The sequence below is a fragment of the Magnetovibrio blakemorei genome (assembly GCF_001746755.1).
GTDB lineage: Bacteria > Pseudomonadota > Alphaproteobacteria > Rhodospirillales > Magnetovibrionaceae > Magnetovibrio > Magnetovibrio blakemorei.
Window position 1 is genome coordinate 1 of the sequence record NZ_MCGG01000046.1, and the last position, 45851, is coordinate 45851.

42 protein-coding genes and 2 tRNA genes are annotated in these 45851 nt (G+C 55.6%); 19 read left to right on the forward strand and 25 right to left on the reverse strand.

Translation table 11 applies throughout. The annotated features are described in order from the left end of the window. A partial coding sequence (locus BEN30_RS12205) for a transposase (protein ID WP_170827049.1) occupies positions 1-411 on the forward strand: 411 nt, incomplete at its 5' end. Between the two features lie 254 nt (positions 412-665). Here the strand turns inward: BEN30_RS12205 and BEN30_RS18680 are convergent. After that, positions 666-5507: a tandem-95 repeat protein gene (locus BEN30_RS18680; RefSeq protein ID WP_170827050.1), complete on the reverse strand. Its 4842-nt coding sequence runs from the start codon at positions 5505-5507 to the stop codon at positions 666-668. A gap of 214 nt (positions 5508-5721) precedes the next feature. On the opposite strand from BEN30_RS18680, the gene BEN30_RS12215 reads away from it, so the two are divergent. The 6 genes from BEN30_RS12215 to BEN30_RS12240 all read left to right on the forward strand — a co-directional run bounded on the left by BEN30_RS12215 (position 5722) and on the right by BEN30_RS12240 (position 11332). Further along, entirely contained in the window at positions 5722-6429 is a 708-nt protein-coding gene (locus BEN30_RS12215) for an ABC transporter permease (RefSeq protein WP_069958615.1), read from the forward strand. Beyond that, positions 6426-7205: an ABC transporter ATP-binding protein gene (locus tag BEN30_RS12220; protein WP_069958616.1), complete on the forward strand. Its 780-nt coding sequence runs from the start codon at positions 6426-6428 to the stop codon at positions 7203-7205. Before BEN30_RS12215 ends, BEN30_RS12220 begins: the two co-directional genes overlap by 4 nt. A gap of 307 nt (positions 7206-7512) precedes the next feature. Then, entirely contained in the window at positions 7513-8181 is a 669-nt protein-coding gene (locus BEN30_RS12225; RefSeq protein ID WP_170827051.1) for an OmpA family protein, read from the forward strand. Positions 8182-8501: 320 nt separating this feature from the next. Beyond that, the gene (locus BEN30_RS12230) at positions 8502-9323 is read left to right on the forward strand and encodes a substrate-binding domain-containing protein (protein WP_069958617.1); all 822 of its coding nucleotides are present in this window, start codon (positions 8502-8504) and stop codon (positions 9321-9323) included. Between the two features lie 166 nt (positions 9324-9489). Further along, the gene (gene moaA, locus BEN30_RS12235) at positions 9490-10479 is read left to right on the forward strand and encodes a GTP 3',8-cyclase MoaA (RefSeq protein WP_069958618.1); all 990 of its coding nucleotides are present in this window, start codon (positions 9490-9492) and stop codon (positions 10477-10479) included. 85 nt (positions 10480-10564) lie between these two features. Continuing rightward, positions 10565-11332, forward strand: a complete 768-nt coding sequence (locus BEN30_RS12240; RefSeq protein ID WP_069958619.1) for an NAD kinase — start codon at positions 10565-10567, stop codon at positions 11330-11332. Positions 11333-11344: 12 nt separating this feature from the next. Here BEN30_RS12240 and BEN30_RS12245 read toward each other — a convergent pair whose 3' ends face one another. From BEN30_RS12245 to BEN30_RS12270, 6 genes are all read right to left on the reverse strand, one after another. Further along, positions 11345-12412, reverse strand: coding sequence for a quinone-dependent dihydroorotate dehydrogenase (locus BEN30_RS12245; protein WP_069958620.1), 1068 nt, complete (start codon positions 12410-12412; stop codon positions 11345-11347). A 346-nt stretch (positions 12413-12758) separates the two neighbouring features. After that, entirely contained in the window at positions 12759-13928 is a 1170-nt protein-coding gene (locus tag BEN30_RS12250) for a M20 aminoacylase family protein (protein ID WP_069958621.1), read from the reverse strand. A 62-nt stretch (positions 13929-13990) separates the two neighbouring features. Next, positions 13991-14452: a hypothetical protein gene (locus tag BEN30_RS12255; RefSeq protein WP_069958622.1), complete on the reverse strand. Its 462-nt coding sequence runs from the start codon at positions 14450-14452 to the stop codon at positions 13991-13993. Positions 14453-14606: 154 nt separating this feature from the next. After that, a complete protein-coding gene (locus tag BEN30_RS12260) occupies positions 14607-15227 on the reverse strand; it encodes a helix-hairpin-helix domain-containing protein (protein ID WP_084005498.1) in 621 nt (206 codons plus the stop codon). A gap of 665 nt (positions 15228-15892) precedes the next feature. Further along, complete coding sequence (locus tag BEN30_RS12265; RefSeq protein WP_069958647.1) at positions 15893-16270, reverse strand: hypothetical protein; 378 nt, start codon at positions 16268-16270, stop codon at positions 15893-15895. Positions 16271-16278: 8 nt separating this feature from the next. After that, complete coding sequence (locus BEN30_RS12270; RefSeq protein WP_084005488.1) at positions 16279-16887, reverse strand: hypothetical protein; 609 nt, start codon at positions 16885-16887, stop codon at positions 16279-16281. Between the two features lie 136 nt (positions 16888-17023). Here BEN30_RS12270 and BEN30_RS12275 point away from each other — a divergent pair, with 136 nt between their 5' ends. Beyond that, positions 17024-17473, forward strand: coding sequence for a YaiI/YqxD family protein (locus BEN30_RS12275; protein WP_211563399.1), 450 nt, complete (start codon positions 17024-17026; stop codon positions 17471-17473). A 6-nt stretch (positions 17474-17479) separates the two neighbouring features. Here the strand turns inward: BEN30_RS12275 and BEN30_RS12280 are convergent, their stop codons facing one another. Further along, positions 17480-18022, reverse strand: a complete 543-nt coding sequence (locus BEN30_RS12280) for a hypothetical protein (RefSeq protein ID WP_139135011.1) — start codon at positions 18020-18022, stop codon at positions 17480-17482. Positions 18023-18068: 46 nt separating this feature from the next. Next, the gene (locus BEN30_RS12285; RefSeq protein WP_069958625.1) at positions 18069-18251 is read right to left on the reverse strand and encodes a hypothetical protein; all 183 of its coding nucleotides are present in this window, start codon (positions 18249-18251) and stop codon (positions 18069-18071) included. A 204-nt stretch (positions 18252-18455) separates the two neighbouring features. On the opposite strand from BEN30_RS12285, the gene BEN30_RS12290 reads away from it, so the two are divergent. The 5 genes from BEN30_RS12290 to BEN30_RS12310 all read left to right on the forward strand — a co-directional run bounded on the left by BEN30_RS12290 (position 18456) and on the right by BEN30_RS12310 (position 23021). Beyond that, positions 18456-19133, forward strand: a complete 678-nt coding sequence (locus tag BEN30_RS12290) for a c-type cytochrome (protein WP_069958626.1) — start codon at positions 18456-18458, stop codon at positions 19131-19133. A gap of 168 nt (positions 19134-19301) precedes the next feature. Then, positions 19302-19514 carry a hypothetical protein gene (locus BEN30_RS12295; RefSeq protein ID WP_069958627.1) on the forward strand — a complete coding sequence of 71 codons (213 nt, stop codon included), beginning with the start codon at positions 19302-19304 and terminating at the stop codon, positions 19512-19514. 168 nt (positions 19515-19682) lie between these two features. Then, positions 19683-20102, forward strand: a complete 420-nt coding sequence (locus tag BEN30_RS12300) for a hypothetical protein (RefSeq protein WP_069958628.1) — start codon at positions 19683-19685, stop codon at positions 20100-20102. Between the two features lie 246 nt (positions 20103-20348). Next, on the forward strand, positions 20349-21233 hold the full coding sequence (phnD, locus tag BEN30_RS12305; RefSeq protein ID WP_069958629.1) for a phosphate/phosphite/phosphonate ABC transporter substrate-binding protein: 885 nt from the start codon (positions 20349-20351) through the stop codon (positions 21231-21233). A gap of 9 nt (positions 21234-21242) precedes the next feature. After that, positions 21243-23021 carry a receiver/sensor box histidine kinase gene (locus BEN30_RS12310; protein WP_069958630.1) on the forward strand — a complete coding sequence of 593 codons (1779 nt, stop codon included), beginning with the start codon at positions 21243-21245 and terminating at the stop codon, positions 23019-23021. A 107-nt stretch (positions 23022-23128) separates the two neighbouring features. Here BEN30_RS12310 and BEN30_RS12315 read toward each other — a convergent pair. Next, positions 23129-23205 (reverse strand) — tRNA-Met (locus tag BEN30_RS12315). A 234-nt stretch (positions 23206-23439) separates the two neighbouring features. Between BEN30_RS12315 and BEN30_RS12320 the strand changes: the two genes are divergently transcribed. Both BEN30_RS12320 and BEN30_RS12325 read left to right on the forward strand, forming a co-directional pair. Then, complete coding sequence (locus tag BEN30_RS12320; protein WP_069958649.1) at positions 23440-25290, forward strand: PhoX family protein; 1851 nt, start codon at positions 23440-23442, stop codon at positions 25288-25290. 132 nt (positions 25291-25422) lie between these two features. Further along, positions 25423-25914 carry a diheme cytochrome c gene (locus BEN30_RS12325; protein ID WP_084005494.1) on the forward strand — a complete coding sequence of 164 codons (492 nt, stop codon included), beginning with the start codon at positions 25423-25425 and terminating at the stop codon, positions 25912-25914. 17 nt (positions 25915-25931) lie between these two features. Here BEN30_RS12325 and BEN30_RS12330 read toward each other — a convergent pair whose 3' ends face one another. From BEN30_RS12330 to BEN30_RS12355, 6 genes are read right to left on the reverse strand one after another with little or no spacing between them, the layout of a single operon-like run. Then, the gene (locus BEN30_RS12330) at positions 25932-26939 is read right to left on the reverse strand and encodes an MDR family oxidoreductase (RefSeq protein ID WP_069958631.1); all 1008 of its coding nucleotides are present in this window, start codon (positions 26937-26939) and stop codon (positions 25932-25934) included. A 28-nt stretch (positions 26940-26967) separates the two neighbouring features. Then, positions 26968-28023 carry a dihydroorotase gene (pyrC, locus tag BEN30_RS12335; protein ID WP_211563397.1) on the reverse strand — a complete coding sequence of 352 codons (1056 nt, stop codon included), beginning with the start codon at positions 28021-28023 and terminating at the stop codon, positions 26968-26970. A gap of 35 nt (positions 28024-28058) precedes the next feature. Then, complete coding sequence (asnB, locus tag BEN30_RS12340) at positions 28059-29834, reverse strand: asparagine synthase (glutamine-hydrolyzing) (RefSeq protein ID WP_069958632.1); 1776 nt, start codon at positions 29832-29834, stop codon at positions 28059-28061. Further along, positions 29834-30871 carry a glycosyltransferase gene (locus BEN30_RS12345; RefSeq protein WP_069958633.1) on the reverse strand — a complete coding sequence of 346 codons (1038 nt, stop codon included), beginning with the start codon at positions 30869-30871 and terminating at the stop codon, positions 29834-29836. Before BEN30_RS12345 ends, asnB begins: the two co-directional genes overlap by 1 nt. Beyond that, positions 30868-31644 carry a glycosyltransferase family 2 protein gene (locus BEN30_RS12350; RefSeq protein WP_245649050.1) on the reverse strand — a complete coding sequence of 259 codons (777 nt, stop codon included), beginning with the start codon at positions 31642-31644 and terminating at the stop codon, positions 30868-30870. Before BEN30_RS12350 ends, BEN30_RS12345 begins: the two co-directional genes overlap by 4 nt. Beyond that, positions 31641-32609, reverse strand: a complete 969-nt coding sequence (locus BEN30_RS12355) for a glycosyltransferase family 9 protein (protein WP_069958634.1) — start codon at positions 32607-32609, stop codon at positions 31641-31643. Before BEN30_RS12355 ends, BEN30_RS12350 begins: the two co-directional genes overlap by 4 nt. A gap of 147 nt (positions 32610-32756) precedes the next feature. Between BEN30_RS12355 and ygfZ the strand changes: the two genes are divergently transcribed. After that, on the forward strand, positions 32757-33662 hold the full coding sequence (ygfZ, locus tag BEN30_RS12360; protein WP_084005500.1) for a CAF17-like 4Fe-4S cluster assembly/insertion protein YgfZ: 906 nt from the start codon (positions 32757-32759) through the stop codon (positions 33660-33662). A gap of 3 nt (positions 33663-33665) precedes the next feature. Continuing rightward, complete coding sequence (locus BEN30_RS12365) at positions 33666-34313, forward strand: class I SAM-dependent methyltransferase (RefSeq protein ID WP_069958635.1); 648 nt, start codon at positions 33666-33668, stop codon at positions 34311-34313. Here the strand turns inward: BEN30_RS12365 and BEN30_RS12370 are convergent. The 7 genes from BEN30_RS12370 to BEN30_RS12400 form a co-directional block, all read right to left on the reverse strand. Then, entirely contained in the window at positions 34310-34801 is a 492-nt protein-coding gene (locus tag BEN30_RS12370) for an arsenate reductase ArsC (protein WP_069958636.1), read from the reverse strand. The genes BEN30_RS12365 and BEN30_RS12370 overlap by 4 nt on opposite strands. A 38-nt stretch (positions 34802-34839) precedes the next feature. Next, complete coding sequence (gene ppdK, locus BEN30_RS12375) at positions 34840-37527, reverse strand: pyruvate, phosphate dikinase (RefSeq protein ID WP_069958637.1); 2688 nt, start codon at positions 37525-37527, stop codon at positions 34840-34842. Positions 37528-37540: 13 nt separating this feature from the next. After that, positions 37541-39688: a glycine--tRNA ligase subunit beta gene (gene glyS, locus BEN30_RS12380; RefSeq protein WP_069958638.1), complete on the reverse strand. Its 2148-nt coding sequence runs from the start codon at positions 39686-39688 to the stop codon at positions 37541-37543. Continuing rightward, positions 39688-40578 (reverse strand): glycine--tRNA ligase subunit alpha, encoded by an 891-nt coding sequence (locus BEN30_RS12385; protein WP_069958639.1) that lies wholly within the window; start codon positions 40576-40578, stop codon positions 39688-39690. Before BEN30_RS12385 ends, glyS begins: the two co-directional genes overlap by 1 nt. A gap of 161 nt (positions 40579-40739) precedes the next feature. Continuing rightward, positions 40740-41024, reverse strand: a complete 285-nt coding sequence (locus BEN30_RS12390) for a hypothetical protein (RefSeq protein ID WP_069958640.1) — start codon at positions 41022-41024, stop codon at positions 40740-40742. 31 nt (positions 41025-41055) lie between these two features. Next, a complete protein-coding gene (locus tag BEN30_RS12395) occupies positions 41056-41820 on the reverse strand; it encodes a tRNA1(Val) (adenine(37)-N6)-methyltransferase (protein ID WP_069958641.1) in 765 nt (254 codons plus the stop codon). Further along, positions 41817-42041, reverse strand: coding sequence for a putative signal transducing protein (locus BEN30_RS12400; RefSeq protein WP_069958642.1), 225 nt, complete (start codon positions 42039-42041; stop codon positions 41817-41819). The genes BEN30_RS12395 and BEN30_RS12400 overlap by 4 nt, the downstream gene beginning before the upstream one ends. A 141-nt stretch (positions 42042-42182) precedes the next feature. Here BEN30_RS12400 and BEN30_RS12405 point away from each other — a divergent pair, with 141 nt between their 5' ends. Together BEN30_RS12405 and BEN30_RS12410 are read left to right on the forward strand one after the other, a co-directional pair. Beyond that, positions 42183-43199: a polyprenyl synthetase family protein gene (locus tag BEN30_RS12405; RefSeq protein WP_069958643.1), complete on the forward strand. Its 1017-nt coding sequence runs from the start codon at positions 42183-42185 to the stop codon at positions 43197-43199. Positions 43200-43282: 83 nt separating this feature from the next. Next, positions 43283-43359: transfer RNA gene (locus BEN30_RS12410), tRNA-Pro, on the forward strand. 48 nt (positions 43360-43407) lie between these two features. On the opposite strand, the gene BEN30_RS17980 is transcribed toward BEN30_RS12410, so the two are convergent. After that, positions 43408-45288, reverse strand: a complete 1881-nt coding sequence (locus BEN30_RS17980) for a cyclic nucleotide-binding domain-containing protein (RefSeq protein WP_170827052.1) — start codon at positions 45286-45288, stop codon at positions 43408-43410. A gap of 128 nt (positions 45289-45416) precedes the next feature. After that, complete coding sequence (locus tag BEN30_RS12420) at positions 45417-45737, reverse strand: hypothetical protein (protein ID WP_069958644.1); 321 nt, start codon at positions 45735-45737, stop codon at positions 45417-45419. Positions 45738-45851 lie beyond the last annotated feature (114 nt).

Below are 45851 nucleotides of genomic sequence, written 5' to 3' on the forward strand. Positions count from 1 at the left end.
TCCGACACCGTCGCCCAGGCCGCGCAAATGACTGGTGTCGATCCCGAGCGGATTTATGCCGATAGGGGCTATCGCGGCCATAATTACGAGGGCGAGGCCTCGGTCATGCTGTCCGGACACAAGCGCGGATTGAGCCCCCAAATGAAGCGTGAGTTGAAACGAAGATCGGCCATCGAGGCGACCATCGGGCATATGAAAACCGATGGCAGGCTTGATCGAAACTTCCTAAAAGGCCAAACTGGCGACGCCATCAACGCTCTGCTGGTTGCCGCAGGCCACAACATGCGCCTGATCCTCAACGCCCTGGCATTTTGGCTTGCCTGGATCATGAGCGTGACAGAAAAGACAGTCAAAATAGTAAAAACGGATACTTCCCGACTTATGATCCGATACCAAACATCAATGGCTTAGGCATTGTTCAGGGCGAACTACTTCTGCGATCCCCACTCACCATGGCAACGCGGAACCATTGAAAACACCAACGGCATTCTTCGACGCGACATGCCGAGAAAAACTGACATCACAAATTATACCGCCAGAGACATCGATGAAATCACATGGGCCGTGAACTCAATACCACGTAAATGCCTCGGCTTCAAAACACCCGCCGAGGCATTCCTCGAAAACTTGGAGTGTTGCACTTGACGTGAGAATCCAGCGACCACCTAGTTGATGCTGTCTTTATCAAAGGTCACGACCACCGCGTCACCGTCTTGGCTGACGGTGTAGCCACTTGAATTATCAACGGCCACATCGTTCAGCGTCACCGACACACCGGCGTCCGCACCAAAGGTGATGGTGGTGGCGGATCCTTCGGGATCCGACTGCAAGGTGAAGTCGTCCATGTTGAACTCTTGGCCTTCGAAGCGCAGCACGTCTTGGTGGCCCAAGTCGAGCACGATGTCGTTGCCGTCGCCGGCCCGGAAGACAAACGCATCGGCGCCTTGCCCGCCTTCCAACACGTCGTCGCCTCGACCACCGACCAACACATCATCCCCCTGACCGCCGGACAGCATATCGTTGCCTTGGCCGCCCATAAGGGTGTCGGCCCCTTGACCACCGTCCAAGGTGTCGTTGCCCGTATCGCCATAAATCTGATCGTTCCCTTGACCGCCGATGAGGGTGTCGGCCCCACCGCCGCCGTGAATTTCATCATCTCCGGCACCGCCGTCGATATAATCGTTGCCCCCTTCGTCACCGCCAAAAGTGACGTTGATGGTGCCCGACGTACTGGCCGTGTCACCGCTGGACAATTCGCTGGACGTCGCCGTCACGCCAATGCTGAGCGGATCAAATTCTATGTCGGCAGGGAGGCTGAGGGTCAAATCCTCTAAACGGTCAAGGTCATCGGCCAACAACGTCCAGGTTCCGTCACCGTTGTCCGCGCCCATGCTCAACGATGCGCCTTCGGGAACATTTGAAATTTCAATGCTGAGCGATTCAGACCCGTCAACGTCTCTGAGCGCCGCACTGACATCCAACGGTACGACCAGCGCATCCAGCTCAAACAAGTCATCTTCGTCGTCGTCATCATCGTCATCGTCGCGGCCGTACCCGTGCTCATCGTCCTTATCATCATCGTGGCCAAAGGCCCAACCTTTCCCCTGATGATCATGATCGGATTTGTCGCCGTCCTTCTGATCATCTTTTTCGTCGTCTTTTTCGTCGTCCTTCCGGCCGTCGCCTTTTTCATCATCATCATCTGGCGAGACCTGATAATCACTGTCGCCATAAATGATGTCTTGACCGGAACCGCCGTCAATAACATCCCCGCCCATGGTGCCGTAAAGTTCGTCCGCGCCCGCACCGCCATCGATTTGCTGGCCTGGTGGGGCTTCGATGGTCACCACCACATCTGAAATTTGCAAAACCGGAGCATCCGCCACGGCGGTGACAGCGGCATTGAATGTTGTCGAACACGTCCCCCCGTCAGACGACACGGCGCTGACCATAAGCGGTATCGATCCGCTGTAATCGGGCGGCGGCATCAAGATCAAGCCGCTCAATTGATCAGGGTTCAAGGTCCACGACCCGTCCCCGTTATCCGTACCAGCCGACAAGGTGGCCCCACTGGGCACGCCCGATACGGTGATGGAGTCCAGAGTCTCCGACGTGTTGGTCGGCATGTTGGCGGCAATGGTTAAAGCAATGCCGGTATCTTCCGCGCCAAGGGCGTCGCTGACCGCGATCACGGGAATATCCGCCACCGAACCGACATGAACCGCCAAGGTCGCGCTGCTGACGCTGGCGTCGCTCGACACCACACTCACCGCCAAGGTGAATGCGCCGTTGTAATCCGGCGGCGGTGTTAAACTCAAGCCCGTCAAATCCCCGCTGTCCAGGGTCCAGGTGCCGTCGCCGTTATCAGATCCGGCGCTGAGCGTCGCGCCCTTGGGCACGCCTGCGATGACTACGCTTTCCACCGTTTCCGACGTTCCGCCCGGCATACTGGCGGCAATGGCCAAGGCAATGGCGCTGTCTTCCGCGCCATTGGCGTCTGACACGGCAATGACCGGCGTATCGGCCATGGGCGTCACCGTAACGCCAATGGTGCCCGTCGCCGTGCCGCCATCGGTGGACACGGCAATCACCTGCAAATCAAACGCACCGTTGAAATCTTGAGGCGGCGTCAAGGTCAGGCCGTCCATCAAATCCGGCGTCAACGTCCAACTGCCGTCGCCGTTATCCACACCGCCATTCAGCACGGCGCCTTCGGGCACGCCTTCGATGGTGATGGTGTACAGCGCCTCGGTCGTGTCGGCGGGCATGTTGGCCGCCAAAGTCAAAGCGATGGTGCCGTCTTCCGCCCCAACCGCATCGGCCAGCGCCAATTGCGGCACGTCGGCCAAAGGTTCAACCGTCACATCAAAACTGCCAGTAGCGGTGCCGCCGTCGGTCGATGTCGCGACGATTCCCAGTGTAAACACGCCACTGAAATCGGTGGGTGGGGTCAGGGTCAAGTAAGACAACTGTTCGCGCGTGAGCGTCCAGGTACCATCGCCGTTATCCGTGCCCTTTGACAACACCGCCCCATCGGGAACGCCGGTCACGGTCAAGGTCTCTACCGTATGCGACGTGCCTGTCGGCATGCTGGCCGTCAGCGTCAGGGCGATGGCCGCGTCTTCCGTTCCGGTCACGTCTGCGGCCGCGACGACGGGGGTGTCGGCGACCGGGCTGACGTTGACGTAAAAACTGCCGCGGGCCACGCCGCCATCGCTGGACGTCACGCTGACAGCGACGCTAAATGCGCCAAAATAGTCTTGGGGCGGCGTGATGGAAAGACCGCTCAACTGCTCCGAAGAAAGGCTCCAGGTGCCGTCGCCATTGTCGGTTCCGACTGACAACTTCGCCCCGTCGGGAATGCCGGACAACACAACCGCATCAATCGTTTCCGTACTGCCGCCCGCCAGGGCGGTGGCGATGCTCAGCGCAATACTGCCGTCTTCGACCCCGCTGGCATCGGCCACAGCCAAAGCCGGAACGTCGGCGACGGGGCTGACATGAAGGGCGAAGCTCGACGTCGCCACACCGCCATCCGTTGACGTCGCGCTGACGTGCAAATCAACCGTGCCGCTAAAATCTTTGGGCGGCGTTAAGGTCAGACCGAACAGGTCATGGGGTGACAACGTCCACGACCCATCGCCATTGTCCACACCTGCAGACATTTGCGCCCCGTCGGGAACGCCGTCCAGGGTGACATAGGCAACGGTTTCCGATGTGCCCGTGGGCATGGATGTGGCCAGCGTCAAAACGATGGCGCTGTCTTCATATCCGCTGACATCGGCAACGGCCACATGCGGCACATCAACGACGGGCGTAATCGCAACCGTGACCGTAGCCATCGCCATGGCCCCGGCATCATCGGTGACAAAATAGGTAAAACTGTCGTCACCACCAAAGTCCATGTTGGGCACATAGCTGAATGTTCCGTCCGGATGAACCGTCACCGAGCCGTTTTCAGGCCCACCATCTTCGGCCAGAGCAAACGTCAAAATGCCGCCTTCCAAATCCGATGCCGACAACTTGCCGGTAAAGACATTGTCTTCCGCCGTCATCACCGCACCGGGTTCAGCCACCGGAGCCGTGTTTATGGGTTCCGGTTCCGGTTCCGGTTCTGACGCAACCGGATTGCTCTCGGCAATATCGGCTTGATTGGTGTCCGACGAGGTCGGATCAGACGAGGTCGCCTGTGAGGGTCGCATCTCTTCAGAGCTGGGGGGCAACACCGATTCATTGGTTTGGATGGGCTCAATGGTTTCGCCAAACACGGAATTGGCTTCGGCCGCCAATTGTTCTGCCGTCAAAACATCGCCCGCAGCAGAAATATGCTCATTTAACTGCGTGTCTGTTGGCCCATCCTCAGAACGCACTTCACCTTCATCGATTGGCGCATTTTCAAATCCGGCCAACCCTTGTGCGATCCCATCTTGCGGCGCATCATCGAAGATCTCTTCTTCAGGCACAGCTTCTTCGGATGTCGCCAAGCTTTGTGTGTCGACATCTGGTTTGCCTGCGGCGGTTTCGAATGAGGTCAAATCATCCAGCACCGTCATAAACTGCTCGTAATTATTCGCGTTCGTATCTTCGACAGGCAATACAGACAGAAGTTTGCCAAAGGTGCTGACAACGCTTTCAATGGAGTGCATTTCCCCCGCCACCGGCGCGACATCATAGGCGCTCACCAGGGCGGAAAAATAAGCTTGATTGAGCGTGATCACACCGCCGTCATTCAAGATCGTCACTTCACCGACAAAGCCGTCGGCCTCTTCCATCATCACCACATTGAGCAGATTGCCGTGGTGCAATTCCAAACCAATTTGCGTGCCGCGAATGCCGATGGTGGCCACCGGTGTGTGCAAGGTCATGGCATCGGGGTCGACCTTGGAAATTTCACCTGATACAAAGGTGAACATCCCCTTCAGTACCGAAATGGAGAGACTGCCTTCTTGAAGTGCGGGATCATAAACCATTTCGTCCAGCACTAACGTCGCGCCGTCGCCCATGGAAAACGCCGTGCCGTCGGCCAACAAAATCGCAATGCTGGCGTCGTCACCCGTTTGCAAAATGTCACCGAGGAAAATCTCATCGCCCAGTTGCAGCGTAACATGGGTGCCATCAGCGCGGATCACCGTCACTTCCCCGTTGGCGGCTGTCACCCGGCCAATGACTTCACCGGATTGGGGCATTTCCCCCGCCACGTGTTGCGGAGCATCGCCAACAGATAACCTCACCGCCAAGTCGCCCGCGACGCGGGCCCCTTGCGTGCCCACCAAATCCGGTGGCGTTTGCATCATAAAAAAATCGGCCACCACGACCTGAGCGCCGTCTTCTGACGTCAGCACCAAATCTGGACCAATATGTGCAAAGTTGGCGTCAGCGGGGCTAAAGCCTTCTGGCAGCAGCACCTGACCCTCCGTAGCAGCAACAAACTGCTCTCCCCCTCCGCCAACAGAATCACCGTCCATTGTCGAGGGTGCACGCAATATAGTCGGTACCGGTGCAAACATGATCAACACTCCTTGCTCAACGCCCACTTATTCAACGCATGCCGTTCCGAACGACACGCCGTTGTTACTCTAAAAGTATATCACCTTAAAATATCCTCAAATCATCATTCTCATAGTAACAAGATAAGCTCAACGGTGTGCTTTAGAGATGCCTACACAATCTTTGCATGTTATAAGGCCACACAGTGCGCACAAGACTTTAGGCAAGGCAGACATGAGCGAAATCACCACCGCCTTTGGGACAGCGATCTCGTTGATCTTTTCGATCAATAGCGAATTGGCGCAAATTGTCGGCTTGTCGTTGTATGTCAGTATATGCGCCGTCTTGATCGCAACGATTCTCGGCGTCCCGTTGGGGGCTTCGGTTGCGTTGCTCCGCTTTCCGGGCAGAGGCCCTGTGCAAGTCATCTTAAACGCCCTGATGGGCCTGCCGCCAGTTGTGGTGGGGTTGATTGTTTACCTGATCTTGTCGCGGTCTGGTCCCTTAGGCGTCTTTGGGCTTTTGTACACGCCCACAGCCATGATCATTGCCCAAGTCATTTTGGTGACCCCGATCATCGCCGCGCTCAGCCGTCAAGTCATCGAAGATTTATGGGCGGAATACGCCGAACAGCTCACCAGTTTGGGCGCATCGCCTCTCAGGGCCATGCCGACCCTGATCATGGATGGGCGGTTTCGCCTGTTCACCGCCGTGTTGGCTGGATTTGGCCGCGCCACCGCAGAAGTCGGTGCGGTGATGATGGTGGGCGGCAACATCGACCATGTCACCCGCGTGATGACCACCACCATCGCCCTGGAGGTCTCCAAAGGCGACTTGGCCTTGGCGTTGGCCTTGGGCATCGTGTTGCTGAGCATTTCCATCACCATCGGCGCCCTGGCACAACTGATCAAAGACCGTCGCCAGATGAAAGGCCGAGCATGACAAAATCACCAACTGCACCAGCCTCAATCTTGCCGCTGTACCTTGACAACGTGTGGTTTCGCGGGCGCGGCAACATCCCCCTGATCAAGGATTTCAACTTAAGCCTCAGTGCCGGCACGCGCACCATGGTGATTGGCCCCAACGGTGCGGGCAAAAGCATCTTGCTGCGCTTGTGTCACGGCTTGCTCTCCCCCAGTGAAGGACAGATTCTATGGTCGGGTTCCAAAGGACGCCCCAAGGCCCAGGCGATGGTGTTTCAGCGCCCCGTCATGTTGCGTCGCAGCGCACGGGCCAACATTGATTATGCCTTGTCACTTCACGCCGTCGACAAGTCCAAGCGCGGCGATATCATCGAAGACGTTCTCACCAAAACGGGCCTCACCCGTCAGGCCGACGCCCCTGCCCACGTGCTTTCGTTTGGCGAACAACAGCGGCTCGCCATCGCCAGGGCTTGGGCGCTCAATCCGCAAATTGTCTTTTTGGATGAACCTACTGCCAGCTTGGACCCCAGCGCCACCTACCAAATCGAAGAACTGATCCAGCGCTTGAGCGATCAGGGCACCAAAATCGTCATGACCACACACGATTTGGGACAAGCCAAGCGCTTGGGCGATGAGGTTCTGTTTCTGCATCGCGGACGTTTGTTGGAACAAGCCCCCGTTCAACAGTTTTTTGAACAACCGGAAAATGACTTGGCCCAGGCTTTCGTCAAAGGGGAACTTTTGTGGTGGAAACGCGGCGAAGGCTCACGCCGCGACCCCAAACATGTCCGCTGAGCACTTCTCCCTCTTGTGAAATTCAGACGCCAAATGGTGTGCATTCTTCATTCGTCACATCGGCCTCTCAAAAACTCCGTCATAAAACCATTCTGAGCGTTCCGATGATCGGTGCTTCCCCACCTATTTGTCGGAAATTCTCGAATCGCAACGTCTCTATGCATATGTGCACTATTGAACGGTAACGCTAAGGACAAGCGCCTATCATACAAATCAACGGGCATTTGACGCCAAAATTGTAATGAGGCCCGACCGCGCTGACCCAACAGCAGAAATTGCTTATCTCATTCAAGTATGAAGGCACATTATGGCAAACAAAATAATAGGCTCGCTCGCGGTCATGCTGGTTGCAGGCCTCTTCACGGCTTGCACGGTCAATCCCTACACACGTGAAGAGCAGCCGGCAAAAGCAGCCATCGGCGCGGGTATCGGAATACTCGCCGGAGCTGGTGTCGGTCTGCTGACGGGCGACAATGCGAAAGAGCGGCGGCGCAACGCCTTGATTGGGGCTGGCGTCGGTGGCGTCGCAGGCGGCGGCATCGGCTATTATATGGATGTCCAAGAAGCCAAACTGCGCCAAGGTTTGGAAGCCTCCGGGGTCTCGGTGACCCGCGAGGGCAATGATATTTTGCTCAATATGGAACAAGCCATCAACTTTGACTCTGGACGGCATGAATTACGTGGCGAAGCGTATCCCGTGCTGAATTCCGTGGGACAGGTTTTGAGCGAATACGCCAAAACCACCATCGATGTTATAGGACATACCGACAGTGAAGGTGATGCCGCTTATAACCAAGCGTTATCAGAGCGTCGTGCCATGTCCGTGGCCAACTACCTCAGTTCAAAAGGCATTAGCGGACAGCGTTTGCTCGCAGCAGGTTACGGGGAATCCGCGCCGATCTCATCGAACAATACCGAGGCTGGTAAACAGAAAAATCGCCGCGTTGAAATTAGAATTTCACCACTCACGCCATAAAAATCCAGCCGCAATACGATACGTTATCCCAAAAATCGGCCAGGATGACTTGGCGGCAAGGGTCGGCACACCTCGGGCCCGGATATTGAACATGTTCCACACGCTCGACCTGATCAAAAACGACCGCACCTCCCCAAAAAGCGGACGCCAATCTGGTGCACTCTTGGCCGCACTATTCCTCTTCTGAATCCGCCCCCCCAAATTGGGTATATATTTTTTTCGCGACAACGCTTGTCGTAATCGCTATATGTTGACCTTAGCGTTATGTCCATTTTGGCATAACGCTAAGGTCAAGGTAACTTTTCAGGGAGAGTGTCGTCATGCGTCTTTTGTCATCGATTTTTTTAGCGGCAGCCGTTTTGCTGGGCGGCTTGGTCAGTCCTGATGCCCGCGCCAATGAGTTCATCACCGTGGCCTCAACCACATCGACCCAAAACTCTGGCCTATTTGGCTATATCTTGCCCAAATTCACCGCAAAAACCGGCATTGACGTGCATGTGATCGCCGTCGGCACCGGCCAGGCCATTCGCCAAGCCGAACACGGCGATGCGGACGTTTTGTTTGTGCATCACAGAAAGTCCGAAGATAAATTCGTCAGCGATGGCTGGGGCGTCAAACGTTACGACGTGATGATGAACGATTTTGTGCTGGTCGGACCCGTAACGGACCCCGCCCATGTCAAATCCGCCAATACGGCTGAAGAAGTCATGACCGCCATCGCCAAAACGGAGGCCCCGTTCGTATCGCGTGGCGATGACAGCGGCACCCACAAACGCGAAAAAGGCTTATGGGCGGCAGCAGGCATCGACCCCAAAGCCAGCTCCGGAAAATGGTACAGCGAAGCGGGTGCCGGTATGGGCGCGACCCTCAACATCGCCCAAGGCATGGGCGGCTACGCCATCACCGATCGCGGCACCTGGATTGCCTTCAAAAACAAAGACGGACTTGAAATCGTGCACCAAGGCAGCCCCAACCTGGCCAATCCTTACGGCGTCATTTTGGTCAGTGCCGAACGTCATCCCCACGTCAAAACCGAAGCGGGGCAGAAGTTCATTGACTGGCTCATTTCTCCGGAAGGGCAAAGCGAAATTGCTGCCTTCAAATTGAACGGCGAACAGTTGTTTTTCCCCACCGCCAAATAAGATCCTATGTTTTCTGTGGGGGAATATGCCCCCACAGAAAATAGGGACGACACAAACCTGCTAACGCGTTTAGAATGTGTTCAGCGTTGTATCCGTCAAAATACAACGCTAGATTTGACAGTCCTCTTTGAGATGCCGACATTTGGGGGCATTTGGGGATCAAACTATGCAAGACACATTCGGTCGTTCCATCACTTACCTGCGCGTTTCGGTGACAGACCGCTGCGATTTTCGCTGTTTTTATTGCATGTCCGAAGACATGACGTTTTTGGATCGCAAAGATTTGCTGTCGATTGAAGAGTTGGACACGGTGTGTTCCACCTTTATTCGCCGCGGCGTACGCAAAATCCGCTTAACCGGTGGCGAACCCTTGGTGCGGCGCGGCATCATGGAGCTGATCGCCCGCCTGTCGCGCCATAAAGACAGCGGTCATTTGGACGAAATCACGCTCACCACCAACGGCAGCCAACTGGCCAAACACGCCCATGAAATCAAACGGCTGGGCGTGGAGCGCATCAACGTTTCCGTCGACAGCCTGAACGCCGAAAAATTTGCTGAAATCACCCGCCGTGGTGACCTCAAACAGGTTCTGGGCGGCCTCAAAGCTGCGCAAGACGCCGGGCTTAAAGTCAAGATCAACACCGTCGCCTTAAAAGCTTACAACAAAGATGAATTGAGCGATATGGTCGGCTGGTGCGGGGATCAAGGCTTTGATCTGACCTTCATCGAAACCATGCCGTTGGGTGATATTGGCGGGGACCGAACGGAACAGTACTTGGCGCTATCAGATGTTCGGGCAAACTTGGAAAAAGATTGGACGATGACGCCGTCGACCGCGTCCACCGGCGGCCCATCCAAATATGTAGAGGTCGCCGAGACTGGACAAAAAGTGGGTTTCATCACCCCGCTCAGCGAACATTTCTGCGACACCTGCAATCGCATGCGCCTGACCTGCACGGGCACCCTTTATATGTGCCTGGGCCAAGACAGCGCTGTTGATTTGCGAGAAGCACTGCGCCAGGACGCCACTTTGGGCATGCTCAACGCCGCTATTGATCAGTCCCTGCACTTGAAACCCAAGGGCCATGAATTTATCATCGAACCCGGCCACGGCGGCCCCGCATTAAAGCGCCATATGAACGTCACGGGTGGATAACGCCCCTCAATTTTGACGGGTAAACATTCTTTCAAGTTTGCTTTATACTCCAGCAAACAGACATTCAGGGCAGGAACGCCGCTCCATGAAATTCAATTCCGTCGCCTTCGTCGCGGCGCGTCAAAAACAAGCCCAGGACGCGCTTAAAGCATTGAAGCAACTCTACCCGAGCGTCCCGCCATCCAAGGCCGACGTGATCGTGGTGTTGGGCGGCGATGGCTTTATGTTGCGCACGCTGCACAAATACCTGCACCGCAACGTGCCGATTTACGGCATGAACCGGGGTTCGGTCGGCTTTATGATGAACACCTATCGGGAAGGCGGGCTGATGCGACGGTTGCAACGCGCCCAGCCCATTGCGTTGCATCCGCTGCGCATGATCGCGACCGACGAATTTGGCAAAAAGCATCAAGCCTTGGCGTTTAACGAGGTTTCATTGCTGCGCTATCGCCGCCTTGCGGCCAAATTGCGCATCAAAGTGGACGGCAAGGTCCGCCTGGAAGAAATGATCTGCGACGGTGCGCTGGTTTCGACACCGGCGGGCAGCACGGCTTACAATCTTTCCGCTCACGGCCCGATCATTCCGTTGGGCGCTGAGATTTTGGCCCTCACCCCCATCAGCGCCTTTCGCCCTCGGCAATGGCGCGGCGCGCTATTGCCCGCCCAGGCCCATGTGAGTTTTGATGTGCTCGACGCCAAGTTGCGCCCGGTGAACGCGGTGGCCGACGATGTTGCAGTGCGCAATGTGCGTCAAGTGGACGTAGTCGAAGACCGTTCCGTCGCGTCCGTCTTGCTGTTTGACCCCGAACACAATTTAGAAGAACGGATATTGCGCGAACAGTTTTTGGTGTAAGACCAGTTTTCTTTAGGCGCCGTGTTGTCCCACAGCGTGCAGGACCGACGCAAAACCATCGGCTTTCAAAATTTCCGCCAGTTCCCGGTTGACCCGCGCCGCCAGGGCGGGGCCTTGGTAAACCATGGCGGAATAGAGCTCGACCAAAGAGGCTCCGGCGAGAATTTTTTTGTACGCGCCCAAACCGTCTTCGATGCCACCAACACCGATCAAAACCATTTTACCCTTGGTCTCGGCGTACATTTCCCCCAAAACGCGGGTGGACGCCTCAAACAACGGACGGCCGCTTAAGCCGCCGCTTTCGCCCTTGTGCACACTGCTCAGAGTATCGGGGCGGGCCAGGGTGGTGTTGGTGACGATCAAGCCATCCACACCGACATCCAGGCTCACGTGCGCGATATCGGCTTTGTCCTCATCGGTTAAGTCGGGGGCAATTTTCAACACCAAGGGCGGTGTGCGCCCGCCTTGGGTGGCTTGGCTCAAGGCCGCCTTGGTGCGCACCAGCAAGTCGCGCAACGGTTCCGGTCCTTGAAGCGCGCGCAGCCCCGGCGTGTTGGGGCTGGACACGTTGACCACCAAAAAGTCCGCCAAGGGGCCAAAGGTGCGGGCACCAATTTCATAATCGGCTGCGGCATCTTCGGTGTCTTTGTTTTTACCCAAATTGACGCCCACGATGCCCCGTTTGCGGTTCCTGTTTTTGAAGCGCCGGGCAGAGGCGTCATGACCTTCGGAATTGAACCCCATGCGATTGATCACGCCGCCATCGCTTTCCAGACGGAACAAGCGCGGTTTGGCATTCCCCGGTTGCGGACGCGGCGTGATCGATCCCACTTCCACAAAGCCAAAACCTTGGGACAGCATCTGATCATAAACGCGGGCATCTTTATCAAAACCGGCGGCCAAGCCCAGCGGGTTGGGAAATTCCATATCCCACAAGCGCACCCGTAAAACATCGTCATCCACCTTTGGCGGCACCGGCACCAGTCCCATTTCCAGGGCGCACACAGCGAGGCCATGAGCCCGTTCCGGGCTCAAATGGCGAATGAATGGCCAAGCAAGTTGGTATGCATCGAAGGACATGATGTATCTCTCATGACGTTTCTTGAGCGTATTGCGTTCTGGTTTTAAGCGGATTCCAACGGAGACACAAACGCTAACGGTGGCTTTAACCCAATTGGAGGATGGGGAAAGAAAAAAATTGAATGCATCTCATTTTCCATTGCAATCGAATTTTGTCAGCCCAATCTATTAGTGAGAGAAAACTTAGGTTGGTCAGGCGCAGTCTCTCGCGTCCCCCCCCTCTGCCCTGGTCAACCTGGAAAGCCCCACCGCCGCAAAGCGTGGGGCTTTCCCAATTTTAAGGCACAATTTCAAGGCCCAATTTCACGGATGAGCTCTCTTTTGAGCAACCGAGCAGCATAATTCTCTACAGGGACAGTTGACCTTCAACCAGCTTCACCCAATAGCTGGCCCCGACGCCCAATGCGGCATCGTTGAAGTCATATTGAGGATTGTGCAACAGGCAGCCGCCGGCACCTGGGCCATTTCCCATCCACACGTAACATCCTGGGCGCACGCTCAGCATATAGGCGAAGTCCTCCGCCCCCATGCTGGGCGCCGGGTGATGGTTGACGTTGACGTTGCCCACCACCTGCGCCGCCGCCATGGCGGCCAGGCCGGATTCCGTATCGGAATTGATGGTGGCTGGATAACTGTCATAGCGGTTGATCACGAAGCGGGCACCAAACCCTTGGCATATCCCCGTCCCCAATTCTTCCATACGCGCCCAAACACGGGCCCTGACGCCTTCGTCAAACGTCCGCACTGCACCCTTCAAATAGACCGTATCTGGAATAACGTTAAAGGCATGGCCGGCGTTGACTTGCGTGACGGAAATGACGGCAGCGTCTTGGGGATCAATGGTGCGGCTGACAATGCTTTGCCAAGCGGTGATGACTTGGGCTGCCACGACCACGGGATCGACGCCCAGATGGGGCATGCCGCCGTGGGCGCCAAGACCGATAATTTCAGCTTCAAAGGAATCAAAGGCCGCCATGATCGGCCCAGCCTTAACGGCGAAAGTCCCTACCTCCATGCCCGGCCAATTGTGCAGACCGTATACGGCATCGACGGGGAATTTTTCAAACAAGCCTTCATCGACCATAACCCGCGCGCCGCCTTCGCCTTCTTCGGCGGGCTGAAAAATAAACACGACGGTGCCCGTAAAGGGCTTGTTTTGCGCCAGGTATTTCGCCGCGCCCAACAACATGGCGGTGTGCCCATCATGTCCGCAAGCATGCATTTTGCCCGCATGGGTGGACGCATATGCAAGTCCCGTTTGCTCGTTGATAAACAACGCATCCATATCGGCGCGCAAACCAATAGACGGACCTTCGCCATTTCTGAGCACGCCCACCACGCCCGTCTTGGCCAATCCGGTGTGCACTTCCAAGCCGAAACTGGTGAGCAGATCGGCAACGATGGCGGCGGTTCGGGTTTCTTCGAAAGCCGTTTCCGGATGCGCATGGAGATCGCGCCGCCAAGCGGTCATGTCGTTAACCAAATCGTCAATTCCGGGGACGAGATCCAGAGGCATTCGCCGCTCCTACGTGCTAAAGAGAGATGTTCGTGAGGATGATAACCCAGCGCAGCAAAACATCAATGCGCGTAAGCGATTTCTTTACACGCTTTCATAAACGACCGCTTGGTGATGTGTTCGCACAACTGAGGATCGGGGCACTGCTCATGGATATAGGCGTATAAATCCGCCGATTGCTCGACCAATTCTTCCATATGCCAAGGAAAATGCGCAAAGGCATCCCGCGCGGTCCGGATGGTGTCATAGAGCCCTTGCTCAACCTCATCCATCGCCCGACCTTCGGTCACCAATTGCCCCACCAGTTCGCCAATCGCCAAAAGGGCCGATTTGGTCCAGCAATCGCGCGAAACCTGGGCATTGCACTGTTCCAACGCAGCCTCATCCTCATCACTCAAGGAAAAGAGAATATCGAATTTATCGCGCGTGCCGCTCGCATATAGCCCGTATACGCGCACCAAGATGGGGTAAAGGTGCACGCTTGAACATTTCACGGAACCGGGACACTCGTCACACGAACGCATGTCAGGACACTCCTCAATCACATTTTGTTTTCACAACATGGGGATTGACGGCCCGGCGTTCAAGCTTTGCCTTCCCCCACACCCGGGTGCCCCACAGACACAAAAAGGCCGCTCAAGCGCAAGACTTGAGCGGCCTTTGAGAAACGAAATGCACTTAAGCTGTAGCAGGTGCTTTTTTAGCAGGAGCCCTTTTCGCAGGCGCTCTTTTCGCCGGTGCTTTCTTGGCCGGAGCCTTTTTAGCAGGCGCTTTTGCTGCTGGTGCTTTGGCGGCAGGTGCTTTGGCAGCCGGAGCTTTCTTCACTGCGGGCTTTTTAGCTGCAGGTTTTTTAGCCGCTGGCTTCTTAGCTGTGGTTTTTTTAGCTGCAGGCTTCTTAGCAACTGGCTTTTTGGCGACGGCCGCTTTCGCGGGGGCCTTTTTTACCGGAGCTTTCTTAGCAGGAGCTTTTTTAGCGGGAGCAGCTTTGGCAGCGGGCTTCTTAGCCGGTGCTTTTTTGGCCGGGGCTTTTTTGGCAGGTGCCTTTTTAGCCGCAGGTTTTTTCGCAACAGGTTTTTTAGCCGGTGCTTTTTTGACAGCGGGGGCTGCGTCTGCAGCGGCGATCACAGCCTTTGCAGCTTCAATAACCGCAGCCGCCGTGGCTGCGCCGACCCCCGGATAAGTCGCAAGCTTCGCAGGCGTCATTTTTGCGATAGCGCGGACGGTGACACGTTTTTCTTTTAATGCAGCTGCCGTCGCGGGTCCGATGCCCTTAACGTCAGTAAGTACTGGGTTAGCCATGTTGAGTTTACTCCCCTGGTTCCGTTCGATCCCCACGAAGCGTCACAACATGCGTCGCTTCTGTACAATGATACAACTTTCTCACACATAACAATGCAGTGATGTGCAACACAGCAAACTATATCCCAAATGTTTATGATTGGTGAAGAGTAAAACGTGAGCACAACACACGTTGATATCACCAACGCAATGACGATGCAGATCATTGCCCAAATCTCACCCCATCAAAATGACATCGTGATGCCTGAACACCCATTGAAACGTTTGTATCTTTGCTTGTGCAAAATGCATTGGACATGGACGGCGTTTACAGCTGCGCCAATGTTTCAGGGAACGTGCTTTGTCGGTGTGGCAGAGGGAACGATGCACGCATCGTTCTCAAAGCCAACATCGCATCGTGAGACATCAATACTTTGCGCTCGAGACACATGAGCATTGGGAAAAACAAAATCCTCAGAAACATTAAAATAAGCAAATGAAAACAACATGCTAAAGCAGTCATTCAGAACCAACCTGAACCGTCATTCGTCCCAAAACAACAACCTGAAGAACCGATGCAAACCTATTCACACGACATCCACGCAGCGACGAATTGAAGATAATTTCTGAGTTAAAAACAACTTCATCAAACTTGTTTTTAAAGACTGTTTCAAAAACAAAAATGATTAGACCGACAGGTCCGGCGGCGCATCTAAAGTCAATTTTAAAGGTTCTTTGTCGTGCGTCATTTCCGCATGCGTCATCATCTTCGCCATCAAGGACATGGACGTATCGATGGTCCAGCGAATTTGTTTTTCACCATTCATATTTTTTTGCGAGATCACCTCTGGAAGGATGTGTTGTTGCAAAAAACCAGCGACGCCTGCCAACGCACGCGCACCAAGACGGATTCGATTCGCCTCAAGTTGAAACGTCTCCCCCTCATCAATTTGATCGGCGATGGAATGCAGAACGTTCATCATCTGATCGATGTCGTCATTTTCGCGGTGCGTTTTTGCGGCGACAAAACGCAATTGCGCGGTGAAGAAAGAATAGGCGTTCATGGTCTCGATCACATCGTTGGAGGGGTGTTCAGCTCGGTGCGTTTTGCTTTCACTTGGTCTTTAAGTTTTTCGCGCAAACCATCCGCTTCTTTGTCGAGCTCTTTTTCCATGCGTTTGATGCGCCGCGTTAGATCTTCGATCCGACGCATGGACTTTTCGCGTTTGCGCGCTTGGTGTCGGCGAAAGAACTTCATGAACTTCCATTCGCCGACAATCGCCAAGGTGATGATGCCGGTGACGGTGAAGATAAAGGCGACAATCAGATACGGAGCTTTGTCAAAAGCGAACACCGTGCCCCAAAACCCAATGGTTACAAGGGCTGCTGCAACCGTAAACAGGACCCGGCGGGTGACTTGATCGTCATCGCGAGAGGTGTTTTCTGCGGCAGCGACGGCATTGGCGATCTCAAAGCGGGCCATATCTTGCCATTGGCGCAGCGACATGCCCTCGGAAATGGTGCGTCCGTCGCGGATGAACTGCTCTAACCGTTTGACGACAAAATCGGCACGCTGCTCCGGCGTTGGGTGCCCGCTTTCATCCAGCGGGGGATTGTTCTTTTCGTGTTTGGGCAGCACGATCGTCGTCGGAGCTGCACCGTCGTTTTCATTGTTAACCATATTCACGCCAAATTGCCTTTAGATCTTTGCCTGTTGTCTTTATACATATCATGACTTTGATGGCCTCGCGAAGTGTTCAATACCCAGCACCTAAGATGGCCAACCCATCACCCATCAGACCCATAGGCTTTCCATGGTGACCATTTACATTGATGCAGACGCCTGCCCGGTCAAAGACGAAACCGTGCGTGTCGCCACCCGTCACAATTTAAAAACCTATATGGTCTGCGATGGCGGCATTCGCCCCTCTCAAAACCCTTTGGTGGAGCTGGTGATTGTCACCCAAGGAGCCGACGCCGCCGACGACTGGATTGCAGAGCATATTCAAAAAGCCGACATCTGCATCACCAACGACATCCCCCTGGCCGCGCGCTGTCTGGAACAAGGCGCGCTGGCGATCAAACCCAATGGGGAAAAGTTCACGCAAAATTCCATCGGCATGGCGCTGGCCAATCGCGAATTGATGGCCACCTTACGCGAACAGGGTGAAATCACCGGCGGCCCCAGACCGTACAGCAAATCGGATCGCTCAGATTTTCTCAACAGCTTGGAAACCGCCGTGCAAGCCGCTAAACGCTTGGGCTAAAGCCCCTTAGGCCAAGTATTGCTGGAAAACAAAATCCAGCCGCGCGGTTGCGTTCTTCGGCAACTGTTTGAGACCATACAGCTCTGCAATTTTGGCGTAGAGTTTGGTTTTATCCGAAGCGTCATGCATTTCATCGGCCAAGGTAAACAAAACCTCGCCCAGTTCCGAAGCGGGAATGTCTTCGAAGCCGCGGTTGCCATATTCCCGCACGCTAACGCGCTCTTGAGTGGGCAGCCATAACAGATAGGCGACCCCTTCTTCACAGGGATCGATTTCGAATAAGATCTTGCCGTCTTTTTTGGCTTTGACGAGCGCCTTGGTGAACCGTTGCACGGCCGTCCTGGTCATCTTCACAATACCGCCTTTACGGCCGTACTGGGTAAACGCTCGGGTGGACAGGGTCGGCCCTTCAATGGCGAGAATTTCCACCAACCCTTTGATGATCTGATCGGTCATCTCATCGGACGGATTCATGATCTGACTGGAAATCGCCTGACGGCTTTGTGGAGTGGGCTTGCTCATGTAAGGGCTAAACGGGGCGAGTTTCATGAGCGCTTCCCTAAGGCTGGAACAAAGTTAAATCGGGTTTAAGCGATCATGCGGCATGACCCGAAAACACAGACTTGGAATACGTGGCAAGGCGCGTGAAATAGGCAGCGACTTCTTCGTCTGAAAATCCAATGCGGCTCTTGATCGTCAGCAAAACAAACACAAACATATTCACGCTGTACAAAAGCGCGATAACGATTAAGAACCAAACCTGAAGAAACTCAATCATATTCATACCTTTCGAGGGATATTATTTATTTTAGCAACCTCTAATGTAAGAAAGTGTCACCTTTGTGGCAATTGAATTAAATACCGATCAAATGCCACAAACGGCTGAAGATAAACGCTCATGAATACAAGTCAGATGCGTTGCTTGGCCGTTCTGCTATACTCATTCGAGCGTCGGTTCGGCCTTTAGGGGGAGTAAAATTTCATGACACCATTTGACCGCAAATCCTTAATCGTTTTGCTTGCTGTGCTGGGTGCCATTTTGGGAAATGTCGCGGCCGCATTGGCGGAACCCCCGCCCGCCTTTGAAGGCAGACGATTGTTCGTTTCCTACTGTCAATTGTGCCATGGCAAAATGGGCAAGGGGGATGGACCGTTGGCAAAACAGATGGGCATCACCCCATCGGACTTGACCACCACCGTGCGGTCCAGAAGCGACACCATTTTGAAGAAAATCATCACCGGAGACGGGCCGCAAACCATCACCGGGCGCGCCCGTCACAACATCCTGAGCGAAGCTATGCCCGAATGGGTGAATGTCTTTAAGGCCGAACAAGTCGACGCCTTGATCGCCTACCTGCGTTTCCTCAGCACCTCCAAACATCCCATGATGGGCGATCCGGAGGTTGGCTATAAACTCTACACAAAATATTGCACCGTTTGTCACGGCGAGGAAGGCGAAGGTGACGGGGTCATGACCAAGATGATCAAAATCAATCCCGCCGATCATTCCAACGCCAACGAGATGGACCCGCTCAGCAATCAGGACTTGGTGTACAGCATCGTTAACGGCAAAAGCCAATTCATGCCCGCGTGGGAAGACACCCTCAACCCGTCAGAGGTCGAAGCCCTGGTCAGTTACATCCGCCTGCTGTCCAATTAACGTTACAGTCCTTTTTATGGTTAATGAAACCCCAAGGATTTTGCGCTATACTGATCGAATACATGAAACATCGCGTCCTTAAGCGCGTTGGTTGGATAACCGTCAAAACAGGTGCTCAGAATCAGCACCTCCCGCTTAAGGTCTTTGGTCCAGAAAGGAGCAAGTGCTATGGAATGGGTATTGGTTTTGATCGCGTTGGAAAGTGCCACTCCCGTCGCTTCGCATGGCGGGGAGTATGACACAATGATGGACTGTTTTGCTGCACGTGAGTATGTGATGGAACACGACAGAGCCCCACACCCGCTGCAGGCTGTGTGCGTGCACGAGGCAACCGAACAGCAATTGGCCGCATCGAAAGCGCTGACTTACGGACTTCACTGAGGCTCAGCCCCCCTGAGGTGCCGGGTAATAATTTCCGAGTGAGCTGTTTTTGCCGCCCAAAGTGCCTTTGGCGAAACGATAAACCCGGAGAATCAACGCTCTTTAAGGCGGCACGAGTGTTGCAAGTCTCTTGGACGTCCCCGCCCTTGTTTTGATAAGGAACCATCCATGAGCACCGTAACCGACACCTTAGGCGCGCCGCAAGACACACAGCAGGCCGATGTCCGGTTGCTGAATGCGAAGCGTTATGGCCTGACTGAGGCCAATCTGTCTCAGTTTATGGAAATGATGACGTCCTTGCGCAACCCAAAGCCCGCTGAAGCAGAGGGCGCAAATACTGCAAATACTGACGTAACGACGCTTTCGGACACCGATTACATCAAAAGCTACATCCGCCAGCGCATCACCGATCGTCTGTCGAGCACCATGGGCAGAGACAATAACTATGGAACCTTCCCCCAGGACATGCCAACCAATTCCCAAGACCTCATCTTAGAAATGGTCGGCACCCCACGCAGACAATCCAACGACCTGTCAGGCCTGCTTAACATGCATTTTGACCTGAACACGCTACAGATGTTTTCTTAAAAACCACCCCTCCAAAAAAACAACAGTGTCTGTTTTAAAGTGCGAAGCGGACATCAAGCCGCTGTTCCAACTTTATCACCAGCTTCCAGCAACACCTGATTGCGGTCATGGGCTTCATCCCTCTGGAGCACGCGATCTGCTGCAAGTCATTGAAGTTTGCAACCTTTCAAATTCAGATTTAACATTGCGGTGGACCAAATGCGTTGGGAGCGCATAATATACTTTAAAAGAAGGGGGGATAAGGTAATGGTACGCACGGCCCGATGGATACTCGCGGCGTTTTTGCTGATTTCTACTGACTTTGCCTTGGCCGCAGAAGACGTCCAGGACCAGGCCCAAAATCAGGCCCAAGACCAGGCATTGACCCTGGGCTTCATGCCGTATCTCAATGCTGAACTGCTGATCGAAAAATACGCGCCCCTCGCCCAGTACCTGAGCGACCGGATTGGTCGTCCCGTCAACGTCATGGTCGCTAAGGACTACGGCGAACATATCCGCCTGACCGGAGAGGACAAGCTCGACATCTCATTTCTGGGTGGCAGCCCCTATGTTATGATCGGCAACAAATACGGCGTGAAACCTCTGCTTGTCCGTTATGAATTCGACGGCACGCCACAATTCCGCTCGGTCATCTTCACCACCAAAGACAGCCCTCTCACCTCACTCACCGAACTGAGCGGCAAACGCGTCGCATTCGGCAGCCCCAAGTCCACGTTAAGCACGCAAGTGCCCGTCTACATGCTCATGCAGGCCGGTGTCCAACTGAAAGACTTGGCGGAATTTACCCATCTGCGCAATCACACCAACGTTGTCCTGGGCGTCGAATTCGGCGATTTCGATGCAGGTGCTGTGGCCGAAGAGGTGTTCGATGAATACAAAGATAAAAACATCCGCGCGCTGGCTTATTCCCCCAATCTGTCGACCCACGTGTTTGTTACGCGTTCGAACATGGAGCCAGACCTACACGCCCAGATCGCCCGCGCATTGATGGACTTGAACAGCGAGCCGCGCGGCAAGGCTATATTGCACGCCATCGCCGGTAATCTGACAGGCTTCGTTTCCGTTCAGGACTCCGACTACGACCTGCACAGGGAAATGCTCCGTCAGGTTCTGCCTGTGCTGGAACCGTGATCACGCGCCATGCCCTTTAACTTGCAAAAACGAAACAGAAGCTTATTTGCCGCGATCCTCGCGGTCATCACTCTGTGCATCGCGTTGGCCAGCGCCGCCGTGTTCTCTCAACAAAAAAATCTGCTGATCGAAGCCTTGATGCGCAAGGCCGAAAGCGAGGTCGATCTGATCGGTGCCACCCTGACCGACGCCATGCTGCGCAATGATTATTCAGAAGGCCGCCGCCTACTGGCCGATTGGCGCGGCAACAACCCGAGCGTCGCGCGCCTGGACGTTGTTTTCGACAATGGCACCGTGTTCTTCTCGTACAACGAAAAACCGACTGAGACAGACGTCATTTCCACCCAAAGCAAATCATTTGCCTACGCGGGTCGATCCTTGGAAGTCACGATAACCCTCTGCTCAACCGAAATGAGCCAGACTTTAAGACAATTGCGCCGCAACCTGATCGCATTGTCCATGTTCCTCATGATATTGATGGGAGGAGCATTATGGTTCGTTCTGTTCCGTTGGATGATCACCCCCATGGAACAAGAAATCGCGCAGCGCACCCGCGACCTGCAGACCGCCAAGGACACCTTGGAAGACCAAGTACGCGAGCGAACTGTGGACCTGAGCCAGGAAATCTCCGTCCGCAAGGACATTGAAGATAAGCTGCGCAAGCTGGTGCGGGCGGTCGAACAAAGCCCGGTGCTCGTCTTCATCACCGACACCGGCGGCGTGATCGAATACGTCAATCCGAAGTTCGAACAGGTCACGGGCTATTCCAGTAGCGAAGTGATCGGTCAAAAACCGAGCATCCTCAAGTTCCCCGACACGCCCAAGGAAGTGCACGACGACCTGTGGAACACCATCTTACGCGGCGAGGATTGGATCAATGAAATCCAAGACCGCCGCAAGGATGGCACGGCGTTTTGGGCCAACGCCCACATCTCCCCTATCCGCGATGAAGATGGACGCATCACGCACTACATCTCGCTGCACGAAGACATCACCGAGCGCAAAGCCGCAGAAGTGGCTATGAACGCCGCCCGGCGCGCGGCGGAACTGTCCAACCAGGCCAAGACGGACCTGATGGCCAACATGAGCCACGAGCTGCGCACCCCCCTGAACGCCATAATCGGGTTTTCCGAAACCATGAAATACGCCGTGTTCGGACCACTCGGCAACGCACACTACCAAGAGTACGCGGACTACATACACTCCTCGGGCACGCACTTGCTGAGCCTGATCAACGACATTTTGGACGTTTCCTCGGTTGAGGCCGGCAAGCTTGACCTGAAGGAGGAACCCACCGACGTCGCCGAAGTCTGCGAGGTCGCCGTGCGCATCATGTCCTCAAAGGCCATTGAGAGTGGCGTGAAGCTTCACGGGATCACCAAGCCGGACCTACCACTTTTGATGGCCGATCCGCTGCGCCTCAAACAAATATTCATCAACTTGGTGTCCAACGCGGTCAAGTTCACACCGGATGGCGGCACCGTCAGCTGCGACGCGCGTCTCAACGATGACGGCACCATGATTGTCACTGTATCAGACACCGGCATTGGCATGGATGAAACAGGCAAGGCCGTTGCTCTGGAGAAATTCGGCCAAGTGGACAGTTCGCTCTCGCGCAAACACGAAGGCACCGGGCTGGGTCTGCCCCTGACCAAGGGGCTCATCGATCTGCACGGAGGCACGCTGGAGATCGACAGTCACCCCGGCAAAGGCACGGAAGTCACCGTGCACTTTCCCGTGTCTCGCGTCCTGAAGCCGGACACCCGCCCCGAACCGGATACAGCCTAACGCGGCACCCGAAGATTGTGGCAGATCGAATCTGCCTAAGGTCTCTGGCACACACCACACTAAACGACAAAAAACCCTGCAACCGTATAGGTCACAGGGCTTTTTATTGGTAGCTGGAGGCAGACTTGAACTGCCGACCTCGGCATTATGAGTGCCGCGCTCTAACCAGCTGAGCTACCCAGCCATGGGGTGCGCCGTAATTAAGGCATCAAAGACGCATCGTCAAGGGGGTTTGGGCATTTCGACGGGTTTGCTTTGCCGCTGCAAAGGGGCGGATATGAGCTTGTTTTACGTCAATTCCCGCCAAGCGTTACAAAAACGTCACTTCTGCGTAAAAAAAGAGATTTATGGACTTGCTATCACTACCCCCTTCAAACGGCGGCAAGAGGCCGCTTTTCATTTTTTTAGGGAACCCAAAATGCGCACGAAGTCCTTCAAACGCATCGCATTGACCTCTTCCGTCTTGGTCGGCACCATCTTGGCCGGCATGTATCCGTCACATGCCCAAGCCGGCGTCAAATCGGTTGAATTCATGGGTATGAGTGCACCTGAAACCCAAGCTGAGCTGGAATCCACCTATTCCAAAGCCAAAGCCAAGGTGACCTACACCGATGGCAAGGTTGAGACGGTGGACATGAACTACGTCACGCTGTTCGATAACACCGACAAAGTCGGCGCCAACACAGCTCCGGCAGGCACCTTGTATGACGCCAAAGGCAAGCCTCTGATGGACCCCAATGGCGCGCCGGTCATTGCCGAAACCCCCGATGCCAATTCCCTTTTGCAGTTAGACAACGGTGAAACCTATCTGGTCACCCATTGGGAATATGACTGGTTGTTGCAAAACGGTGAAATCGCCGAAGACGTCAAAGGCTGGCATGCACGCATGCCCATGAGCATGTCGCTGACCAAAATCAAACAAGACCCCACCACCGGGCGCATGAGCGCCGTCAATCAAAGCAACATCGACTTTTCCAAAGTCGGTGGGCTGTGGATTCCGTGCGCCGGGTCGCAAACGCCGTGGAACACCCACTTGGGTGCCGAAGAAGATTACGACCTGTTCTTGCGCAAAAAAGTAGACGGTGGCGTCAAGGCGCTGAGCACGCTTTATTTCAACAACGAAAAAATCGCCAATCCGTACCAGTACGGCCATCAGGTTGAAGTCAAAGTCAATCCGGGCGGCACCACTCAAGTCACCAAGCACTACGCCATGGGCCGTGCTTCTTGGGAAAAGGCCCGCATTCTTGACGATGGGCGCACCGTCTATTTTGGAGATGACGGGCGCAATGTGGGTTTGTTTATGTTTATCGCCGATCGCGAAAATGATTTGTCTGCAGGCACCATCTACGCCGCCAAATGGACCCAAATCAGCACCGAAAACGCCGGAAAAGGCGCCCTCAGCTGGATCAAACTGGGCCACGGCACCAACGCCGACGTTGAAACCATGATCAACACGGAAAAGTTCTCCAGCTCTGAGAGCACCATTTTTGAATATTCCAAAGAACCGAAGGACGGCTTCAAAACCATCCGTGCGGGTCTCAAAAAGGGTGAAGAGTACGTCAAGCTGAACGCGGGCAAGGAAGACGCCGCGGCGTTCTTGGAAACGCGACGTTACGCCGCTTACAAAGGGGCCACGACCGAATTTAACAAGATGGAAGGCGTCGCCTATGACGCCCAAGGCGGCAAAGTCTTCATCGCCATGTCCTACATGAAAGTCGGCATGATGGAAGACCCAAAAGGCCCCGTTGATGACATTCGTCTGCCAAAACTGGACGCCGGCGCAACGTTTGAACTGAACCTGGCCGCAGGTGTCAAAGACACCGATGGCAACCCCATCGCATCCAATCTGGTGGCTGTCGATATGGCAGGCGTTCCCGAATTGATCGGCAAAGACTTGGCGGAAATGGACAAGTGGGGCAACAAGGCCGATCCGGACCGCGTCGCCAACCCGGACAACCTGTTCTTCTCATCCAAGATGCGCACATTGTTCATTGGTGAAGACAGTGGTCTACATGCCAACAACTACGTCTGGGCGTTCAACGTCGACACTCGCAAACTGTCACGCATCCTGTCCGTGCCCATGGGGGCGGAATCCACCGGTTTGCAAGTGGTCGATAACATGAATGGTCACGCCTACATCATGAGCAACCACCAGCACCGCGGCGAACGCATCGATGTCGCAGACACAAAGCTGAAGGCTGCGCTTGAAAAATCTCTCGACAAGCAACAAGCATCGGTAGGCTACATCGAAGGCCTACCGGGTATGTAAATGCCACTCTTTCGACCGTAATGGGGGAGGCTTCGGCCTCCCCCTTTTTTGTGTTCAGGGTGTGTTCAGAGTGAATTCGTAAAATTGGCAAACACACTGACATTCCATTTCACCGAAAAAATGAGACCCGCTATGAAAAAAACCGTGATGGTGCTTGGCGCCGCTCTGATCTTGAACTTCGGCCTACCGCTTTCGATGGCGCACGCCGATGGCTATGAACGTGAAGGTAGGGAACGTGAAGGTGGGGAACGCGAAGGCGGTGGACGGGCTTCTATGGTCGTCACCGATGCCCTCGTCAAAAAGGAATGCAGCGATTGTCACATGGCCTATCCGCCCGCCTTATTGCCCAGCAACACATGGCGCACCATCATGGAAAATTTACCCAACCACTTTGGTGAAGACGCCAGCCTCAACGACGCGACCCGCACACGCATCGAAACGTACTTGGTGCAGAACAGCCCTCGGGGAGGAGCGGCAAACCCCTTGCGCATCAGCGAACAACGCTGGTTTAAGGGCGAACACCGGGGCGACATCAACCGCTGGTCACGCGGCAACGCCAACTCTTGGGCCAAATGCGAAGCCTGTCACCAAGGTGCAGAACGGGGCTGGTTCGACGACGATTAAGTTCAGGTCGAGCGAACCTAGGCGTTCACGTCGATCACCGCACGGCCGCGAACCTGGCCCTTCAAGATCTCGCCACCCAGCTTCAAAACATCTTTCAAAGGATGGATTTCGATCATCGGGTCAAGCTTATCCAAGGGCAATTGCTTGGTCAGGCGGTTCCACGCCACAACGCGGCGATCAGTTGGGCAATTGACACTGTCGATGCCCAACAAGTTCACCCCACGCAGCAAAAACGGCAGCACCGAGGCTTCAAACGTGAAGCCCGCAACGTTACCCACGGCAGCACAGCTGGCGTTTGAATTCAGCGCCGCCAACAGGTTACCCAAAATCTTGCCGCCAACGTTATCAATCGCCCCTGACCAACGCGCCTTGGACAACGGGCCACGGGGCGCTTGTTCCAGTTCTTCGCGCGACACCAAGGTCGTCGCGCCCAATTCGGTCAGATACGCATGGGTGCTTTCGCGCCCGGTGCCCGCCGCCACGCGGTAGCCTAAGTTCGCCAGCAAGGCCACACACACGCTGCCGACGCCACCGGCGGCACCGGTGATCAAAACCTCGCCTTCGCGGTCCGGGGTGAGGCCGTGCTCCTCCAGCGCCATCAGCGACATCATAGCGGTCAATCCCGCCGTGCCGATGGACATGGTCTGAACCATGCTCAAACCTTTTGGCACCGCCACCAACCATTCGGATTTTACCCGCGCGCGGGTGGCAAAACCGCCCCACCACACTTCGCCAACCCGCCACCCGGTGCAAATCACTTCGTCACCCGGTTTAAACGCCCCCGATGTGCATTCCTCGACCACACCGACGAAATCAACCCCCGGCACGTGCGGATAATCGCGCACCAACTTGCCCAGGCCGTTCATGATCATGCCGTCTTTGTAATTGAGCGACGAATATTTGACAGAGATGGTGGTGTCGGCATCTGGCAGATTGGCGTTGTCCAGCGTTTGAAACGAACCACTGACCTTTCCATCTGCATCTTGATCAAGAACAAGGGCCTGAAACTGAGTTTGAGTAGTCATTGGGAGGTCTCCAAAGAAAAAACAGTAGCTATTCAGATAAGCGCCAGTTGATGGTTTCGCCAGCCATAAATGGCTGCAACGCCCCGCCACCGGGCAGCACAACCTGATCGCCCACGACCCAAGGCGTGCGGGTCAAGGTGATGGTGCTGTCGTTCACGGGCAGTCCATAAAACGCCGGACCGTTGAGACTGGCGAACGCTTCCAAGCGATCTAGGGCGTGTTCTTCATCAAACACCTGGGCGTAGAGTTCCATGGCTGTCGGCGCGGAAAAAATGCCCGCACAGCCGCACGCGGCTTCTTTGGCCGATACGGCGTGAGGCGCGGTGTCGGTGCCCAAAAAGAACTGCCCTTCCCCCGACGTCGCGGCTTCGCGCAACGCCAGGCGGTGCTGTTCGCGCTTGGCAATCGGCAGGCAGTACAAATGCGGGCGAATGCCGCCGCGAAAAATATCCGTGCGGTTGATCATCAAGTGATGCACCGTGATGGTGGCACCAACGCGGGGACCTTGGGCGCGGACAAAATCCACCGCCGCCGATGTGGTGATGTGTTCAAACACCACCTTCAAACCCTGAAAGCGGTTCAAGGTGGGTTCCATCACCCGTTTGATGAACACATGTTCGCGATCAAAGATGTCGATGTCTGGGTCCGTGACTTCGCCGTGGACCAGCAAAGGCATGCCCAGCTCTTCCATGCACGCCAGCACGGCGTCGAGTTTACGGATGTCGGTCACACCGCTGTCGGAATTGGTGGTGGCCCCTGCCGGGTACAGCTTCGCGGCACAAAAAGCCCCGCTTTTGAAACCCGCGGAAATCTCTTTTGGATCGATGTTATCGGTCAGATACACCGTCATCAGAGGTTCGAATTCCAGGCCCGCAGGCACCGCCTCGACAATGCGGTCCCGATAGGCCAAAGCCTGCTGAACGGTGGTCACCGGCGGCACCAAATTGGGCATCACGATGGCGCGGCCAAATTGACGTGCGGTGAAGGGCAAGACGGTCTGCATCACTTGGCCATCGCGCAAATGCACGTGCCAGTCATCGGGACGCTTGAGGGTCAGGGTCTGAATGCTTGTTTGCGTGCTCACGCGTGTTTGCTCCCGCTACCTTCGAACACTGTTGCCTAGGCGCTTAAAACGTCAAAAACATCGCCGTCTGGGGCAACACCTTGAATGTGGATTTTATGCCATAGCGCATAGAACAGCAACGTCCAGGCCGCTTTTCCGGCGCGTCCGACAGGCATGGCAAAAATGTTATGGATGGCGTCCGGCGCGCAGATGGCTTGAATACACTCTTGCGCCCCCACCATATGACCGATGCGTTGACCTCTAAACGCGATCCACTCCCCCACAGGCACCGTGAAGCCACGTTTTTTGGCATAGGGGTGCGCAGCGGGCATGGCCCTCGCCAGCCAATGGCGCAGCACTGCCTTGCCCAGCTTGTGACGGATCTTCAGTTTGTCGGGCAGGGCAAATGCAAAAGCAGCCATCTCTGGATCTAAGAACGGAACCCGCCCTTCCACACCGTGCGCCATCAGCATGCGGTCCATCTTGGTCAAAAGATCACCCGGCAACCATGTGGCAATGTCTTGCGCTTGCGCCACTTGCAATGCAGTCCGCCCAGACGTGCGTGCGGCGATGCCCGCTTGAGCGATCCCGGCACGCCATGTACGCGCCCGATCATTGTCCAACAGCACGCCAAAATCATCCATGATACCTTTGCGGTACATGGCTTTGGGAAACAGCCACCGGCGGGCGGCACGGTAGCGTCCATAACCACCGAACAGCTCATCGCCGCCCTCGCCCGTCAACACCACCTTGATGCCCTCATTTCGGGCCGTTTGCGCCAGCTTCCACGTCGGCAACAGGGCGTAATCCGCCGCCGGGTCGTCCATATGAAAAGCGATCTTGGGCAACTCCGCCCAAAAATCCGCTTCCCCAAATTCCACTTCAATGTGACGAGCGCTGACGCCACGGGCCAACGCCCGCGCGTGTTCGCGCTCGTCGGGAACATCCGTTCCACTAAATCCGGCCGTGAACGCAGTGACGGGTTCGGCATTCAAGCGGCTCATCATCGCCAACAAAACGGATGAATCAATACCGCCCGACAAAAACATGCCGTAAGGCACGTCTGAGCGTTGATGCATGCCGACCGTATCGTTGAGCACATCGTCCAAGCGCGATAGCGCCCCCTCCAACGACAGGGACACCGGACCACCTGTCGGTAAAGCGGCACGCTGGTGGCGAGAGACGATGACGCCTTTTTCGATGACCAGCGTTTCGCCCGGAGCAACGCGGTGAATGCCTTCAATGGCGGTGTCTACACCGGTGGAAAATTGCAGCTGCAACAGTTCATCGCGGATATGCCTGTTGAGCTTCGGCGCACACAGGTCTTTCGAAACCAAAGCCCGGAGTTCCGAGGCAAACGCAAAGCCATGTTCGGTTTGAGCGTAATACAACGGTTTGATGCCAAACGGGTCGCGGCTGAGAATCAATCGTTCAAGTTCCCCATCCCAAATCGCGATGGCGTACATGCCGCGCAACTTGTGAACAAAATCCACGCCGTGTTTGAGATAAAGGTAAAGCGGCGGTTCACTATCGGACAAACTGGTGAACGCCGTATCCGTCATGGCTTGGCGCAGTTCGAGATTGTTATAAATCTCGCCGTTCGCCATCAAAGCCACTTCAGCGCCATTTTCGCGCCGCGCCACGAACGGCTGGTGGCCGCCTTCGATGTCGATGATCGCCAGACGGGTGTGGACGAATGTGCACGCCCCATTGCTGTAGGACCCTTGACCGTCGGGCCCCCGGTGCGCCAGCACATCGGCAAAACGCTCGACCATGCGGGCATCGAATTTCGGTGCATTAGGCAGACTGACGAACCCGGCGATGCCACACATCAGTCTGCGATCTCCTGAAAGAAATCAAGATAGCGCTGGACCACCATTTGCTCGGTGAATTTACGCTCATAATGCTGACGTCCAGCCTGAGCCAGATCGCCCGCAAGAACGTCGTCTTTCAACACCCGATTGATGGCTTTTGCCAACGCGGGCGCATCGTCTACGGGGGTCAGCAGACCATCAACACCGTCTTTGATCAACGCCGCCGGGCCGACACTGTCGGTGGCGACCACCGGGCGGTCTTGCGCCCAGGCTTCAATCACAACGTTGCCCAGCGGTTCATGACGCGATGGGCAGACGAACAAATCGCACGCCGCCATCAGTTCCGGCACATCGTCGCGCCAGCCCAACATGCGGATGCGCGGACGCACCCCCAATTCTTGGGCCAGGGATTCAAGGGCTTCACGTTCCGGACCTTCGCCCGCAATGACCAAATAGGCATCGGGGACATGCGCCAGAGCACGGATTAAGGTGTCGAACGCCTTGTTGGCGTGCAAACGGCCCAGAGTCAAAATCATCTTGGAGCGTTCGGGGATATGCAATTTGTTGCGCGGCGCGGGCGGGCGGTGGTCGGCAGCGACAAAATTGGGGAGGTAATGGATGCGCTCTTGCGGCCAGTTTTCCTTGCCCAAATAATCGCAAATGTCTTCGGTATTGCCCACCAAATGATCGCATTTTTTATAGTATTTGAGGTTGTAATACCCGCCCAACCTGGCCGCCAGAACGTAGTTCAAATCGCTGGGGCGACGGCTGGGCATCTTCGACGTCGCGCGGTTCATCCACGTCAGCACCACTTGGGGGCGAAAGGTGCGCAATTCGCGCTTGATCATCATCGGGGTTTTCAAATCGAGCAGACCGCCGAAACTCAGCTCAACCGGTTCAAGACCAGCGTCGCGCAAGACCTGGGCGCGCTGTTCGTTTTTGCGAATGATCACGCGCTGATCCAGACCGGCTTTGTGCAGACCGATGACCAAGCGGACAAAAAAAGCCTCGGCCCCGCCAAACTCAGCCCCGGCCATGACTTGAAGCACCCTCATTTTTCGTCCTCTAGCTTGGCTTTTATGTACGACAACAGCGGAAACAAGCCTGCCATCAAGGCGATGAGAAAGCCGTACAGTCCTTCCCGATAGCCCTTACGCCCGATGTAGCACTTAAAAAAGCGCGAAAAAAGGCGACGTACATTGTTGGCCAACGAGCCAATCTTCCCCGAAGCCCGCAAATCGTTGGCGCGGGCCGTGGAATAACGATCCAAACGCAAAATCATATCGGAAATATTGCGATCCACATAATGAATCATGCGGTTTTCCAGCCACATGCGTTCCCCTTTAAGCTCGACACCGGGGTGAATGCGCTGCGCCCCCCACACCTTCGCCCCTTGGGCATAGAGCCGCACCGTGGCGCTCACCCCCCAAGACGCGCCCCAACCGTAACGCACCAGATGGGTGCCGACATAGTTGTCATAGGGAATCAAAAAGTGACCAAACGGGGCGGTTTTGATTTTATCGCGAATTTCTGCGGCAAGCTCAGGTGACACCCGTTCATCAGCATCGACCTCTAAAACCCAATTCCCCGTGCACACGTCGATGCCCGCATGACGGCGCGGGCCTTCAATCTCCCAACTGCCTTCGATCAGTTTGTCGGTATAGCGCGCCGCAATGGCCTTGGAGCCATCCGTGCATTTGTCCAAAACAACGACGATTTCGTCGGCGAACGTCAACGTCGCCAAGCAGGCATCCAGCTGGTCCTCTTCATTGTGGGCAACGACCAAGGCGGTGAGGGTCGGTTGGGTCGGCGTTGTATCGATGTTCACGTCAGGTGGCTCCACAGACTGCGGGCGGCTTGTTCGACACGATCAACGCTCAAATCCCCCATCAGCGACGGTGTATTGCGATAATCGTAATCAACCGGGAATACATCTTCATAGCGTTTATCGCCACGCACTGCATGTGCTTTATCGCTTCCTGCATGCGCCCAGGGTCCATAGTGTTCTTCGCGCGATGGCCCAAACAGGCCCAAAGTGGGAATATCCGCAGCCGCCGCCATATGCATCAAGCCGGAATCGTTACCCACATAAAAGGCCGCGCGCCTCAAGCACGCCGCCACCGTGGCCAACGGAATTTCGCCCACCAAATTAAGCGTGCGCTCCGGCGGCAAGGCGTCCAAAACAGGTTGGGCCATGTGCAGTTCAGAGCTATGCGCCATAACTGCGATACGCCCGCCAGGCAAGATGCCGTCCGGCGCAGTTAAGCGCAGCGCCAAGTCGACAAACCGAGACGCCTGCCAGGTTTTTCCGATCCAGTTGGCGGTGGGGCCCATCGCCAACACCGGTGCGCCGTCTGGAATCAACTGAACCGCGGCTTGGTCATTTTCCGGCAAGGTCCACAACGTCGGCGCGGGGGGATTCGTGGATAAACCAACCAACGAGCCCATGGCCGTCACCCGGTGGACGAAGCGTTTGTTGGCTTTGCCCAGATGAATTTGACGTTTTGCCAGCAAAGCATAGCTCAACGGCGCATTGCGCAGGTCCACAACGACATCCCAACAGGTGCCGATGCACGCCCTCCACATGTCCCACCAATGCAGGCTGTGCTTGCGTTTGGGAAGCTCGATCACCCGCTCCAGGCCCGGCACGCCGACAAACAAGCCCGCCGGAACCGGACCACACACCACCGTCACCTTTGCCCCCGGATATTGGCCCAACAGATGCGCCAGCAATCCGGTCGACAGCACCGCGTCGCCCAATCGATTGGAGGTGATGAACAAAATGCGGCTCAAAGCGATTCCTTATGTGAGGTCTAGCCCTTAGACTAACTTGCGTCTTTATAAGGACCTAGGAGCAAATTGCCTAGAGCCCTTGCCATCGGGCGCGAAATACCCCACCTTTTGCAAAACCCCGAAAAAAACAAAATGGACCCAGTTAAAATGAGCGATTCAGCTGTCTTTGTTGCCCTGCCGAACCGCGGCTTGCTTAAAATAGCCGGCCCCGACGCCCACACCTATTTGCAAGGTTTGGTGTCGCAAGATGTGAAGCGCGTCACGGCAGACAGGGCCCTTTATTCGGCTTTTTTGACGCCCCAGGGCAAATACCTCTACGACTTTTTTGTGTTTGAGATGGACGGCGCGCTGATGCTGGACTGCGAAGCCGATCGCCGCTCGGACTTTTTCAAGCGCCTCAGCATGTACAAACTGCGCTCCGACGTGACCCTCAGCGATGTGAGTGATGACTATCAGGTCTACGGTGTCCTTGCCCCCATGGGCTTTTCGGAACGCGGCGCCGCCAAAGCCCTCGGCACGGGCACAGGCGTCGTTTATGCCGACCCCCGGCTGTTGGACATGGGCTGTCGCGCCGTCTTGGCCCAAGGCGACACAACGCCGCTGGAAAGCGCCAGCCTCAGTGCTGGCACGTTTGACGACTATGAGCATCAACGCATCACATTGGGCTTGGCAGACGGCAGCCGCGACATGGGCGTGGACAAGGCCTTGTTGCTGGAATTCGGCTTTGAAGAATTGGACGGCGTCAGTTTTTCCAAGGGCTGTTTCATGGGCCAAGAACTGACCGCGCGCACCCGCTATCGCGGCTTGGTCAAAAAACGTCTATTACCGGTTAAAATAGACGGCCCCGCTCCGGCACCGGGAACCGTGTTCGAAATCGATGGCCGCGAAGCGGGCGAAATGAAAACCAGTGTGGGCGATGTGGGTCTTGCCCTCATTCGCATTGATAAATTGGGCGATAAATTGGGCGAAGACGTCAGCTATACATGCGCAGACGCAACGCTTCATCCAAACGTTCCCAGTTGGGTCGTGTTTCAAAAACAGGAAGACAAATAGCTTATGCCTCTCGCCCCACCTGAAGATATCGGCGAACTGCTGAATTTAATATCGATGGCCTACACGTACCGCGTCAATCAATGCGGCCCGGTGGCCAATGGCGTGTTTTGGAAAGACAAGGACGGCCAAGAGCTGCGCTATGAGCTGCTTTTACAAGCCATCGAAGAACAAGACTTAAACGGTCCCATCACCGTCAACGATTTGGGCTGCGGCTATGGAGCCCTTTTCGATCTGATGGCCGACCAGCCGATGATGCAAGGCGGGCACTATTACGGTTATGACATTTCCCCCAAAATGATCAGTGAGGCACAGGCGCACCACGCAGATCCCCGGGCCACCTTCATTGAAAGCCCTGTCGCCACAATGACCGCCGATTATTCTTTTGTGTCCGGTACATACAATATGAATTTTGGCGCCCGCAGAGACATTTGGAATGACTACGTGCAAACCAGTCTGAAACGCCTGTGGGACAAGACCACCAAGGTCATGGCCTTCAACATGTTGGATGCGTCTTCAGAGCAACGGATGCTGGATTTGTTTTACGCGGACAAAAAAATGTATCTGGAATTCGCCCTGACCTTGTCCCCGGAAGTCGAGATCGTTGACGACTATCCGTTAGACGATTTCACCATTTATGTGAAACGCATCTAAGGCGCAACGCGTTCCAATAACGAGATCAAAGCCTCGCCGCGCACGTTGTTGGTGGGCAGCCCCGCCAACTTCAGCATTTGCTGTTCCATATCGCCATAGCAGCGGCGAAAGGCCCCGATACGCTGGTCGTCATCGCCGTCAAACAATTCGGGGTCCTTAAACCCCCAATGCACATGTACGGGGTTAGAATACCAAATCGGCTGAGGTATGGACTTCAGAGTATCACTTAACGTGATCACCACGTCCAAGCGCGGCGCATCGGGCACCACAAACGCGGACCAACTTTTGGAATATTGTTCCGACGTGTCGTAGCCCACTTGATGAAGCGTTTCTTTGACGTAGGCGTTGATTTGCCCTTTGGGTTTATTACCCGCACTAAACGCCCGAAAACGACCTTGTCCAACCTTGTTCAGCAAGGCTTCGGCGATGATGCTGAGACATGTATTGTGCGGACACAAAAAAAGCACGTTCAAGGGTTCATCTGTCATTCAGGTCTGCGTGTCCTCAAAAGCCAATGATGCACGGTTTAAGCGTTGGTTTTAACGTCCCCCCCCAGCGCAGCCTGAGCGGCGGCAAGGCGTGCAATGGGGACACGGTACGGTGAACACGACACATAGTCGAGGCCTGTGTCGTGACAAAAATGAATTGAGGCCGGATCGCCACCGTGTTCGCCACAAATACCGACTTTCAAACCGGGGCGCTCTGCACGTCCCCGCTCGGTACCGATTTTGACCAGTTCACCAACACCCGCTTGGTCGATGGTGACAAACGGGTCGAATTGCATGACGCCTTTTTCACGGTAAATCTGCAAGAATCGGCCCGCATCATCGCGCGACAGGCCGTAGGTGGTCTGGGTGAGATCATTGGTACCAAAGCTAAAGAATTCGGCGTCCTTGGCGATTTCCCCGGCTTGCAGGGCAGCACGCGGAAGCTCGATCATGGTGCCCACATGGTAGCTCAGTTCTACGCCCTGCTCAGCCAGAACCGCGTCCGCCGTTTTGACAACCAGAGCCTTCAGGCGAGTGAGTTCTTCCCGGTCCGCCACCAAAGGAATCATCACTTCGGGGTAAATGGTGTGCCCGGATTTCACCAGATCCGCAGCCGCTTCGAAAATGGCGCGGGTCTGCATTTCGTAAATTTCCGGATAGGTGATCGCCAAACGACAACCACGATGACCCAGCATGGGATTGAACTCGTGCAAGTCTTTGGACCGTCGGATGATGTCTTCAGCAGACACCCCCAAGGCCTTCGCCACGTTTTCAATATCGGCGGGTTGATCGGGCAAAAACTCATGCAGCGGCGGATCGAGCAAACGGATGGTGACCGGAAGGCCTTCCATAATGCTCAGCAGTTGTGAAAAGTCTTGGCGTTGATAGGGCAGCAATTTGTCCAACGCGACCCGACGGGCTTGTTCGTCGGAAGCCAAGATCATTTCACGCATGTGGATGATGCGTTCGGGGTCAAAAAACATATGTTCGGTGCGCGCCAAGCCGATGCCTTGAGCACCAAATCCGCGTGCCACCTTGGCGTCCGTGGGCGTTTCCGCATTGGCCCGCACCCCTAAACGACGGACTTGGTCGGCCCAGCCCATCAGCGTGCCGAAATCGCCGCTGAATTCCGGCTCGACGGTCGGCACGGTGCCTCGCATCAGTTGCCCGGCGGACCCGTCCACCGTAACCAGGTCGCCTTCTTTCAACACGACGCCCATGGCCGTCAGGGTTTTGTCTTTCACGTTGACGGTGATATCGCCCATCCCGGAAATACACGGTTTGCCCATGCCCCGCGCCACCACGGCGGCGTGCGACGTCATGCCGCCCCGAGTGGTGATGATGCCTTTGGACACATGCATGCCACTGATGTCTTCAGGTGAGGTTTCCACCCGCGCCAAGATAACCGCTTCGCCGCGTTCCGCCCATTCTTCGGCAGCTTTGGCGGTGAACACCAACTTGCCGAACGCGGCGCCCGGCGATGCCGGCAGGCCTTGGCCCAAAATGTCACGTGGGGCCTTGGGGTCCAAGGTCGGGTGCAGCAGCTGGTCCAAATGCGACGGCTCAATCCGGCGGATGGCTTCGTTGCTGTCAATTAGACCTTCGCTCACCATGTCCACGGCGATTTTCAAGGCCGCCTTGGTGGTGCGTTTGCCGCCTCGCGTTTGCAAAATCCACAACTTCCCTTTTTGGATGGTGAATTCCATATCTTGCATGTCGCTGTAGTGACGTTCCAAGGCATGACGCACGTCGTCCAGTTCTGCGTAGAGCTTGGGCATGAGCTCTTCCAGGCTGGGCAAATGCAGGCTTGAACGTTCCTTCTCCGAATTGGACAAAGGTTGCGGCGTGCGAATGCCGGCGACCACGTCTTCGCCTTGGGCGTTGACCAAGTATTCGCCGTAAAACATATTTTCCCCGGTTGACGGATTGCGCGTGAAGCACACCCCCGTCGCACTGTCGTCGCCCATGTTGCCGAACACCATGGCTTGCACGTTGACCGCTGTACCCCATTCGTCGGAGATATCGTGCAGCATGCGGTACGTCTGCGCCCGCTTGTTGGTCCAGCTGTGAAACACCGCGCCGATGGCCGCCCACAATTGCTGGCGAGGATCCTGGGGAAACGGATTGCCGGTCTGCTTTTCGATGGCGCCGATGTATTTGGGTAGCAAAGCCTTCCAATCATCAACCGTCAAATCCGTGTCTAAGGTCAGGGCATGATCAAGCTTGTAGTCTTCCAGCAAATCTTCGAAATGATAATGGTCGACGCCCAACACCACATCGCCGAACATCTGCACAAAACGACGATAGCTATCGTAGGCAAAGCGACCATCACCCGTTTCTGCGGCCAGAATTTCCACCGCTTCGTCGTTGAGGCCCAAATTCAACACCGTATCCATCATGCCCGGCATGGAAGCCCGGGCACCGGAGCGCACGGACAGCAACAAAACCTTGCCTTCATCCGCACCGCCGCCGAACGGCGCGCCCATGATGGTTTCCAGCTTGGCAATGGCCGCATTGACTTGATCGTTCAAACCGTCGGGATAATCGCCTTTGGACGCCACAAAGTGGGTGCAGACCTCTGTGGTGAGGGTGAAGCCCGGCGGCACCGAGAGGCCGATGGCGCTCATCTCATGCAGGTTGGCACCCTTGCCGCCCAAAAGGTTGCGCATGGTGGAGCGCCCTTCTGCGGCACCTCCCCCGAATGAATAGGTCCACTTTTGAGACATGGTACTGGCTCCGTTAACCTTCGATTTTAGAAAAATCCGCGATTTCGCCCATCACACTTTGTATTTGAGATAGGAGCTTCAACCGATTTTCACGAACAGTTTTATCATCTGCATTGACCAAAACAGCTTCAAAGAAGACATCCAAGGGCCCGCGCAATTGGGCCAAGGCCGACATAGCGTCAGAGAACTTTTCGTCTGCCACCAGGGCTTTGCTGGTTGCGCCTGCCGCCTTCAAGGCCTGAAACAAGGTGCGTTCGGCATCTTCGACAAAGGCGCTTTCGTTGGGCGTACCTTGATAGGACGCTCCGTCTTTCTTTTCTTCAATGCGCAAAATGTTGGTGGCGCGCTTGTGCGCAGCCAAAAGGTTTGCACCATCGTCCGTGGCGACAAACGCCGAAAGCGCATCGACCCGCGCCAACAAGCGCACCAAGTCGTCTTCGCCGCCTAACGAGAACACTGCATCAATCAAATCATGCCGCACGCCCTCACCCTTCAAATGGACTTTGAGACGGTCGGCGAAGAAGGCCAGAAGGTCGTATGGAAGAGCCGTATCTCCAACCGCACCAGCAAACACTTCCCCACCACGAATATCAGGATCATCGAGTAATTTTTTCTTTTCAATATACCGACGTCCGGTCTCATTAGAAACGTGCAGGCAATGCTGTTTGTAAAAGAGATCGGTTAACGGGATCCGCAATTTATTCTCAACGATCAGACGAATCACGCCCAAGGCGGCACGCCGCAGGGCAAACGGGTCTTTTGATCCGGTGGGCTTTTCATCGATGGTCCAAAAGCCCGCCAAGGTGTCGAGCTTGTCGGCCATCGCCACGGCCACCGAGACCGGGGCGGTTGGACACGCATCGCCTGGTCCAACCGGAGAATAATGTTCGGCGATGGCGTTGGCGACATCCAGGCTTTCGCCGTCGGCCAGGGCGTAATAACGCCCCATCACGCCTTGCAGTTCGGGGAATTCACCGACCATGCCCGTGACCAGATCGGCCTTGGCCAACCGCGCCGCCGAGCGCACGTGATCGCGATCGGCACCGGGAATGTAGGCGCAAAGGTCTGCGGACAAGGCTTGCACGCGATCGATTTTTTCATCGACCGTGCCCAGCTTGGCGTGAAACACGATGTCTTTGAGTGCAGGTGTGCGTGACGCCAGAGAGGTCTTGCGGTCTTGGTCCCAGAAGAACTTGGCGTCTGACAACCGTGCGCGCAGCACCCGCTCGTTGCCCGCTACGATGGCCTCACCGCCGTCGGTCGCCATTTGGTTGGCGACGACGATGAAGTTAGGGGCCAAAGTGCCGTCGGCGTTCAACACGGTGAAGTATTTTTGGTTGATGCGCATGGTGGTGGTGAGCACCTCGGGCGGCACTTCCATGAACTCGGCATCGATGGAACCCATCAGCACGACCGGCCATTCGATCAGCCCGGTGACTTCCTGCAGCAGGCCCTCATCGGGGCGCAGGGTGAGGCCCGCATTTTCCGCCAGTTTTTCCGCTTGAGAAACGATTTCGGCGCGCCGCTCGGATGGACACAGCATCACATGGGCGTCCATCAACTTGGCGCGGTAATCGGCAAAGTTCGTCACCGCGATGGGGCCGGGGTTTAAGAAGCGATGGCCGAAGGTGTGTTGGTTGGCGGTGCAGTGTTCAAACGTGACCGGAACAACGCTACCGCCAAACAACGCGAGGATATTGTGCAAGGGTCGCACCCAGCGTTTTGTGCCTGCGCCCCAGCGCATGGATTTGGGCCACGGCAGCGCGTTGATGGCCGCGTCCAAAAGCCCCGGCAGCACTTGGAGGGTCGGCTCGCCCTTCTTTTCGATCACCGCGAAGTAGAACATCTTGCCCTTGACGTCGCGCTGTTCGCAATCGTCCAAAGACATATCGCCCAAGGACTTCACGAAGCCTGCCAAGGCCTGTTCCGGCGCGCCCACTTGGGGGCCTTTGCGTTCGTCTTTGACGTCGGGTTGTTTTTCGGGCAAGCCGTCGATCACCAGCGCCAAGCGACGCGGGGTGACGAAGGCTTCGGACTTGGTCCAATCGAGCCCGGCTTTTTTCAAGCCGTCTTCGACCAGACGTTTTAAATCCGCCGCCGCCGTCGCTTGCATGCGCGCGGGAATTTCTTCGGAAAACAGTTCGAGGAGCAACTCGGCCATTATGCGCACTCCCCTTCGCCCAAAAGCCAGGCTTCGCAGCAGCCCTTCGACAGCGCCCGCACCCGCCCGATGTAGGCTTGGCGTTCGGTCACAGAAATGACGCCCCTGGCATCCAACAGGTTGAAGGTGTGCGACGCCTTGATGCATTGCTCATAAGCGGGCAGCGCCAAGGGCTTCTCCAAGCCCAACAGGCGCTGGCAATTCTTTTCCGCGTCAGAAAACTGGCTGAACAGAATGTCGGTGTCGGCGTGTTCAAAGTTATAAGCCGACTGCTCGACTTCATTGCGCTTGAACACATCACCGTAGCGCACCCCGGCACCGTTCCAATCCAAGTCGTAGACGTTTTCAACCCCTTGGATATACATGGCCAAGCGTTCCAGCCCGTAGGTCAGTTCCACCGCGACCGGATCGCATTCGATCCCACCGACTTGCTGAAAATAGGTGAACTGCGACACTTCCATGCCGTCGCACCACACTTCCCAGCCCAGCCCCCACGCGCCCAAAGTCGGGCTTTCCCAATCGTCTTCGACAAAACGGATGTCGTGTTTGGCGGAATCGATGCCTAAGGTTTTGAGGCTGTCTAAGTAAAGCTCTTGGCTGTTGGGCGGCGATGGTTTCAAGATCGCTTGAAATTGGTAGTAATGCTGCAAACGGTTGGGGTTTTCCCCATAACGGCCATCGGTGGGGCGGCGTGACGGCTGCACGTAGGCGGCCTTCCACGGTTTTGGCCCCAGGGCCCGCAAAGTGGTTGCGGGATGGAAGGTCCCCGCGCCGACTTCTTGGTCATGGGGCTGCAACAACACACAGCCGTGCCCTGCCCAAAAGGTTTGCAGCTTCAAAATGAGGTTTTGAAAGCAGGTATCGGAATTGGGTGCAGGCACACCGGACATTGGACATAAACCTTAGAAAACGATCTGAAATATTGGGGCGAAAACGATAATGTTGCAGCGCGGCGAAGATAGCGCCTTAAAACGGGCCGGGTCAAGGCGGGAACGCTCTGAATAGCTTGTTTAACCGCTGCTTTAACCGCGTTAAAATGAACTCAGACGACTCACCCCGTAAACGGGCAGTCGTCGCGCCCGCAAGACTGCGCCCCACGGGTCACGTAAGCCTTGCAAACGGTGCATTCGATCATGTCTTCAACGCCGTCTTGAGCCGGGGATGAAGCAGGGGGCGGTTTCGCAGCTGAAGAGGTCTTGCGTTGAGGGCGTGAAACGGACTCGCGCGCAGAAGCTTCACGGTTCGCTTGCAAACGCGTGAAGTGCTGAAAAGCTTTCCACACCGCATAAACGACGGCGACGGTGAAAATGAGTTTGATAAAGCTAAAACCGAACATACCCCTCTTGTAAGGGGGCGCTGACGGATGGTCAAACCCTTAAACGCAAGGCCCCGCCCCTCAACACCGCGTCCGCCCGTTCGGTGTAGGAACCGTCGGAGTTGTGCAAAACCATTCCGGCCGACAATTGCAGGGGTGTCTTCAGGCCTTTGCGCGCCCGTACGATGACCCGGTTGGCGACAACCCGGTGGGCGATGGCCTCGTCTTCATATTTGGGCCACAGCGGAAACACGGTGATTTCCCCCGCCCGCCCCGACAACCCGGTCAATAAATCCGCCAAACGATCCGCACGCTGTATGAAGGTGATGGAACCCTTGGTGCGGCAAAACTTGAGCGCCGCGTCGATCCAATCGCTCAACGTGGCATCCCCTTCCACATGGGCGATTTTTTTAGACGCATTGGGCGGCGGATGGCCCCGATCATCGCTAAGATAAGGCGGATTGGCGAACACATGGGCGTAACTGTCGGGTTGAAGCGCCGCCGGGGGGGTGAGCAAATCCCCCTCATATACCCGCAACCGATCCGCCATGGCGTTCGCTTCAACATTGGCCCGCGCCAATTGGGACAGGTGCGGCTGCACCTCCAGCCCGTCAATGTGCACGCCGGGACAACGGGTCCCTAAGCACAGCATCGCCGCGCCCACGCCACAGCCCAAATCCAAGGCCCGCTCCCCGTTTTTGACCTCGGCAGCAGCGGCCAAAAACACCGGGTCCACGGCGGCGCGGTAACCGTCTTTGGGCTGGGTTAGGAGGACTTGGCCGCTCAAAATGCGGTCGTTTGTGGTCTCAAAGCTCATTCGTTATGACCCTGGGCAATGTGGTCGGCTTCGGCGAGAATTTCCTGGGCTTCCGCCTGATGGCGTTCCGCCACCATGATGCGCCGTGGAATGGCGAGGACGGAACCGTCGAGGATGCTCATGTGCTCATCCAACACCAAAACCTCGATCCCCGCCCCGTCCAATTGGGCGCGAAGCCATGAAATCAGCACCGGATCGTTGGTCCGTATCAGCTCAATCATGTGTCTTTCTTCTCCTAAGCCGCCCTTAAAATCAGTCAGAACGCTTGACCAATGCCCACCTGGACGGTCATATATGCCCAACAATACTGTAAAATGGCAAATCCGCACAGCTGAACTGCAGATCGAACAGGGAGAAACGCTTTGGGCGTTGTTGTAAATCTAGACCAAGAGCGTGCCAAAAGCTCACCTTTGGATCGTTTGGCCAAATTGGTCGAAGACGACCTTAAAGCCGCCAATACGGCCATTGTGGAGCGCATGCACAGCCCGGTTTCGCTGATTCCGCAACTGGCGGGGCATATCATTGCCGCCGGGGGCAAACGCTTGCGCCCGATGCTGACGTTGGCGTCTGCGCGCATGTGCGGCTACACTGGTGACCGCCACATTTTGCTGTCGGCGTGTATCGAATTCATCCACACCGCCACCCTTTTGCACGATGACGTGGTCGACGAAAGCGATTTGCGCCGCGGCGAGGCTTCGGCCAATGCCCTGTGGGGCAACAAGGCCAGCGTTTTGGTGGGTGACTTTTTGTTCACGCGGTCCTTTGCGTTGATGGTCGAAGACGGCGATTTGGAAGTGCTGCGCATTTTGTCGCAAGGCTCCTCCATCCTGGCCGAAGGCGAAGTGCTGCAACTGGTCACCGCCAACGACACGGAAACCAGCGAAAGCGCGTATATGGAAGTGATCGAGGCCAAAACAGCCGAACTGTTTGCCGCTGCCTCGGAGCTTGGCCCCGTCATCGCCGGACGGCCGAAAAAAGAGCAAGACGCGTTTCGCGCTTACGGCCTCAACTTGGGAATTGCGTTTCAATTGATTGATGACGTTTTGGATTTTTCTGCCAAGCAAGAAAGCCTCGGCAAAGCCGTCGGCGACGATTTCCGCGAAGGCAAAATCACCCTGCCCATCGTGCTGGCGTTTGCGCGCGGCAGCGAAGAAGAGCGCACCTTTTGGCGGCGCACCATGGAAGAACTGGACCAAAACGACGGCGACATCAAACATGCCACCGATTTGCTGGTGAAGCACAACGCGCTCACCGACACGGTTGAGCGCGCCCGTCACTACGGCGCGATCGCCCGCGACGCGCTCGGCGTGTTTCCCGAAAGCGACATCAAAACCGCCCTTTTGGACGTTATCGACTTCTGTATCGAACGCGCGTATTAAATCACGCTCGGGATCCGCGTTGGTCCTTGCGTTGCAACGGCCGGAGCGTTATATAAGCGCCTCGAAACGAGCGAAACCATTGTCGGGGCGTGGCGCAGCCTGGTAGCGCACCTGCTTCGGGAGCAGGGGGTCGGAGGTTCGAATCCTCTCGCCCCGACCAATGAACCCCCTGGGAAACCAGGGGGTTTTTTACGACCGAAAGACGCGCTTATTCCGTATTTCGCGCCAGACCGCGTAATCTGCGCACGAGCGTTTTGATGAGGAAATGCAAAACCTGATCGCTGTCGGCCAGCTTGTCCATGCGCTCTTGAAGATTTTTGTCAGAAATCCGCACCAACTTGCACGCATCGACGGCGACGGCGGACGCCATGCGCGGCTGGTGGTCGATCAAGGACATCTCACCAATGATCTCGCCGCGCTGCAACGTTGCCAGGGGCACGGACTTACCGTTGTGATTTCGCGAAATTTGGATGGTGCCTTCGACAATCAAATAGGCCGCATCACCCAACGCACCTTCTTCAAACAAAACCTCTCCCGGCTTTAAGTTCAAATCACCTTCCGGAGGTTGGTTATTTGAGGGCTGGGGACGTTGTTCCGATGAGGGTTCGGATTCGGCCGCTGCGTCATTTGGCATCTTGGACAATTTGCTCAACGAGGCCGACAGGGATAACTTGAGATCATCACCCATCACGCTCATCCCCAATCGTTCGCGCAAGGCATCGATCCCGCGCAGACGTTCGTCTTCCTGCACGTCTTGGGGAAACAGATCGTAAATGGAGCGCAAAGCATCCAACAAAAGCAGCAATTGCTGACGGATAACGCCATCGTATTTTTGCCCCAGTTCCGACGAGGTTAAATCCACCAGCACGCCCAAGCGCACCGCCTGACTGGGCATCAGGTACAAGGCTTGGCGAATGGCGGTGTCGATGGGCAAATCCTCACCATTTTCCCCGAGCAAGGTTTTTGCCCGCATGATCATGGCTTCGGCCATGGCTGGACCGCCGCTCAGCCCGGTTGGCTCGACCAAATCACGCATCAAGCTGATGAACGCGGTGCGGTCCTCGTTGCGACCATCCTTCGACAAAGCTTGGGTGCTGCCCAAGCCCTTCGACACGCGCCGCAGCAACACCTCGCGCGTGGCGCTCAGGGCGTGATGATCAAACAAGGCATTCAGCCTGGCAATGTCCGGCGACATATAACTGGGCACCGTTAAAAACCGCCCGCTGATGATCTGAACATACGTCTTCCACGCTTTGACCGGCGTGAAAAAACCACCGAACAGCTCTTCTATCGCGGCTTTACCATCGAGTATTTCCGCGATCAGTTCGTCGGCTAAGTTGAGGGCTCGTTCACTTTTAGCGGCCTCGGCCAATTCAACGGCACGCCTGAATTTTTCGCGCCATCCGCCGCCTTCAATGTGATAGGCCAACATGCCGTATATGGTTCTGACGGCTTGTTTTTCATCAACCTCGGATTTGATCAGGGCCAGCGCCGCATCCAGATCATGACGCGCCAAATAATCTCCATAGGCGAGCAAATCATCGTCTTTGCGGGCGCGTTTCAGCACCTTGTCAAAGACGGTTTGCAATTTGTCCATTCGCTCCAGCTTGGTTTGGCCGGTAAGCTTGGCCTGCAGTTGTGCACCGTGTTGAAGGGCGGCCGGATAAAACGTGTCCATGCGGTCCAACGTGCGCAAATGCCCTGCATGGTACAACAGCTCCAATATGGTGATGTTATTTTTATCGAGATACGCCCGCAGGATCCGCCCCATGGTCAGGCGGGCAGGCAGCTCGTAATAGCTGTTCAGGGTGGCGCAAAATTTTGCTTCTGGTTCAAGGTTGATTTTGAGCGGATTTTCGCGACCCAAATCGGACTGTTCAAAAACCACGCGTTCTTTGGACCAGCCTTCGCGCAATTCCGTGACCCGCACGCCGCTATGTTTACCCGCAAGCAATAGCTTTTCGGCATAATCCATCGCTTCACTGCGACGCGATGAAGACATATCAATCAGCCAGCGTTTGCCGCTGTTGGTGAGAACTTCAAACGTGCTATTCGACCAATTTTGGCGGGCCACAGGCTCTCCCATCATTATCCATCCCCTTAGGAATCGCATGGATATGAATTCGTCTCAAGCTCCTTTTAACCTTAACGCATACAGACCCAAAAGGAATGCCGATTGAATGACCTAAGTGCCGGCAGGACGGCAAGGCCGCAAGCTCACCACTTGGTCGCCAACATCAGCACAAACATCGTAGACATCCCCCCCAGCGCAAAGATCAATACGCCGCCGAGAAGAATAAACATCACCGCACTGTCTTTAACTTTGGGCGCCCCCCAGGATTCAAGGATATTGCCGAGGTGGGCTTCATTACCGGACTGATCGATTTGCGAGTCCGCCAAATCTTTGCGCACGCCATCCAGCCGCTCGCGGATCAAAGCAACGGTTTCACTTTGTTCCCCATGTTGTTCAATCAGCGAGGTCAAGGCCTCTTGCAATTGATGCTCGCGGGTCACAAGTCCACGGTCCGGTGCAGCCATAAATATTTCCCCCAGCTTTTAAAAGCCAAAATAAAAAGAAGAAAACTGCATTTTCAAGGATGCTTATTATACGCAAAGGTACCGTTAAAATTCTTGCAAAGTAAATGTGTTATT

What these genes read in the sequence shown, in the direction of transcription:
- BEN30_RS12225 (WP_170827051.1), top strand. Translation starts at nt 7,513, where the DNA reads ATGGCAAACAAAATAATAGGCTCGCTCGCGGTCATGCTGGTTGCAGGC.
- BEN30_RS12300 (WP_069958628.1), top strand. Translation starts at nt 19,683, where the DNA reads ATGAGCACCGTAACCGACACCTTAGGCGCGCCGCAAGACACACAGCAG.
- BEN30_RS12280 (WP_139135011.1), bottom strand. Translation starts at nt 18,022, where the DNA reads ATGAAACTCGCCCCGTTTAGCCCTTACATGAGCAAGCCCACTCCACAA.
- moaA (WP_069958618.1), top strand. Translation starts at nt 9,490, where the DNA reads ATGCAAGACACATTCGGTCGTTCCATCACTTACCTGCGCGTTTCGGTG.
- BEN30_RS12400 (WP_069958642.1), bottom strand. Translation starts at nt 42,041, where the DNA reads ATGATTGAGCTGATACGGACCAACGATCCGGTGCTGATTTCATGGCTT.
- BEN30_RS12220 (WP_069958616.1), top strand. Translation starts at nt 6,426, where the DNA reads ATGACAAAATCACCAACTGCACCAGCCTCAATCTTGCCGCTGTACCTT.
- BEN30_RS12345 (WP_069958633.1), bottom strand. Translation starts at nt 30,871, where the DNA reads ATGAGGGTGCTTCAAGTCATGGCCGGGGCTGAGTTTGGCGGGGCCGAG.
- BEN30_RS12230 (WP_069958617.1), top strand. Translation starts at nt 8,502, where the DNA reads ATGCGTCTTTTGTCATCGATTTTTTTAGCGGCAGCCGTTTTGCTGGGC.
- BEN30_RS12255 (WP_069958622.1), bottom strand. Translation starts at nt 14,452, where the DNA reads ATGCGTTCGTGTGACGAGTGTCCCGGTTCCGTGAAATGTTCAAGCGTG.
- BEN30_RS12320 (WP_069958649.1), top strand. Translation starts at nt 23,440, where the DNA reads ATGCGCACGAAGTCCTTCAAACGCATCGCATTGACCTCTTCCGTCTTG.
- asnB (WP_069958632.1), bottom strand. Translation starts at nt 29,834, where the DNA reads ATGTGTGGCATCGCCGGGTTCGTCAGTCTGCCTAATGCACCGAAATTC.
- ppdK (WP_069958637.1), bottom strand. Translation starts at nt 37,527, where the DNA reads ATGTCTCAAAAGTGGACCTATTCATTCGGGGGAGGTGCCGCAGAAGGG.
- BEN30_RS18680 (WP_170827050.1), bottom strand. Translation starts at nt 5,507, where the DNA reads ATGTTTGCACCGGTACCGACTATATTGCGTGCACCCTCGACAATGGAC.
- phnD (WP_069958629.1), top strand. Translation starts at nt 20,349, where the DNA reads ATGGTACGCACGGCCCGATGGATACTCGCGGCGTTTTTGCTGATTTCT.
- BEN30_RS12330 (WP_069958631.1), bottom strand. Translation starts at nt 26,939, where the DNA reads ATGACTACTCAAACTCAGTTTCAGGCCCTTGTTCTTGATCAAGATGCA.
- BEN30_RS12370 (WP_069958636.1), bottom strand. Translation starts at nt 34,801, where the DNA reads ATGACAGATGAACCCTTGAACGTGCTTTTTTTGTGTCCGCACAATACA.
- BEN30_RS12215 (WP_069958615.1), top strand. Translation starts at nt 5,722, where the DNA reads ATGAGCGAAATCACCACCGCCTTTGGGACAGCGATCTCGTTGATCTTT.
- BEN30_RS12420 (WP_069958644.1), bottom strand. Translation starts at nt 45,737, where the DNA reads ATGGCTGCACCGGACCGTGGACTTGTGACCCGCGAGCATCAATTGCAA.
- BEN30_RS12260 (WP_084005498.1), bottom strand. Translation starts at nt 15,227, where the DNA reads ATGGCTAACCCAGTACTTACTGACGTTAAGGGCATCGGACCCGCGACG.
- BEN30_RS12385 (WP_069958639.1), bottom strand. Translation starts at nt 40,578, where the DNA reads ATGTCCGGTGTGCCTGCACCCAATTCCGATACCTGCTTTCAAAACCTC.
- BEN30_RS12290 (WP_069958626.1), top strand. Translation starts at nt 18,456, where the DNA reads ATGACACCATTTGACCGCAAATCCTTAATCGTTTTGCTTGCTGTGCTG.
- BEN30_RS12245 (WP_069958620.1), bottom strand. Translation starts at nt 12,412, where the DNA reads ATGTCCTTCGATGCATACCAACTTGCTTGGCCATTCATTCGCCATTTG.
- BEN30_RS12285 (WP_069958625.1), bottom strand. Translation starts at nt 18,251, where the DNA reads ATGATTGAGTTTCTTCAGGTTTGGTTCTTAATCGTTATCGCGCTTTTG.
- glyS (WP_069958638.1), bottom strand. Translation starts at nt 39,688, where the DNA reads ATGGCCGAGTTGCTCCTCGAACTGTTTTCCGAAGAAATTCCCGCGCGC.
- BEN30_RS12240 (WP_069958619.1), top strand. Translation starts at nt 10,565, where the DNA reads ATGAAATTCAATTCCGTCGCCTTCGTCGCGGCGCGTCAAAAACAAGCC.
- BEN30_RS12325 (WP_084005494.1), top strand. Translation starts at nt 25,423, where the DNA reads ATGAAAAAAACCGTGATGGTGCTTGGCGCCGCTCTGATCTTGAACTTC.
- BEN30_RS12250 (WP_069958621.1), bottom strand. Translation starts at nt 13,928, where the DNA reads ATGCCTCTGGATCTCGTCCCCGGAATTGACGATTTGGTTAACGACATG.
- ygfZ (WP_084005500.1), top strand. Translation starts at nt 32,757, where the DNA reads ATGAGCGATTCAGCTGTCTTTGTTGCCCTGCCGAACCGCGGCTTGCTT.
- BEN30_RS12270 (WP_084005488.1), bottom strand. Translation starts at nt 16,887, where the DNA reads ATGGTTAACAATGAAAACGACGGTGCAGCTCCGACGACGATCGTGCTG.
- BEN30_RS12365 (WP_069958635.1), top strand. Translation starts at nt 33,666, where the DNA reads ATGCCTCTCGCCCCACCTGAAGATATCGGCGAACTGCTGAATTTAATA.
- BEN30_RS12295 (WP_069958627.1), top strand. Translation starts at nt 19,302, where the DNA reads ATGGAATGGGTATTGGTTTTGATCGCGTTGGAAAGTGCCACTCCCGTC.
- BEN30_RS17980 (WP_170827052.1), bottom strand. Translation starts at nt 45,288, where the DNA reads ATGATGGGAGAGCCTGTGGCCCGCCAAAATTGGTCGAATAGCACGTTT.
- BEN30_RS12265 (WP_069958647.1), bottom strand. Translation starts at nt 16,270, where the DNA reads ATGAACGCCTATTCTTTCTTCACCGCGCAATTGCGTTTTGTCGCCGCA.
- BEN30_RS12390 (WP_069958640.1), bottom strand. Translation starts at nt 41,024, where the DNA reads ATGTTCGGTTTTAGCTTTATCAAACTCATTTTCACCGTCGCCGTCGTT.
- BEN30_RS12310 (WP_069958630.1), top strand. Translation starts at nt 21,243, where the DNA reads ATGCCCTTTAACTTGCAAAAACGAAACAGAAGCTTATTTGCCGCGATC.
- BEN30_RS12395 (WP_069958641.1), bottom strand. Translation starts at nt 41,820, where the DNA reads ATGAGCTTTGAGACCACAAACGACCGCATTTTGAGCGGCCAAGTCCTC.